44 protein-coding genes and 3 tRNA genes (2 of these 47 cut by a window edge) are annotated in these 57,671 nt (G+C 48.6%); 18 read left to right on the top strand and 29 right to left on the bottom strand.

Annotation, left to right across the window (positions count from 1 at the left end):
• The 3 genes in view from MJO57_RS24260 to MJO57_RS24250 are tightly spaced (at most 5 nt apart) and all read right to left on the bottom strand, a layout consistent with a single transcriptional unit that may run on beyond the window.
• Nucleotides 1-1,118: the 5' portion of a lipopolysaccharide biosynthesis protein gene (locus MJO57_RS24260; protein WP_252019381.1), read on the bottom strand. The gene continues 313 nt to the left of window position 1, outside the view; 1,118 of the gene's 1,431 nt are visible here — the first part of the coding sequence; the start codon lies at nt 1,116-1,118; its stop codon lies beyond the left edge, outside the window.
• A gap of 5 nt (nt 1,119-1,123) precedes the next feature.
• Nucleotides 1,124-2,224, bottom strand: a complete 1,101-nt coding sequence (locus MJO57_RS24255) for a glycosyltransferase family 4 protein (protein ID WP_252019378.1) — start codon at nt 2,222-2,224, stop codon at nt 1,124-1,126.
• Nucleotides 2,217-4,322 (bottom strand): bifunctional diguanylate cyclase/phosphodiesterase, encoded by a 2,106-nt coding sequence (locus tag MJO57_RS24250; RefSeq protein ID WP_252019375.1) that lies wholly within the window; start codon nt 4,320-4,322, stop codon nt 2,217-2,219. Before MJO57_RS24250 ends, MJO57_RS24255 begins: the two co-directional genes overlap by 8 nt.
• A 328-nt stretch (nt 4,323-4,650) precedes the next feature.
• Between MJO57_RS24250 and MJO57_RS24245 the strand changes: the two genes are divergently transcribed.
• The 5 genes from MJO57_RS24245 (at nt 4,651) to MJO57_RS24225 (ending at nt 9,056) form a co-directional block, all read left to right on the top strand.
• Nucleotides 4,651-4,983 (top strand): STAS domain-containing protein, encoded by a 333-nt coding sequence (locus MJO57_RS24245; RefSeq protein WP_252019373.1) that lies wholly within the window; start codon nt 4,651-4,653, stop codon nt 4,981-4,983.
• On the top strand, nt 4,949-5,518 hold the full coding sequence (locus MJO57_RS24240) for a hypothetical protein (RefSeq protein ID WP_252019371.1): 570 nt from the start codon (nt 4,949-4,951) through the stop codon (nt 5,516-5,518). Before MJO57_RS24245 ends, MJO57_RS24240 begins: the two co-directional genes overlap by 35 nt.
• A complete protein-coding gene (locus MJO57_RS24235) occupies nt 5,518-6,507 on the top strand; it encodes a polysaccharide biosynthesis/export family protein (protein ID WP_252019368.1) in 990 nt (329 codons plus the stop codon). Before MJO57_RS24240 ends, MJO57_RS24235 begins: the two co-directional genes overlap by 1 nt.
• Nucleotides 6,508-6,849: 342 nt before the next feature.
• Nucleotides 6,850-8,352: an SLBB domain-containing protein gene (locus tag MJO57_RS24230; protein ID WP_252019365.1), complete on the top strand. Its 1,503-nt coding sequence runs from the start codon at nt 6,850-6,852 to the stop codon at nt 8,350-8,352.
• The gene (locus tag MJO57_RS24225) at nt 8,349-9,056 is read left to right on the top strand and encodes a CpsD/CapB family tyrosine-protein kinase (RefSeq protein WP_252019363.1); all 708 of its coding nucleotides are present in this window, start codon (nt 8,349-8,351) and stop codon (nt 9,054-9,056) included. Before MJO57_RS24230 ends, MJO57_RS24225 begins: the two co-directional genes overlap by 4 nt.
• Before the next feature lie 174 nt (nt 9,057-9,230).
• Here MJO57_RS24225 and MJO57_RS24220 read toward each other — a convergent pair whose 3' ends face one another.
• The 6 genes from MJO57_RS24220 to MJO57_RS24195 all read right to left on the bottom strand — a co-directional run bounded on the left by MJO57_RS24220 (nt 9,231) and on the right by MJO57_RS24195 (nt 14,450).
• Nucleotides 9,231-9,836: a vancomycin high temperature exclusion protein gene (locus tag MJO57_RS24220; RefSeq protein WP_252019360.1), complete on the bottom strand. Its 606-nt coding sequence runs from the start codon at nt 9,834-9,836 to the stop codon at nt 9,231-9,233.
• 144 nt (nt 9,837-9,980) lie between these two features.
• Nucleotides 9,981-11,168, bottom strand: coding sequence for a CDP-glycerol glycerophosphotransferase family protein (locus MJO57_RS24215; protein WP_252019358.1), 1,188 nt, complete (start codon nt 11,166-11,168; stop codon nt 9,981-9,983).
• Nucleotides 11,169-11,249: 81 nt separating this feature from the next.
• Nucleotides 11,250-12,347: a tRNA (uridine(54)-C5)-methyltransferase TrmA gene (trmA, locus tag MJO57_RS24210; protein ID WP_252027104.1), complete on the bottom strand. Its 1,098-nt coding sequence runs from the start codon at nt 12,345-12,347 to the stop codon at nt 11,250-11,252.
• A gap of 93 nt (nt 12,348-12,440) precedes the next feature.
• Complete coding sequence (locus MJO57_RS24205; protein ID WP_252019356.1) at nt 12,441-13,748, bottom strand: NCS2 family permease; 1,308 nt, start codon at nt 13,746-13,748, stop codon at nt 12,441-12,443.
• 237 nt (nt 13,749-13,985) lie between these two features.
• A complete protein-coding gene (locus MJO57_RS24200) occupies nt 13,986-14,159 on the bottom strand; it encodes a hypothetical protein (protein WP_252019354.1) in 174 nt (57 codons plus the stop codon).
• Between the two features lie 69 nt (nt 14,160-14,228).
• Complete coding sequence (locus MJO57_RS24195) at nt 14,229-14,450, bottom strand: hypothetical protein (RefSeq protein WP_252019352.1); 222 nt, start codon at nt 14,448-14,450, stop codon at nt 14,229-14,231.
• A 25-nt stretch (nt 14,451-14,475) separates the two neighbouring features.
• On the opposite strand from MJO57_RS24195, the gene MJO57_RS24190 reads away from it, so the two are divergent.
• A complete protein-coding gene (locus MJO57_RS24190; protein WP_252017304.1) occupies nt 14,476-15,813 on the top strand; it encodes a transposase in 1,338 nt (445 codons plus the stop codon).
• A gap of 112 nt (nt 15,814-15,925) precedes the next feature.
• Here the strand turns inward: MJO57_RS24190 and MJO57_RS24185 are convergent, their stop codons facing one another.
• From MJO57_RS24185 to hemA, 9 genes are all read right to left on the bottom strand, one after another.
• Entirely contained in the window at nt 15,926-16,726 is an 801-nt protein-coding gene (locus MJO57_RS24185) for a GIY-YIG nuclease family protein (RefSeq protein WP_252019351.1), read from the bottom strand.
• Between the two features lie 257 nt (nt 16,727-16,983).
• Entirely contained in the window at nt 16,984-17,451 is a 468-nt protein-coding gene (gene rimI / locus MJO57_RS24180) for a ribosomal protein S18-alanine N-acetyltransferase (protein ID WP_252019349.1), read from the bottom strand.
• A gap of 47 nt (nt 17,452-17,498) precedes the next feature.
• Nucleotides 17,499-18,431, bottom strand: a complete 933-nt coding sequence (locus tag MJO57_RS24175; RefSeq protein WP_252019347.1) for a hypothetical protein — start codon at nt 18,429-18,431, stop codon at nt 17,499-17,501.
• Between the two features lie 142 nt (nt 18,432-18,573).
• Complete coding sequence (locus tag MJO57_RS24170; RefSeq protein WP_252019346.1) at nt 18,574-20,139, bottom strand: 2-isopropylmalate synthase; 1,566 nt, start codon at nt 20,137-20,139, stop codon at nt 18,574-18,576.
• A 439-nt stretch (nt 20,140-20,578) separates the two neighbouring features.
• Complete coding sequence (gene hemH, locus MJO57_RS24165) at nt 20,579-21,601, bottom strand: ferrochelatase (RefSeq protein WP_252019345.1); 1,023 nt, start codon at nt 21,599-21,601, stop codon at nt 20,579-20,581.
• Nucleotides 21,602-21,800: 199 nt separating this feature from the next.
• Entirely contained in the window at nt 21,801-22,976 is a 1,176-nt protein-coding gene (nhaA, locus tag MJO57_RS24160) for a Na+/H+ antiporter NhaA (protein WP_252019343.1), read from the bottom strand.
• A 212-nt stretch (nt 22,977-23,188) separates the two neighbouring features.
• Complete coding sequence (gene prmC / locus MJO57_RS24155; RefSeq protein WP_252019341.1) at nt 23,189-24,064, bottom strand: peptide chain release factor N(5)-glutamine methyltransferase; 876 nt, start codon at nt 24,062-24,064, stop codon at nt 23,189-23,191.
• Between the two features lie 3 nt (nt 24,065-24,067).
• The gene (gene prfA, locus MJO57_RS24150; RefSeq protein ID WP_252019339.1) at nt 24,068-25,153 is read right to left on the bottom strand and encodes a peptide chain release factor 1; all 1,086 of its coding nucleotides are present in this window, start codon (nt 25,151-25,153) and stop codon (nt 24,068-24,070) included.
• A gap of 44 nt (nt 25,154-25,197) precedes the next feature.
• Nucleotides 25,198-26,529 carry a glutamyl-tRNA reductase gene (hemA, locus tag MJO57_RS24145; protein WP_371924679.1) on the bottom strand — a complete coding sequence of 444 codons (1,332 nt, stop codon included), beginning with the start codon at nt 26,527-26,529 and terminating at the stop codon, nt 25,198-25,200.
• Nucleotides 26,530-26,965: 436 nt separating this feature from the next.
• On the opposite strand from hemA, the gene MJO57_RS24140 reads away from it, so the two are divergent.
• Nucleotides 26,966-28,795 carry a tetratricopeptide repeat protein gene (locus MJO57_RS24140; protein ID WP_252019338.1) on the top strand — a complete coding sequence of 610 codons (1,830 nt, stop codon included), beginning with the start codon at nt 26,966-26,968 and terminating at the stop codon, nt 28,793-28,795.
• 95 nt (nt 28,796-28,890) lie between these two features.
• Nucleotides 28,891-29,514, top strand: coding sequence for a lipoprotein insertase outer membrane protein LolB (lolB, locus tag MJO57_RS24135; protein WP_252019336.1), 624 nt, complete (start codon nt 28,891-28,893; stop codon nt 29,512-29,514).
• 28 nt (nt 29,515-29,542) lie between these two features.
• Here lolB and MJO57_RS24130 read toward each other — a convergent pair whose 3' ends face one another.
• Nucleotides 29,543-29,872: a hypothetical protein gene (locus MJO57_RS24130; RefSeq protein WP_252019334.1), complete on the bottom strand. Its 330-nt coding sequence runs from the start codon at nt 29,870-29,872 to the stop codon at nt 29,543-29,545.
• A gap of 183 nt (nt 29,873-30,055) precedes the next feature.
• Here MJO57_RS24130 and ispE point away from each other — a divergent pair, with 183 nt between their 5' ends.
• From ispE to pth, 5 genes are all read left to right on the top strand, one after another.
• Nucleotides 30,056-31,024 carry a 4-(cytidine 5'-diphospho)-2-C-methyl-D-erythritol kinase gene (gene ispE / locus MJO57_RS24125; protein ID WP_252019332.1) on the top strand — a complete coding sequence of 323 codons (969 nt, stop codon included), beginning with the start codon at nt 30,056-30,058 and terminating at the stop codon, nt 31,022-31,024.
• A gap of 95 nt (nt 31,025-31,119) precedes the next feature.
• A tRNA-Gln gene (locus tag MJO57_RS24120) sits at nt 31,120-31,194 on the top strand.
• A gap of 145 nt (nt 31,195-31,339) precedes the next feature.
• Nucleotides 31,340-32,281, top strand: coding sequence for a ribose-phosphate pyrophosphokinase (locus tag MJO57_RS24115; RefSeq protein ID WP_252019330.1), 942 nt, complete (start codon nt 31,340-31,342; stop codon nt 32,279-32,281).
• A gap of 147 nt (nt 32,282-32,428) precedes the next feature.
• Nucleotides 32,429-33,040: a 50S ribosomal protein L25/general stress protein Ctc gene (locus MJO57_RS24110; RefSeq protein ID WP_252019328.1), complete on the top strand. Its 612-nt coding sequence runs from the start codon at nt 32,429-32,431 to the stop codon at nt 33,038-33,040.
• A 21-nt stretch (nt 33,041-33,061) separates the two neighbouring features.
• Complete coding sequence (gene pth / locus MJO57_RS24105) at nt 33,062-33,676, top strand: aminoacyl-tRNA hydrolase (protein ID WP_252019327.1); 615 nt, start codon at nt 33,062-33,064, stop codon at nt 33,674-33,676.
• Between the two features lie 20 nt (nt 33,677-33,696).
• On the opposite strand, the gene MJO57_RS24100 is transcribed toward pth, so the two are convergent.
• A complete protein-coding gene (locus MJO57_RS24100) occupies nt 33,697-34,698 on the bottom strand; it encodes a D-alanine--D-alanine ligase (RefSeq protein ID WP_252019325.1) in 1,002 nt (333 codons plus the stop codon).
• Nucleotides 34,699-35,042: 344 nt separating this feature from the next.
• Between MJO57_RS24100 and trpR the strand changes: the two genes are divergently transcribed.
• The 5 genes from trpR to MJO57_RS24075 all read left to right on the top strand — a co-directional run bounded on the left by trpR (nt 35,043) and on the right by MJO57_RS24075 (nt 38,340).
• Nucleotides 35,043-35,315 carry a trp operon repressor gene (trpR, locus tag MJO57_RS24095; RefSeq protein WP_252019323.1) on the top strand — a complete coding sequence of 91 codons (273 nt, stop codon included), beginning with the start codon at nt 35,043-35,045 and terminating at the stop codon, nt 35,313-35,315.
• Between the two features lie 103 nt (nt 35,316-35,418).
• Complete coding sequence (locus MJO57_RS24090) at nt 35,419-36,681, top strand: amino acid permease (RefSeq protein ID WP_252019321.1); 1,263 nt, start codon at nt 35,419-35,421, stop codon at nt 36,679-36,681.
• A gap of 146 nt (nt 36,682-36,827) precedes the next feature.
• The gene (ychF, locus tag MJO57_RS24085; RefSeq protein WP_252019319.1) at nt 36,828-37,919 is read left to right on the top strand and encodes a redox-regulated ATPase YchF; all 1,092 of its coding nucleotides are present in this window, start codon (nt 36,828-36,830) and stop codon (nt 37,917-37,919) included.
• A gap of 168 nt (nt 37,920-38,087) precedes the next feature.
• Nucleotides 38,088-38,164: transfer RNA gene (locus tag MJO57_RS24080), tRNA-Met, on the top strand.
• A gap of 101 nt (nt 38,165-38,265) precedes the next feature.
• Nucleotides 38,266-38,340 (top strand) — tRNA-Gln (locus tag MJO57_RS24075).
• A gap of 121 nt (nt 38,341-38,461) precedes the next feature.
• On the opposite strand, the gene MJO57_RS24070 is transcribed toward MJO57_RS24075, so the two are convergent.
• The 9 genes from MJO57_RS24070 to MJO57_RS24030 form a co-directional block, all read right to left on the bottom strand.
• Entirely contained in the window at nt 38,462-45,331 is a 6,870-nt protein-coding gene (locus MJO57_RS24070) for an AAA family ATPase (RefSeq protein WP_252019317.1), read from the bottom strand.
• Nucleotides 45,332-45,505: 174 nt separating this feature from the next.
• Entirely contained in the window at nt 45,506-50,983 is a 5,478-nt protein-coding gene (locus MJO57_RS24065; RefSeq protein WP_252019315.1) for an AAA family ATPase, read from the bottom strand.
• Nucleotides 50,980-51,807, bottom strand: coding sequence for a hypothetical protein (locus MJO57_RS24060; protein WP_252019314.1), 828 nt, complete (start codon nt 51,805-51,807; stop codon nt 50,980-50,982). The genes MJO57_RS24065 and MJO57_RS24060 overlap by 4 nt, the downstream gene beginning before the upstream one ends.
• Entirely contained in the window at nt 51,801-52,412 is a 612-nt protein-coding gene (locus MJO57_RS24055; RefSeq protein ID WP_252019312.1) for a hypothetical protein, read from the bottom strand. The genes MJO57_RS24060 and MJO57_RS24055 overlap by 7 nt, the downstream gene beginning before the upstream one ends.
• A gap of 174 nt (nt 52,413-52,586) precedes the next feature.
• On the bottom strand, nt 52,587-54,260 hold the full coding sequence (locus tag MJO57_RS24050; protein WP_252019310.1) for a transglutaminase-like domain-containing protein: 1,674 nt from the start codon (nt 54,258-54,260) through the stop codon (nt 52,587-52,589).
• A gap of 167 nt (nt 54,261-54,427) precedes the next feature.
• Nucleotides 54,428-54,745, bottom strand: a complete 318-nt coding sequence (locus tag MJO57_RS24045; RefSeq protein WP_252019308.1) for a hypothetical protein — start codon at nt 54,743-54,745, stop codon at nt 54,428-54,430.
• Between the two features lie 113 nt (nt 54,746-54,858).
• Nucleotides 54,859-55,539: a hypothetical protein gene (locus MJO57_RS24040; RefSeq protein WP_252019306.1), complete on the bottom strand. Its 681-nt coding sequence runs from the start codon at nt 55,537-55,539 to the stop codon at nt 54,859-54,861.
• On the bottom strand, nt 55,536-55,856 hold the full coding sequence (locus MJO57_RS24035) for a hypothetical protein (protein ID WP_252019304.1): 321 nt from the start codon (nt 55,854-55,856) through the stop codon (nt 55,536-55,538). The genes MJO57_RS24040 and MJO57_RS24035 overlap by 4 nt, the downstream gene beginning before the upstream one ends.
• A gap of 118 nt (nt 55,857-55,974) precedes the next feature.
• A protein-coding gene (locus tag MJO57_RS24030; protein WP_252019302.1) for an AAA family ATPase crosses the window boundary here: on the bottom strand, nt 55,975-57,671 show its final stretch. The gene runs 1,783 nt beyond the window's last position; the window shows 1,697 of its 3,480 coding nt (coding positions 1,784-3,480); the start codon falls outside the window, past its right edge — the gene reads right to left on this strand; the stop codon is at nt 55,975-55,977.

Raw genomic sequence — 57,671 nt, 5'->3', positions numbered from 1 at the left:
TGAATGCCAAAGAAAAAAATCGGCAGTGTCAGGATAGTTAACAGCAGGGTACGACAGTTTTTTCCGGGTTCACCAATAGCGGTTATACCGGTAGCCATCATTTCCGACAACATACGGAATGGACTGGTCAGGCAGAGAATTTGAAACGGAACAATAGCGGCAGCCCATTTGTCAGAGAGTATCAGGGTGATCAGTTCAGGTGAAATAGCACACATACCCAGATACATGGGGAATAGCACCAGACTGGCAAGTTGAACTGATTTATACAGATATTGTCCGGCAACAGAGCGTTCATTCTGAAGCTTGGCAAATGATGAAAGCCCCAGATGGTTTAGAAGTTCTCCAATCTTGTCACTGGGAAGGTTGGCCAGATTTCGGGCAACAGAGAACACCCCCAGGTCTGTTTTGGTGAGCAGGCGGCCAATGCTTATATTGCCAGAGACATTGACGAAATAACGCAACACATCGTTAACAGTGGCTATGCCACTGAAACCTGCCATTTTAGAGAAACCCCTGAAACTCAATGCTGGCCAGACCCAGCAGGGGGTAATGCAGTTATAACCAATGGTCAGCCCCAGGCGCATGAATAAATGCCCCAGAATCAGGGACCATACACCGAGACCGGAAGCAGCCATGGCAATGGTAACAACACTGGTTATCAGGGTTGTATAAAACTGAACCTTTTCCCGGGCTTTGAACAGCATCTTGCGGCTGGCCATGGCATAAGGCAGCGTATGGAACACCATAATGAGATGCTGGCAGGCTACAGCCTGGACAAGAATGGTAAGCCGTGGTTCATCAAAGAAACCGGCGATATACGGAGCAATTGAAAAGAAAAAACTGAAAAAGACCAGGCAGGAAACAATGTTAATGGTGAATGCCTGTCTCAGTTGGGTTGTGTTGAGTTCTTCGACCTGAATGATCGCTTTGCCAATACCAAAGTCTCCCATCAGCGCAAATATACCGATAAAAGCCATGGTCATGGCCATAAGACCATAATCATCGGGGGTCAGGAGGCGGATAAGAATCAGTGTGTTGAGCCAGGTGAAGATCTGTGCCGCAAGGCGCAGCGTCGCTCCAACTTTCAATCCTTTGATAACGTTCTGGCCGAGTTCCATTGAGTTTATCCAACCGTTTGAGAGCGATCCTGTTTCTTATTAGTCAGACTATGAGCGGATGCTGTTTTGAGTGTTTTGGGCCAATCGTGCCCTTTTGCCTGTACCGCTTGCTGGTATACATCAAGAATCTTTGGCAGGATCGCCTGACTTGAGTATCTATTGATGATCGTGGCAACACAGGCTTCCCTGATTTGCCACTTCACTGCCTCTGGCAGGGAAAACCAGAATTGCAGCAAATTACTCATTTCATTGAGGTCTCCAACCGGAGAGGTCCAGCCGTTGAAGCCCTGCAAAATGAGGTCGGGAAGTCCTCCCAATGGAAAACTGAGGACAGGTACGCCATGAGCCATGGCTTCCAGTGCGACCATGGGTAAGCCTTCAAAACGGGATGTTATACACAACAGGCCGATTTCACGCCAATGGGCTTCCATGGACTTAACCTGGCCCATGAACATGACATTATGGACTTGCTGCTTTTGGAGTATTTCTTCCATTGGGCCACTACCATAGAGCCTGAAGGGGAGTAGTGGTTGGTGCTTGGCCAGCTGCAGAAACAGGTCAGGACCTTTCTCGTGACTCAACCGACCAACAAACGAGATGGCTTTTCCCGAAGATGGGTAATGTTCTGGAACATCTACAAAATTATCAATCCGACGAGGGGCTCTGATCCATCTTCTGGCAATCTCATCACTGACTGCGATATTTTCAGAAATCGGGCTGCTTAACTGATCCAGCAGTGAATATAGTCGGACCATACCTTCACCCGGATCCCCATTATGAAAGGTGGAGGCCACAGGTGTTCTTGTGATGACTGCTGCCAGGCGGCCAAAAATACCGGCTTTGTACCCATGGGTATGTAGTATCAGCGGCTGTGTGGATTTGAGTTCTGAAATCAGCTGAACCAACCTGCCATTGAGATAACGGAAACGGATTGCAGAGTCTTTTAACGTCTGTTCTAAAGGATGCTCAGCCTGGTATTTTTGGTAGAACCAGATTTCTGCAAGCCAGCCACTGCTTTGAAGCGCTTTGGCAAGTTGGTAAACATGAGTCTCGATACCACCTGCCTGGCGGGAGTCCAAGAGTATGATAATGGGATGATCAGCCATTATTGTCTCCCTCACTACCATTATCTCTAGCCTTTACCTGCGTATTACTTGACGAAACACTCTGGCTTGATACAAGACTGATAAAGTCATGGGCCGACAGAGGCTTTCCGTAGTAATAGCCTTGCCCTTCCTGACAGCCTCTTTGCGCCAGATAGGCGTCTTGCTCAACAGTCTCTACACCCTCTGCAAGAACTTTCAGGCCGAAGCTCTTGCCAATCTGAACAATGGCCTCAACGATGCCACAGTTTTCCCTGTTCTCAGGAAGATCTTCAATAAAGGACTTATCAATTTTGATTTTATCGAATGGAAACTGTTTAAGGTAACCCAGGGAGGAATACCCCGTTCCAAAGTCATCAAGAGCAAGGGTTACGCCTATGCTTTTAATGGTCTGGAGCTGGGCTTTCGATGCTTCCAGATCATCAATAATGGAGGTTTCTGTCACCTCAAGCTCCAGAGCCTCAGGGGGAACCTGATATTTATTCAGTAAAAACGCGATACGATCCGCAATATTCTGATCCTGCAGCTGAATAGCAGAGAGGTTGACTGCCATACGCAGGTTGTGAAAACCAGCAATATGCCACTTATTTAACTGTTGGCATGCATTTTCCAGAACCCAGTCACCAATAGGAATAATATCAAGGCTGTGTTCTGCCATGGGAATGAACATATCCGGCGAGATTAATCCTTTCTCCGGGTGATTCCAGCGCAGCAATGCCTCTGCTCCCGACAGCTTGCGTTGTTGATAGTTAAACTGTGGCTGAAAGGCCAAACTGAGTTCGCATTTTTCAAGGGCTTGATGGAGGTCCATCTCCAGCCGTTTGCGCTGGCGGACTTCGGTATCAAGAGTGGCAACATAAAATTGGTAGCGGTTGTGGCTTCTGGACTTTGCCATAATCATGGCAAACTCAGCCTGTTGCAGTAACGTGTCGACATCCTCACCATCACCAGGAAAGAGCGTTATTCCTACGGTAGCACTGATTGTCAGCTGTTCACTGTTAATCTCGAAAGGTCTGTCAAGCTGCCTGATCAGAGACTGAGCCATTTCTGCAGCCTCGTAGGGCTGCTCGATCTTTGATTGAATAATCGCAAACTGATCTTCACCTAACCGGCCAATATAGGCGTTATTGCCGATACAGTTTCTAAGGCGGTCCGCGACTTTTACCAGAATATGTTCGGCAGCATTGAAATTTACCTGGGCATTTAATGATTTAAAATCATCCAACCCGAGGCAGAGAATGGCGATGTTCTCATGCTTTTTTGTGGCCTTTTGGATAAATGTATTGATCTGGTTCTGGATGGTACGCCGGTTTGGTAGTCTGGTCAGGTAGTCATATTGCGAGAGCCTCATAATACGTGCTTCTGCTTTCTGACGAAGACTTTGATGGTAGTTAATAGACGTTAACAGTTTATTGGCAGTTCTGACCCAGAGACCTAATTCATTCTTTTCATTACCTTCAGGTACTGGCAGTTGCTGTTGTCCGGGTTCTTCAGGGTTAATGCTTGATAAATGGTGTATTAAACGATTCATGGGGCGAGTCAGCAATGTTGAGTAGATCAGGTACAGCAGCAGGGCCATTGCTATGGCACGTATTATCCCGGCAAACAGGACAACGATAGATCTTTGAATAAATGCCTTGCCTTCATAGGCCGTGTCAATTGAAAGAATCAGCTCCCCAAAGTGCTCTTTTTCAGGTTCATGACTATACAGTTGCTGTCGGTGTATGCGGATAGGGTCAAAAATATAATCTGAGAGGAGTCGGTACCGGGAAGCAAAAATGGGTCTCTCCACCATTGCCAGCTTTGAATTATCGTCAAGACGTATTGCAGCCACTTGAACAGATTTTATTTCCAGTAGTCCATTCAGTACTTCCTGTGCCATGTCAGTATCAAGACGATAGGCCGACCTGCTGGCGGGCTCATGAATCATTGCCAGCATTTCCCTGGCTTTCCGATCAATGTCAGCGTTGGACTGGTGAGCGTCCAGGAACACCTGCACAAGGCTCAACAAAACACCTAATATGCAGGCACAGAGAAGAACCACCTTTAGCAATTTGATGGACAGATGTTCTGCAGGATGCATGTCCTTGTGTGTATCCATAAAGAGAAATTTTATGTTAGCCATTGATACAGAGTTATTTGGATACAGCTTTAGACTGAAAGTGCTTAGGCATACTGTCTGATTGGTACTTTTTACAGTCTTTAAATAACTATAGGGTTTGCTCAGACTTGTGTTTTATAAAAAAAGGAAATTTAATTTATTTTTTAATGCCGAAATTTTTACGATCTTTTGAGTTGTCTTAAAATATTATTTTTATCAAATAAAAATCAGTTATTTTGTCTAATCTAATTAAATGGATGCTGTTCAAATCCCTGATTTATCTTGTTGGACAGAATTAAAGAAGCGTTGAAGTTGGGAGTAACAGGTAATGGATTACGCGACTTACCAGGCCAGTAGCTGTGATGTCATTGAATTGCACAATAAATTCAATGCGGATACAGTAAATGAGGTTAGAGGTCATTTTGATCACTTGATTAAAGATTGTGCAGGAGATGTGCTTGTTGATATGAGTTCTGTTAATGAGCTTGATTCTTCAGGTATAGGAGCCTTGGTTTTTCTTTATAAGCGACTTAAGACAGAGAGTAGAAATCTTGGATTGCTTGGTGTTAGTGGAAAGCCTGACGAGTTATTGACAATGCTCAGGATTAACCAGACGATCAAGCAATATGAGAGTATTGAAGAGTATCTGTCGAAAAAATAAATTATTTTTATTTTTTTCTTTTTTGATATTGGGTGGAAGATCTGCCAGATATCTGCTTGTTTATCTTTTTTTCCCTTTACTCTCCTCATGTATGTTCCTGTGGCCACTTCAGACTGATCGCGATTATAGCCTGGCAATAAATGAAAAACGCTTTTTCAGGGATGTTGGCCGATCTTATGTGATTAACTTATTTAATTTAAGCCAATCCAGATACCTTGAGCTCAAAGAAGCAGGTGGTGAATATTGTCTTCCCGGGAGTATGAGTTTAATCAATGAACAATTTCAGGTTATTAGGCATGAGATTAGCGGTAGACTTCTAGGTGACGCCAGTATTCGATTACATGAATCATTTTCTGCCCTGGAAAAGGTTCGTTCGATGATGGAAGCGATGGCTGAGGATGGAGGATGTACTTTACAGTATGTTGAAGAGCTGATTCAAAAGGGCCAAAAACCATTACGATCTGACGATTCTGTGCTGGGGCTCTCAGACTGGCCAAGACCTGTAAATTTAAAGCTGTTTAAGCGGTGGCCTTAATGACGACGCTCTATGACACCGGTATAGTCCGCAGTGTGTGGCAAACTCTGGTAATCCTCTTGTTACTTTCAGTGTCTTCTGTGGAAGTATCTGCAAATGCCCCTATAGAAAAAGGTGGGGTGTTTTTCATTAAGCTGAGTGATGATGGCAGGACTCTTCCGCTTCTGCAGGTTGATGAGGTGATGGCAATCACTTTTCCTGATGGAATGGTTCTCAATGTTATGGGAATGAATGAAGAGGCTGCTGCTGGTGAAATACTCAGGGAAATTGGTGAATCTTATAATATTGAGAGCGTAAATTATATTGCTCCGGAACGTTTGATCAACATTGCCATCCTTGGTGATATCCAAAATCCCGGGAAGTACCCGTTTCCCATTGATTCATTGTTAACCAGTCTTAATTCATACTACGCTTTTTTTGACGATACCGACGTTGAAGCAGATTTTACCCTGATCAGGAACAGTCAGCATATTAAAGTGCCAGCCGCACAATCAGCGGGATGGCAGCTGGAAGCCGATGATGCTCTGCTGATTTCTTTACGGGAGAAAGCGCCTGAAAAAACAGTTGATTCGCAGAATCAGCCGGACAGTGAAAAAGAAATTTCACCTCAACCTGGTTTGAAAAGCAATCAAAGCGCTGGCATAGAAGCCCACACGGTGGTTGCACAGGTAAACGAAGAAGAGACTGTGCCAAAGGTGACCGATCCAGCATCAGCTACTTCCGCAGTAGCCGATGCATCAGGCGTTGAGGTTGAAATGTCATCAGTCCGGATGAGAGATCCGGAAAAGTATGAGCTGCAGTCTGGTGATATTCTGGTTATCGGATTGCCGGGAGAAGAAGGATTTAATACTAACTTTCTTATTGGTAGAGATGGGACTATTCACCTTCCTGAAGTTGGACAGATCGAAGTTGCAGGCCTCACATTAAGAACAGCTGATAAAGCAATTTATACGGCACTATCCGATGTTTCCTTGGGCTTGATAAACTGACCATTCATTTGAAGGAAAAACGATTACTGATCACAGTACTGGGTTTTGTCAACAACCCGGGTGAAGTAGAACTGCCCAGTACCGGTAATATCCAGATGGCAATTAACGAGGCAGGGGGGGTTTGTTGATGGGGCCCAGCTGGATAAGCTTCAGCTGAGACGGGATGGTAAGAAAAACGTCTTCAATTTTAAACGTTACCTGGATACGGGGGATCCCTCTGTTCTTCCCGAGATTAAGTCCCTGGATGAAATTTTTGTGCCCACATCTCCTGGTCTAAGCAGTGTACATGGAGAGCCAAGAGCCGTAGATGATAAGGCAGTTGATTCTGTTTCTGACAGAACGGTGATCAAGGTGTTTGGTGAGGTGCTTAAGCCCGTAAGTTTTCCTTACCTGGAAGGCATTAATGTAGTGGATGCCATTTTGAAAGGTGGGGGGGTTACACGTTATGCCAATGTTGAACAGATTCGGGTGCTGTCCGGTACAGAGCCGCTGCTGTTTAACCTGAAGCAGTTTCTCGATAGTGGTAAAGATGAAGATTTGCCAGTTTTAGAGCCCGGCTCGACCATTTATGTTGCTCAGCAGGTTGATTCTGTTTCAGGCGGCTCGCGTAAAGTATATGTGATGGGACAAGTCCAGAAACCGGGGGCATTTGAAACCTCTGAAGGCGTTGGCTTTCTCGATGTTATTGCAAATTCAGGGGGGCCTACCCAATATGCGGATATTCGTTCGGTAAGGATTCTTAAAAGAAACGGGACAGTTATGCCATTTAACTTTCAGGATTTTACCGAGGGACGTACAACCGATTTACCAGTAATTGATTCAGGGGATGCGGTTTTTTTTCCTGAGAAAGGCCCTGAAGACGATAAATCGTGGCTAAAACTGGGAACAGATGATTCGCTTAAAATTATTGGAGCTGTGAAAAAACCCGGACGTTATGAGTGGGCACCTGGTGTGGATTTTATGGATTACCTCAGTAATGCCGGTGGACCTACTGAAAAGGCTGACCTGGCACATGTTAGAATTATTAAGCCGGGTCCCGAGGGGCAGAGAATTTCTTCTGAGTTTAATCTCCAGGAATTTATTGATATAGGTGGGCAATGGGCTGATATGCCGGAACTCTCTGGCGGTTCAACTATTGTTCTCCCGGAACTGCCTGTTAATCCAACCTCTCAAACGTCAAGTTGGGTAAAATTACCCAAGGAAAATGCCATCTATATAATGGGTGCGGTTATTGAACCCGGACGTTATGCGTTCAATGAAGAAATGGGGATTCTGGATATTATCGCCGCTAGTGAAGGCCCCTCTGCAGAAGCGGATCTTAGCCGGGTTCGAGTGGTTCACCGTAATGAAGGCGTCGCCAGAGTCAGTAAGCTGAATCTACTCAGATATTTTGAAACAGGGGATGAAACGCTTCTTCCAAAAGTAAAGACCGGCGACACTATCTTTTTCCCATCGAGAGAACGTAAATGGGTTGAGCAAAAACCTGAAGATACGGTCAGGATTATGGGAGCCGTTTTTGTTTCAGGCCGTTATGAATTTACCAATAACATGACCATTCTGGATCTACTGGCAGAGGCAAAGGGGCCAAAGGAGAGTGCTTATGTCGAGAAAATACTCATCTTCAACAGTTCCTGTTGTAAAAACCGATCTGCGACATTTGATCTTGTGGATTTTATGAAAGATCCGGATGCTTCACGGTTGCCGGTGCTAAGGGCGGGTGATACGGTTTTTGTGCCAGAGCTATCACAATCGAACTGGAATGTGATCATGGGGCTGGTGGCTGACGCGGCCAGTGTTCTGACGGTAATTCAATTCCTCACCAATTTAGGATGGTTTACGCCATGATCAAGCTGCCGGTTAACTATCTGGAGATTGAAGAGATATATGGCAACAGTATTGGCAAAGGTTTGCGTTCTGTCGCTATTACTTCTGCCAACCCGGAAGAGGGCTGTAGTACCCTGGCTTATGCCTTAAGTCAGCGTAGCGAAGTTGATGGTAAGCGAACGCTGCTGGTGGAAGTGAACATGCTGCACCCTGAACTGGGTGATATTTCCGGGCATCTTCATACAGACTGGTTGCCAGAGCCCAAGTCTGCGGATGGATGTATTATGCGTTCGGATGATAAGAACCTGGATATACTACCGGCTCCTTGTGATACGGATGTACTTGGATTTCGCAGTCTTACCAATATGAGCAAGCTTATGGAACATTGGCTGGAAAATTATGATGCTGTGATTTTTGATACCTCCCCGGTAAATGCCAGGAATCGCAATAATATTCCCGCTGAGTCCATTTGTGCCATCGTTGACGGAACAATAATGATCGTTATGGCTGGAGTGACTCGACAAACACAATTCAAAACTGCATTGGATAGACTGACCCAACATGATGCGTCATTGATTGGTGTTGTTTTTAATGATTATCGAAATCCTCGCCTGGCCGATGAAATTTGTCGGGAAACCCGTCGGCTGGACAACTGGTTTCCTAATAGCATGCAAAAAATCAGAAATTATATAAAAAAATCTTCTTTCTTTAATATTGATCTATAGAGCTTGGAAAGGTGTTGTTCTGAACAACACCCAGACGTTTTCCAATAAGTGAATCAGGAGATTGGGTATTGAATGATTCATCTTTGCGAAAAATGGTTATTTCACTATGCCCTTGTTTTCATTGACCCAAAAAAGATGAGTATTGCTCTGTGAATATGAAAACAGTCTGTTTGCTCAGGTAGGAGGCGTAACACCAATCTCAATGGTTGGACCCAGGAATTTTGGACCTGTCTTGAGAAAATGTACTTCCAATACAGCCAACACCCTGGCAAGCACCTCCCTGGCTTTATTACTTAGATCGGTGTTGTGGCCTTCTCCCGCATTGTAGGCAATGGCATCTATCTCATGAGTCATGGCGATGTATAGGGCTCGCTTATTGTGTGGAGCCTGGGAAATAATGGTAAAGCTGTGCAAATCAAATACATGATGTGCCCTCAGGACGGAATCGAGCGTTCTGAAACCTGCATAATCCCGATATATTCGTTCTGCAGGAATTCCTTTTTTTAGCAGGTCTCGCCTGATGGTGCTTGGTTCATCGTAAAAACGGGTGCTGTTATCGCCGCTAATGAGAATGTAATCAATTTTACCCGCTTTGTAGAGTTGGAAGGCTGCCTCAAGCCGTAGCCGGTAGTGGTCGTTAAATCCACCCAGACGCGAGTATTTACTGGTGCCTAGCAAAACACCCACCTGATTATAGGGAAGTTTGCTCAGGTTAGAGTACAAGGCTTCATTGGTGGCTCTTGCCACTATGAAATTGCATAGCACAGTAATTGCCAGCAAGACGAGGGTAAAGAGAACGGCCAGTCTGACAACAACCAGTGAATGGGGTATTCGGACACCCATCATAAACCTTCAACATAAGTCACATCATTCCCTGAGTAGATCATATTGAGTAATTTCTATAAAGCCTATAAAGAAAAAAACTCACGATTTGGTATCAGATTTTCGTCTTAGCTCATCAATGATCAGCTTGGATATGGTTCTGCTCGGAACATCAGGTATGCCCAGGTTTTCGGCAACCGCTGGCGGTCTATAGCCCATGATGTGAGCGTTAATCATGATGGCCAGGGGTTCTGGTTGTGATGCGCGAATGGCAAGCTGTTCGGTCAGCATCAGGTTCTGATAATTCTCATCAGCAACATAGATGACCGGCTTGCCTCTGTAGATGGCCTGTTGCGCTACTGATGATTTATGCACAATAACAGCAGAGGCAATGGTACTAATTGTTGCGGTGGAATAAGTGCCGTGGTGTAGCAGATGGACATTTCCGTCTGATTGAGCCGCAATGATCCTGCGCTCAAGGTCACCATCAAGCTTGGGGTGGTATGAAACCAGAAAAAGAATATTCGGAAGCAATCTTGTTGCTGCAATAAACGTTTGAAAAGCTTGGAGATAGCTGCTGCTGTAATCACCGGCAAACAACACTACAGGTTGTTCTGGATGGATATTAAGGGTTTCGCGCAATAAGAAAATATCGGTCTCTTCATGGATTCTGTCCCAGTCCTCCAGAGCAGGTTGTCCTGTAACGGTTACTTCTGCCCCGAGGGATGATGCGATGCTCTGAAAGCTGAGGGCCGTTGTTTTACTGGGGACATGGAACTCGTCAATGTATCTCAGCTCTTCTAAAAAAGGCTGTACATAATTAATGGAATCAACCGGATCAAAATTATCGTAAAACGCAATGACCTTGGCGCCCCTTGTATCCCAAGTGTTGGCAATCTGTGCCTGTGCCCGGCTTGCCATACCGGTATAGACAATTTTTGCCGAGATTCTCTCAGCGAGGTTGTAAACCAGCTTCTGATTTAACGGCTGGTCGCGGTTTTCATAAAGTGCCTCGTTGTGGGTCAATTGACCGACTGGAATCAGTGCGGGGTCATCTTTGAATATTTCTGCAGCATGACCCATCGCCAATATCCGATAAGGGATATTTGAGTTTTTAAGCCTTTCCTGAATACGCAGGAAAGCGTTGCTTTCACCCTGGTCATAGGCTACGAACAGGACCGCAGTTTTTATATAGTCTGCATCGCTGCTGTAAGAAGTCGGTGCAAAGATGAGCCAGAAAACAGACAAAATGATCGATGCTGGCAGATATTTCAGCTTGTAGTTTTTCACGTGAGGTTACCCCGGAGAACTTCCCTAAAACTTTTTTCCTAAGAATCAAGGTAGGAGTCCCGCCGGGGAGTGTAAATCTGACTATTTCCGAATCAGATGAACGCCCATTTCAGCGTGATGAGTGTATGGAAACTGGTCAAACAGGGCGATTTTTTCAATTCTATGGGTCTGGCAAATGGTTGACAGATTTTTTTTGAGTGTTTCGGGGTTGCAGGAAATATACATAATATTGTCGAAATTCTGCACCAGCTTTTCGGTTCCTTCATCAAGACCTGCCCGTGGTGGATCAACCAGAATGGTAGAGAAATGATAACTATCCAGATCGATTGTGCTCAGGCGGCGAAATGCACGTTCCTTATTCATGGCTTGAGTAAACTCTTCGCTGGATAGACGGGCGATTTCAACATTCTCCACACCGTTCAGTTTAAAGTTTTCCCGAGCCGAATGTACCGAGGTTTTTGCCATCTCGGTAGCCAGCACCCTGGTAAAATATCCGGCAAGTACACAGGTGAAATTTCCGTTCCCACAGTAAAGTTCCAGTAGATCGCTGCTATTGTCTGATGTGATCTCTTTTGAGGTTCGACCAGCCCAGGCTAGCATATGCTCATTAACTCCGGCATTGGGTTGGGTAAAGCTGTTTTCTACCTGGGTGTATTGGAATGTTTTGCCATCCACAGTCAGTGTTTCGGTGACATAGTCTTTGTCCAGTACCAGTTTCTGTTTACGGGCACGTCCAATAACACGAATACCAAACTGCTCCTGGAGTGCAGTTGCTTCTTCTCTCCATAGCTCATCCAGTTGCCGATGGTAAATTAGTGAAACCAGGGCTTCGTTGGTCTGTGTAGTTAGAAACTCAACCTGAAAAAGCCGTTTTTTTAGATGGCTACTGGCAATGATGGTTTCTATCAAGGGCATCATTAGCCGGTTAATGGTTTCGGAGCCACTGGGAAAAGAGGTGACTTCAAAGGGTTGTCTGGTTTGTGGGTCGAACATCCGGTAGTAGCAGTGGACTCCCTCATGCCAGACATGAAACTCTGCTCTCATCCGATAATGGTCTGGTCTGGAGCGGAAAAGTTCCAGTTCAGGAATATCAAACTCGGCAAACTCACTGCAAATGCTGCTGGCTTTTTCTGCCAGTTGCTCTTGATACCTTTCGGGTTGGACTGTTGGTAGGGACATAGCGCTAGTGATCAAATAAAAACGGCCCATATTATGGGCCGTAATAACGTGCGCGTGAAGCGTGGTTTGTGACTGGATGTCTCATCGTTATGTTTACATAATGATCTTGGCCAGACACAGCGAGCCAACAATATAGGAAGCAACAGGTACCTGGCGATAGTTGCCACTTAACAGCTTCAGTATGATGTAAGAGAGCATACCGATAATGATGCCTTCAGCAATGCTGTAGGTCATTGGCATAAACAGCAGGGTCAGGAATGCCGGTATGGATTCACTGAAGTCATCGAGATCGATATCCTTGATGGGGGACATCATAAACAGGCCAACCAGCACCAGGGCGGGAGTAGTTGCCGCACCGGGTACCATCAGGAACAGGGGCGACAGGAACAGGGCAACCAGGAACAGGCCAGCCACGACCAGGGCTGTCAGCCCGGAGCGACCGCCAGCGGTCACACCGGTAGCACTTTCCACGAATGTGGTTACGGTGCTGGTACCCAGGCAAGCACCGGCAGTGGTCGCTACGGCATCAGCGAACAGAGCCTGCTTGCAGTTCGGCACTTCACCTTTTTCATTCAACATATTGGCCTTGGTCGATACGCCGACCAGGGTGCCTACTGTGTCGAACATATCCACAAACAGAAAGGTGAACAGAATAATAGCCATATCTGTGGTGAACAGCTGATCCCACTGGAACTGGAATAAGATCGGAGAAATATCTGGAGGTGTCAGGCCGTTGCTGAAGTCAGGCATAGACGTGACGCCAAGAGGGAAGCCGATCAGGGTGGTAGCGATGATACCAATCAGCAGCGCGCCGCGGACATTTTTAACCAGCAGGATACCGGTAACCAGAATACCAATCAGAGCCAGCAGTGGCTTTGGATCAGTCAATGAACCCACTGCAACCAGCGTCGCCGGGTTTGCTTCGACAATACCGGCATTTTGCAGGCCAATAAAGGCGATAAACAAGCCAATACCGCAGGAAACAGCTTTTTTCAGGCTGAGTGGAACACTGTTAACAATGGCCTCACGGATATTGAAAGCGGTCAGAATCAGGAAGATGATACCTTCAAGAAACACTGCAGTCAGCGCCATTTGCCAGGAGTAACCCATGCCAAGGACGACACCGTAAGCAAAAAAGGCATTCAACCCCATTCCCGGAGCCAGAGCAAAAGGCAGCTTTGCCCATACTGCCATCACCAGAGTACCGATGATTGCGGAGAGGGTGGTGGCGGTAAATACAGCGCCAAAATCCATGCCGGCATCTTTAAGAATCAGAGGGTTGACCACCAGAATATAGGCCATGGTCATGAATGTGGTGAAGCCAGCAATCACCTCGGTTTTGACATTCGTGCCATGAGCTTTCAGGTCAAAATAATTCTCTAGAAAATCCCTGCCAGACATAAGTTACCTTTAGTGTTTATATCAGCATTGCGTTCTTTCGATCAGAAGAGGCATTCTAAATATTTGCCTGTTCGGACGGCCGTTAAAGTGATCTATTTTATGCTGTCTATGATTGATTATTAATACGTATTTATTCTTTTTGCGGGGGGGTGATTTGAATGAGTTGGTCGGTTAATAAATGGTCAGTTTGCGTAGTGGGCATACTTTAAAGCCTTTGAGGTGTTTTCCTGCAGGCTTTTAATTCTTGATGTTTTCCCGGATTTTCTGCATTTTCAGGGCAATTTGATCACTGCGATAGCCGATCAGGATCATTTTCTGCTCAAATCTCTGCAGGATATGGCAGGCTTTTTGGAGCCTGAGTGGAGTTGTTTGTTGGCGGTGTTCAGCGGAGAGATCTTTGGATTTATCCATAATCCCAAGTATAGATGGTTGTGAAATAGGGTGGCCGGCACTTTCCGGGGAAGATGCCGGTGTGAGAGGTCAAGCGACTGCAACCATGCTCTGGCTATTTATGCCCATGGCTCTGGTGTTGAGCTCTGCAAGCAATTGTTCAATTTGCTGGCGATCAGATGTCTGGCTATTCGAGGTCTTCTGAGCCCTGGCTTTTCTTTGTCGTTCAATGGCTTCGCGGATACGTTTTTCTCTTGGATCAAGCTCAATGCTCGACTTTAGAGTTTTAAGAGCACAATAGTTCCGGCGCATAATCTGCTAAAAGCAACCATCCCCAATGACGAAATTCGAGATGGTTGCCATGCTCACTTCAGATCATCAAGTAATCCTCAGGGAGCTCGCTTCATATACAACCTTTCTTGCTGGAGCGCTATCATCAACTGCAGTACCAACGTTCTGCGAACTGCTGTTCGGTTGCATGCTTTCAGCCGACGGCTTTGTTACACAGGCGTTGTTAACAATTGATTTTCATTGTGTGTGGAGCAGCTACCACCACTGGCTATCTCAGGGCAAGTGGCAATGGAAGAACTTGGCACGCCACTTGATCCGTCTGGTCTGCTCCAAAGCTCCTGAGAATCAACCTGTGGTCCTGGGGCTTGATGACTGGGTAATCGAACGGTTTTCCGACAAAGCCCCTGCTTGTCGTACACATCATCAACACAGCAAGAAACGCAATCGGCCGACGTACATCTGGGGGCAGTGTTGGGTTTCCCTGGCCATCATATTTGAGCGGGCTGCAGATGAAGTATTTACCGCCATACCGGTGATCTCATTTCCGACACCAGCTTCAGGTAACACCAGCAAACTGAAAATTGCCGTGGCCATGCTCAGGGTGGTACGCAATGAAGTGAAGGATCGAGTGCTACGCCTGCTAACCGATTGCTGGTATATGAACTGGACACTGATAAAGCCAGCTCTGGAAATGAACATAGAAGTTGTTGGTCAGATACCTTCAAATCGGGCCCTCTATGCTTTGCCGCCAGCACCCACCGTAAAGAAGCGAGGGCGCCCAAAAAAGTACGGCATCAAGATGACGACAGAACAGGTTAAGAAACTGCCGGAAGAAAAAGCAACAGTATGGATGTACGGCAAATTTCGCAAAATACGTTATCGTACCCTGATCTGTCGCGCCAGATTCCTTAAAGGTCGTGAAGTACGCGTCGTCTGGAGTCGCTTTGAAAATGACAAAGGTCTGACCGAAAGCAGAATATTCATCTCGACCAATCCGGAACTTGAGGGACTGGAGGTGCTTCGTGCCTATTCCCGGAGATGGCCGGTAGAGCCAATGTTTCACCAACTCAAACATGCTTTTGGCTGTTGCCATTTATGGCAGCAGAAATTGCGAACACTGCTTCGATGGATGCATTTGAAAATGGCAGGCTATGCATTATTGCAGTTATTAACCGTTTGTAAAAATCAGGCATGTCTGAATATTTCTCGGATACCCTGGAGAAGCCCGGATACAACCACTGCAGGCATGATGAAAATTGCTCTTTCAGGAATTATTCCGAGGTTCTCTATTCGCAAGGGCTGGAACAGATATAAGCAAAAATATGAGTTCAATTTTCGCGATCTGATCGACCAGTTAATACCGGATAATTCAGAAGCAGCATAACTAAAGGCTTTTAGGCAAAAAACGGAAGTAATAACGAACTTGGAAAAACAGTTCACTGATTTCGGCTTGCTTCACTATAAAAAGCTGACCGAATTATCGTTTTATACAGACTCTAAAGTCGAGGCTCAATGATGATCTCTGGCTTAGCGGCTTTTACTGGCTCAGGCTGCTCAACGGCCTCGACAGCTGCAGGAGCGGCTGGTTTGCTGTTGAGGAGTTCAACCGCATTGTTGTCTCCTGAAAGGACGGCGTTGGCTGCAGCTTGAATGGCTTCAAGCTGGACCGAAATATCGTCGCTGAGACAGATGTGGTTCATTTGAACAACGGCATTAACCTGAGATCCGTTTTCTGGTTTTGCTGCCCGCTTCTCTTTCTGGGGTTCTGCTGTATTTTCCTGCGTAGCAGAGATATCCCGGTTGGTTTCCGATGGTCTGGTGCGATCAGTAGTCGCCTCAGTCAGCAGCTTCGCAGGGATGGGCTGTTGTGGCGCAGCAGTTTTCTCTTCAGTCTGCTTTTTGGGCTCTGGAGAGATTTCATCAAAGTCATCCATGTCGCCATCGAAATCGGTAAAGATGCTGGCAAGTTCTTTTTCAAAATTGGACTTGCGGGCCCGTGTTTTCTTTTTGGGCTGAATCTTTACGGTACTGGTTTTGTAGCCCCGGAGGCTGCGAGCGTCCAGCGTTTCAATGGCTTCCTGTTCAAGTGTGTTAAGCTCATTGCGGTCATCTACAAAATCCCACTCTTCAACAACAAAACCGTCCCTGCCGTGTACACGAATCTCCTGGTACAGCGGGTAGTCAAGATTCTGCTCGGCTGCAGCCACCATTTTTTCCCATTGGTCAACCAGGTCATTGCGGGTTGACCCAACATAGACTTGAGAGGTTGTTTTGTTGGTGACGGTGAAGATAATCAACGCTAAAGACCTTGCTATGAGTGAGACAAGGGCGCGATTATACCTGTCAATTTCTCACTGTGCAGGGGTGGAAAGCTCGTATTTTGTAGTTTTTTTTAACGACGCCGGGCTTGATTATGAAACCTCGAAGATAGCATCATCGTTCATGCGAAGTCTTATTGCGTGAATACGATTTAATGGTCGTTTAATGGGTTGGCTTGATGATTGTCATTAGACGTCGCTTGCAGAGTGGCTGTTGTATTCAGTTTGTGCCGGGGTTAATCGAGAAATGTTTCAAGCTCCATTGCCATGACGATGGCATCTTCCCAGCCCTTGCTTGTGGGGTAGTAGTTTTTTCTGATCCCGATCTCGCTAAAGCCTTCATCAAGGTAAAGGTTGAAGGCTTTGATGTTGGAGCGACGCACTTCAAGCAATATCGTTTTGCAGTCAGACTGTGCTGCTTTCTTGACCATATGTTGCAGCAGTTGTCGACCTATACCTCGCCTTTGAAAAGGTTTGTCCACTGTCAGGATAAGAATGCTGGCTTCTCCGGCGGCCATCATCATAACGCAGTGTCCTACCACCTGGTTACCAAGCACAGCCAGCTCACAGGTATAGCCTGATGTCAGGCTGTCGGAAAAATGCGCTGTTCGCCAGGGGTGTTCTGCTGACAGCTGCTCCACAGCATTGATCTGTTCCAGGTCAGTCTCCTGCATGGGGCGAAAAGTGGGTGATGGTTTTGTCATGTTTGATGATTTGTCGGAATCGCTTGATCTGTGGGACTGGCTAATTCTCAGATGCGTTCGGGTTCCTTGGGCGTTTTAGCGAGTAAGGGAGCAAGATCCTGCCATGCTTCTCTTTTGAGTATGGACTGCTTCATAAGTTCATTCAGTCCATGAGTGACAGCAAACCACTGGTCTGTATGAGTACCCTGGTGGATACCGCGCAGTTGCTCAAAATTTTTCTCTGGATCCATGACAAATCTGGCGGCTGACTGACCAAATAAAAGAATAAACCGTCTGCGTGATAACCCGTACTGGTTGCTCAGATAAGCACAGACCGCATCGGCAGCCGCGTAGTCATCCTGATTTAGTTGGCTTAACAGCCCCCGGCTTTCGGTCATTGGCCAGACAAACTCACGAAAAGTCTGTGGGTCTTCAGGGTCAAGTTTGAGTGCTCTGAGGATGTCATCTAATAAGCGTTGATGGTAGCGGCTGAATTGGTTGAGCCCGGAGTGCGGCATTTCAGCAACGACCAGGCAGTCATCGCTGATGGGTTTTATCACCAGTCGGAATTTACTGGCAGAACCTGTCAGCTGTTTTACAGGTTCTGGAGAAGGTTGAGCTTCCTGTTTGATGTTCTTGGCTGGTTTTGAAGGCGTAATAAACTGACCAAGGATGTCTGCAGGCTTTGTCGGTGAGTATCCTGCCCGGGGCTGATCCCTTTCTTTTTGATGGTAGAACGTTGAGCTGCTTTCAGTGCCGAAAGCAGCGTTTGTGGACTCTGCTTCAGCAAGTGCCCGGGCATCCTCTTCAATCCAGTCAAAGGGTCTGGCAGGCTGGGCATTGGTTAGCTGATATCTGGGAAACCAGGTCTGTATACCCATGGCTCCCAAATAGCTTTGCCTGAGTTGTTCTCGCCGGGCAATCTGAGCTTTTGCTGCGGAAGTGTCGACAGCCTGATCACTGTTGGATGGTGAAGCTGGGTCAACGGTTTCGCCTTGCATGTTTGCTCTCAATGGTTGCCGTTATTTGCGGTTGTTCTTCCCAGGGATGCTTTTCTCAAGGGCAGGATCGGGAAGGAAGAAGATTAAAACACCAATGGTATCACTGAAAGATTCGATTGGCATTTTAATCAAATCAAAATGATTAAACGGTTCCTCCTGTTTGTGGGTTGGCTTTGGTTACATTGGCTTCCAGCAGGTTAAGAGCGTGGATATAAGCCTTGGCGGAAGCAATGACGATATCCGTGTCAGCCCCCGAACCATTCACTATTTGCCCGTTCTTCTCAAGCCGGACAGAGGCTTTGCCCTGGGAGTCAGTGCCTGTTGTGATGGCGCTGACGTTATACAGTACCAGCATGGCCCGGGAGTTTACTGATTTTTCGATGGCTTTGAATATGGCGTCAACAGGACCATCACCGCAGCTGGAAACCATCTGTTGTTCACCGTTGATTTCCAGAGTGAGTGTTGCTTCCGGTGTTTCGCCAATTTTTGAACCGGCATTCAGGTCGATCAATTTATATTTCTCCACCAGATCGTTGCTGCTTCGGGCATCACTCACCAGTGCCTGCAGGTCATCGTCGTAGATTTCCGGTTTTTTGTCTGCCAGAACTTTAAAGCGCAGAAAAGCATCGTTCAGTTCGTCCTGGCTGCTGAATGATATGCCCAGTTCTTCCATTCGGGTTTTGAAGGCATTGCGGCCTGACAGTTTGCCAAGCACCAGTCGGTTGGTATTCCAGCCGACTTCTTCGGCACTCATGATTTCATAGGTTTCACGGTGCTTCAGCACACCGTCCTGATGTATTCCGGACTCGTGGGCAAAGGCGTTAGCACCCACAATGGCTTTGTTGGGTTGAACCGGGAAGCCAGTGATGGATGAAACCAGTCGTGAGGCCGGCACAATCTGAGTGGTGTTGATGCCGGTGGTGACCCCCAGACAGTCCGAGCGGGTTTTCATGGCCATGACGATCTCTTCGAGAGAAGCATTGCCCGCTCTTTCCCCTAACCCATTGATGGTGCATTCAACCTGACGTGCTCCGTTCACAACGGCAGACAGGGAGTTCGCTACTGCCAGACCAAGGTCGTTGTGGCAGTGCACGGAGAAAATGGCTTTATCAGCGTTTGGGATGCGTTCGATCAGGGTTTTGATGGTTTCTCCAAACTGATGTGGCAGGGCATAGCCAACGGTATCCGGAATGTTGATCGTTCTGGCACCTGCATCAATGGCAGCTTCAATAATACGGCACAAAAAGTCTATGTCTGAGCGGCCGGCGTCCTCACAGGAAAACTCAACATCATCAATCAGGCCTCTGGCCCGTTTTACGGCAAACACGGCCTGTTTGACTACATCGTCAGGGTTCATGCGCAGTTTATGTTGCATGTGGATGGGGGAGGTTGCAATAAACGTATGAATCCTGCCCCGTCTGGCGGGCTTCAAGGCTTCGGCGGCCCGGTCAATGTCTTTTTCCAGCGCCCTCGAGAGACTGCATACAGTGCTTTCGGTGATGTTGGCGGCGATGGCTTTGACCGCCTCAAAGTCCCCCGGGCTGGCCATGGCAAAACCGGCTTCAATAACATCTACCTGCAGCTTTTCCAGGGTTCTGGCTATGCGTAGCTTTTCATCACGGGTCATTGCTGCGCCGGGGCTTTGCTCTCCATCACGCAGGGTGGTATCAAAAATGATGACCTGATTCCCGACTTGGGTGCTGTTCATGATATATCCCTTGCCTTTGCTGCCCGAAAGGCAGATCAATTTTTATTGGTTATGCTGCTGTGATCGGTTCTGCGCGCACAGCATTCTGGTTCAGCAAAGCCGCAAACTGAGCATGCTGACTTACTGCCTGGCCATCAGGGCCGTGAATCGGGGAAGATAGTAATTAATATGCCCTAAGGCAGTAGTAGGAGTAGCAGGCGAGCGGGCGCAAAAAAAGTTTTGGGCAGGTGAATAAAACCTGCATCGTAAGCAGCTTTTATATCGTTATTTGTATCAAAGTAGGTACTTTGCCAGTTTATCACCCTGTTCATTGCGCCCTTCTCTTGGGGTGGTTGTGGTTACGTAAATCGGTCCGTAGTTGTACTATAAGGGCAGACTTTGCCGGGTACAAGACGGATTTGGAGAGATGGGCATGTTTAATGCCCATCCTTGCTGGTAATCAATAAGTCAGAGGGTGCTTCGTCCATTGCTGCACCAGATCTATCCAGGCGGGATGATCATTCAGGCAGGGGATCAGCTCCAGTGATTCGCCGCCGGCTTTAATAAATTCTTCTTTGGCATCCAGACCGATTTCTTCCAGTGTCTCCAGGCAGTCCGAAACAAAAGAGGGGCAAATGACCAGCACCTTTCGGATTCCCTGGTCAGCCAGTTGCTTTAAGACATCCAGCGTGTTGGGCTCCAGCCACTTGGCCTTTCCCAGTCGGGACTGGAAGCCAACACTGTATTTATCAATCGGAATACCGGCTTTTTCAATAAAGGCTTCCGTCGTCTGATATACCTGATGGCGATAGCAGGTTTTGTGGGCAATCGAGGTTTTCTGGCAACAGCTTTTGTCTTTCAGACAGTGATTGCCGGTAGGATCATCTTTCATAATGTGGCGCTCAGGCACGCCGTGGTAGCTGAACACCAGGTGATCAAAATCTTTTTCCAGCCAGGGTTTTGCACTTTCGACCAGTGCTTCAATGTAGCCATCGTGATCATAGAAAACCGGGTGGACGCGGAGCGGAATGGTGATGTCCATCTCTTGCATCAGGCTTTTGGTGCGTTCAACCACTGTTTTTACCGATGACATGGCGTAGTGCGGGTAGAGAGGAAACAGCAGGATCTCCTGAATGCCCGGTTGCTTTGCCAGGTTATCTAAAGCTTCTGCTATTTCGGGTTTCCCGTAACGCATAGCCAGCTCAATGGGTATGGCGGTTCGTTCTCTGAGCTTTTTCGTAAACGTTTCACTGTTGACAATCAGCGGAGAGCCCTGTTCAGTCCAGATTGAGCGATAGGCTTCAGCCGATCTTGCCGGACGGGAAGGTAAGATAAAAAGGCTGAGGATAAGCCTGCGAATGACCCATGGCAGGTCAATCACGTACTTGTCCATTAAAAACTCATTGAGATAGTTTCGAACATCTTCAACGGATGTGCTGTCCGGTGACCCCAGATTAACCAGCAAAACGCCTCTGTTTTCCATAGGCTATTGAGCTCTCTGTATAATTTGTCAGAAGTACCGCCAATTCCTTTGCATTGTTCGGTTTGGTTTGTATGGATGGAGTACTTCAGGATTGATAGGATGAAAGCGAGTTTAACAGCTTTGGGGAAACTTTGGAGAGAATGGTTTCATTTCTTGTTTGCTGAAGTTCTGGCCTCTCTCTGGAGGCCAGAAAAAATGATCAGGATGGTTTGCGTCCGGCCCAGTAAAGAACAGCAAAACCGAAGGAGGCAGAAAGTATCGAGCCAGTCAGTACACCGATACGATCTGAGATCAGGTAACTGGTGTTCACGTCTTCAAAGGCCAGTGAGCTGATAAACAGGCTCATGGTGAAACCAATGCCACAAAGTACAGAGAGACCATACATCTGGATCCAGTTGGCTCCTGTGGGCAGTTTGGCCAGCCCGGATTTAACAGCCAGCCAGCAGAAGCTGAATACGCCAATCTGTTTACCGAGGAAGAGGCCGGTCACAATCCCCAAGGGGATTGGGGTGAACAGGCTTCTGACCTGTTCGGCATTCAGTTCAAGTCCGGCGTTGGCAAAGGCAAAAATAGGCAAAATGACATAATGAACACTGCGGTGCAGGCTGTGTTGCAGGGCTTTCAGTGGTGAACGACCTCTTCGGTCAACAGCTTTCAACGGTATGGTAAACGCCAGAAGTACTCCAGCCAGCGTAGCATGAACGCCTGACTTTAATACGCAGATCCAGAGCAGTGTGCCCACAACCATATAAGGTCCGATCCGGGTAACTCCCCGGTAGTTGAAGAAAGCCAGGATTGCGAGTAAGACAGCGACAATGCCCATTGACACCAAGGATAGGTCTTCAGTGTAGAAAATGGCAATGATAATAATGGCGCCAAGATCATCAATGATGGCCAGTGCCAGGAGGAAGGTCATTAGTGATGCGGGTGCACGTTTGCCAAGTAAGGCAAGAATGCCTACGGCAAAGGCAATATCCGTTGCAGCGGGTATGGCCCAACCTTTTATGGCAATCGGGTCTGAGTAGTTAAAGGCTACATAGAAAAGTGCTGGTGCCAGCATTCCACCGATGGCTCCAATGCCCGGCAACATAACCTGGGCCGGGGTACTGAGATCTCCTGCAAGTACTTCCTGTTTGACTTCAAGGCCAATCAAAAGGAAGAAAACAGCCATCAGACCATCATTGATCCATAATAACAGTGGTTTATGGATATCCAGGGGGCCTACGGTAAAACGGATGGGGGTTGATAGCAGTAAGTCATAATACGCGGCAAAAAAAGTGTTGGCAGCAAGCATCGCCAGTGCCGCAGCGATAAAAAGCAGTACACCAATGGCGTAATCCTGCTGTAAAAAAGTATGAAATCGTCTGGCAAACATGTTTTCTCCAAGTGCCTTTAGCTAACCGCCAATAGCTCATCAATTACACCTATGCGCCCGTAAGAAAGTTATGCCTGTTACCGGTCGATAATTATACGTTGGCATGGCGGGCAAACAATGACATTCAGTTTATATCTACTGAATGTCGCTTGGTATTAGGGGCTATTACTTATGACGGCATTATGGAGTAAGCCTGTAATGGTGTTAGTATTTCAGGCATCAGGTTTGCGGGCAAGGGTCACGCGGTCATGACCGGCCAGATCGGTTTCTGTGCGAATTTGCGTGAAGCCTGCCCGGGAAAGGATGGTCCGGACGGGATGGCTTTGGTCATAACCGTGTTCTAACAGAATCCATCCCCCGGGTTTCAGACATTGAATTGATTGCCCGGCAATGTCACGGATATCGTCCAGTCCATCGATGCCAGAGGCCAGCGCTGAAAGGGGTTCGTAACGGAGGTCTCCTTCTTTCAGGTGCGGGTCATTGCTGCGAATGTAGGGAGGGTTGCTGACGATCATGTCCATTAAGCATTTCGTCAGTGGTGAACACCATGATCCCTCGATGAATACTGTGTTCCGGATACCATTGATAACGGCATTCTGTGCAGCAACAACAAGGGCGTCCGGGCTTTTATCGATGGCAGTGACTTGCCAGACGGGCCGTTCCTTTGCCAGGGCCAGGGCTATTGCGCCGGTGCCGGTTCCCAGGTCAGCCACTTTGGTTTTTGGCCCGGTGTTTTGATTATTGGTACTCCCCAGGTTGAGCGGCAGAGCAAGTGCCAGTTCAACCAGAAGCTCGGTGTCTGGCCTGGGGATCAGGGTAGCTTCGGTCACTTTCAGCTGAAGGTTCCAGAACTCGCGCTGTCCGGTCAGATAGGCTATGGGGTGTCCTGCTTTTCGTTGAGCAATGAGCTTCACAAACTGATCCATCTGCTCACTGGTCAGAAGGGCTTCAGGCCAGGTAAAAAAATAACTTCGTGGCTTGTCAAGCACATGTGCCAACAGTAGCTCTGCATCAAGCCGTGGGGTAGGGCTGACAGAAAGCATGCGGGATGCTTCTGCCAGAGCGGTGTCTAATCGGGCGCTGCTCATGACTTATTCGCCCGCCAGACTGGCCAAGAGCTCAGCCTGATGTTCCTGAAGTAAAGGATCAATCACTGGATCCAGTTCGCCTTCAACAATTTCTGGCAATTTATAGAGTGTAAGGTTTATGCGATGGTCAGTAACCCGCCCCTGTGGGTAGTTATAGGTGCGAATGCGCTCAGAGCGGTCACCACTGCCTACCAGGCTTTTCCGGGTGTCGCTGATCTCTTTTGCAGCAGCCGTATCCTGGGCATCCTGAAGTTTGGCGGCAAGCCAGGTCATGGCTTTGGCCTTATTTTTGTGCTGTGAGCGTTCATCCTGGCATTCAACCACAATGCCGGTTGGCAGGTGGGTGATTCGGATGGCTGAGTCGGTCGTGTTGACGTGCTGACCACCAGCGCCAGATGAGCGGTAGGTATCGATTCGCAGGTCTTCCTTACGGATCTCAATAGCCTGTTGTTCATCAGGCTCTGGCATCACAGCAACGGTACAGGCAGAGGTATGGATTCTTCCCTGGGATTCAGTCTCAGGAACCCGTTGTACGCGGTGAGCGCCCGACTCAAACTTCATTCGACCGTAGACGTCGCTGCCAATAACGCGAGTGATTATCTCTTTATACCCGCCATGCTCACCATCGCTTGCACTGATAACCTCAATGCGCCAGCCACGTTTTTCAGCGTACCTGGAGTACATTCTGAAAAGGTCGCCAGCAAAAATGGCGGCTTCATCACCGCCCGTTCCTGCACGAATTTCCAGGAAGGTGTTCAGGCCGTCCCGTGGGTCTTTGGGTAGCAGCAGAACTTCGAGGTTCTTTTCCATCTCTGGCAGCTGCTCTTCGCAACTGGCCAGTTCCTCACGGGCCAGATCCGCCATGTCCGGGTCACCTTCTGTCATCATGGCTTCGGCTTCGGCTTTGTCACTGAGTAACTGGTCATACACTTTGTAGGCTTTCACTACCGGTTCCAGCTCAGCATACTCCTGGGAGAGCTTGCGGAACTGATCCTGGTTGCCAATAACCCCCGGATCACTCAACAGTGCGGAAAGCTCTTCGAAGCGCTCACCAAGGTTTTCCAGCTTAACGAGAATGGACTCTTTCATGATGTCTGCAAAAGGTGTCTATATAGGATGGGTTCAGAATACCATCAGGCATCCTGAGTTGAATCGTTTTTACGGCTGGCGTTCAGGCCCAGAAGTTTCTCTGCCCACTCCAGCTTTTCCTGTTGCCCCTTTGCGGCAGCACTTTTCAGCTCTACGCTGGGGTGGTGCATCAATTTGTTGGTCAGGGAGCGGGCAAATTGCTGCAGTACTTCTTCCGGTCTGGCTCCTCTGGCCAGCCATTGCATCGCTTTTTCCAGTTCCAGATCTCTTATCGTCTCAGTGCTCTGGCGATAATTGCGTAACAGATTGACGGCATCGAGCGCACGCAGGCGTGTCATGAACTCAAAGGTATCGGCCTCAATCATGCGCTCTGCCTGTTGGGCAGCATCTCTTCGCTGTTGCAGATTGTCTTCAATAACACCCTGCAAGTCATCAACTGTGTAGAGAAAAACATCAGCCAGCTCACTTACTTCGGGTTCGATGTCTCGGGGAACCGCAATATCCACCATAAACATAGGTTTGTGTTTTCTCTGTTTCAACGCCTTTTCAACTGCTCCTTTTCCGAGAACCGGTACCGGGCTGGCAGTGGAACTGATAATAATATCGCTTTCATGCAGTATTTGGGGTAAGTCCGAGAGCAAGACGGGTTTTCCTCCAAACATATCCGTGAGGCACCGGGCTCGCTCCAGGGTGCGGTTGGCCACAATAATATTGGCAACGCCCTGCTGGCAAAGGTGTCTTGCTGTCAGTTCGATGGTTTCGCCGGCCCCGATCAGTAATGCCGTATTTTCGCTGAGATCGGAAAAAATCTGCTTTGCCAGTCGGGTGGCGGCATAAGCTACCGAAACTGGCTGCTGGTTAATGGCGGTTTCGGTTCTGATCTGCTTGGCAGTAGTAAAACTGTGCTGAAACAGGCGATTAAGCTTCGGGCCCGTGGTGTCGGCTTCCTGGGCACTGGCGTAGGCAGATTTTAGCTGCCCCAGAATCTGCGGTTCGCCAAGAATCATGGAATCAAGCCCGCAGGCAACCCGCATCAGGTGACGCACCGCCTGCTCATCATGAAAAAGGTAGCTGTGTTCTGTCAGCAGTTTGCAGTTGGTCTGATGGTAACGGGTTATCCAGTCAATCAGTTTGTTGTAGCAAAGTCTGGCTGCCTCAGCGCCGGAGTTGTGGATAGCACAGTAGATTTCAGTACGATTACAGGTAGACAGAATGGCAATTTCTTCAAGGCCGGTGTGGACCCTGGCATTTTGCAGTGCATCGGACAGCTGGTCAGCAGAAAAGGCAACCTGTTCCCTTAATGTAATTGGTGCTGTCCTGTGATTGATACCAGCGGTAATATACCCCATCAGACCTCTGTTGCTGTCATGGTTCACTGCTACTATAGATTGGCTGACATGTCACACCCGTATTATGAAGCATTCAATGCTCTATGGACGGGCGGTTATGTAGGCCAATGGTTAATTTGAACATGCTTCCAGAGGAGTATCCCTATTCAAGGTGGGTACGGCCTGATTTTTCCGTCCAAGTCTTCCTTCAAGAAAAACTCTTGATAGCTGGAGCGTTCTGCAAATTCTGCTTATGTATTTTTGGCTTATGACCATGCCCGATGCCTCAATCGCAGTGACCAGATTCATACTCAGGCCGCAATAGGGAGAGAGAATCTTGATGGGACTGCTGGATTGATGGGTGTTCCGGCCGATCAATTCTGCAATGGAAAGCGTGTAACTGTAAACTCTCTTCACGTGTTTTAACGGATATTTTGCACATCATCCAGAATTAACCAGAATCAGGGGAAAGGGCATACCATCCATGATTAGAATGATTGCCAGGGCTGAATATTTCATCACCGAAGCTGAGGTTTTCCGAAGGTGCAGTAAAGCGTTGGTTCTTTTTTTTGTTGTTTTTCTGGTGGGGTGTTCCAGTCAGACGGTTCGGCAGGTTGGCAGTGTTGCTACAACCCTATCGGATAGTCAGTCACAGCTCCAGGCTGACGATCCCGTTACGCCGTTTGAAGCGGAGACGCTTTATGACTTGCTGGTGGCAGAGGTTAGTGGTCAGCGTCAGCGTTATGACCTGGCGCTGGGTAATTATCTGAAGCAGGCTCATAAAACACGAGATATCGGTGTGGCTCAGAGGGCCTACCAGGTTGCTGTTTATGTAGGAGCAAGGCAGGCCGCACTGGATGCTTCATTATTATGGGTTGAGCTCCAGCCTGACAACCCGGATGCGCTGAATGGGGCTGCTCTTGAACTGGTGTATGCAGGCCAGTATGAGAGGGCCTTTGCTCAAATGAGCCAACAGCTTTCTCTGGGTGGCAGTCCAGCCTTTGACATACTCGCCAGTGCTGTTGGTAACGATCAGGGGAAGCATTCTGAAGGTGGTCGGCTTGATCTTGTTCGTCAGTTTGAAGCGTTGTCTCAGGCTTACCCGAATGAACGGGTGTTGAAGCTGGGGCAGGCCATTCTGCTGCAGCAGGTCGGTGAATTTGAATCAGCTCTTGCGCTTGCCAATGAGCTTCTGAAACAGGATCGCGGGTTTGTGTCTGCCATTATGGTAAAGGGTCGGGCTTTACATAAATTAAAGCGGGATGCTGAAGCCGAAGTTATGCTTTTTGAAGCCGTTCAGCGATACCCTGATAAAAACCGGCTTCGATTGTTGTATGGTAGGGTTCTGGTTCATGCCGGTAAACTTGATCAGGCAAGGAAGCAGTTTGAAGTTCTGCTTGAGAGGGCACCCGGTGAGAGTGATGTCGTACTGTCTCTGGGGCTGATTACCTTGGAAAATGGTCTGGAGCAGGAAGCCGGGCAGTACTTTGAACAGCTACTGACGCTTGGTGAACGGGACAATACAGCTCATTATTATCTTGGACGATTGAGTGAGAAACAGCAGAAATACGCTTCTGCCAAAGAGCACTATCTTTCTGTAGGGCCCGGAAAGGAGTTTATGGCTGCTCAGGTTGCTCTGACCGGGATGTTGGTTGAACAAGATAAACTAAAAGAGGCATTGACCTATCTGGGTGAGGCAAGAAACCGTCACCCTGCACGGATGGAATCGCTTTTCCTTCTGGAGGGTGAGCTTCTGGTTAACGATGGACAACTGGATAAAGCGCTGACATTGTTTGAGCGGGCGCTGAAAACAAACCCTGAATCAGTAAACCTTCTCTATTCAAGGGCAATGGTTTATGAAAAACTGAATAATCTGGAGGGCATGGAGCAGGACCTGCGTTCAATCCTGGAGTTTGAGCCTGACAATGCTGCTGCATTGAATGCCCTGGGGTACACCCTGGCGGATCGAACCGATCGCTTTAAGGAGGCTGAAGCGCTTATTTTACAGGCCTATGAGTTGGACAGCGAAGACCCGGCCATTCTGGACAGTATGGGGTGGGTGCAGTTTCGCCTCGGGAACTTTGATCAGGCAGAGAAATATTTGAGAATGGCTTACCGTCAGTTTCCTGATGCTGAGATTGCTGCCCATCTGGGCGAGGTGCTATGGGCAAGAGGTGAGCAAGATGCTGCCAGGTTGTTGTGGGCGGAAGCGTTGCAGAAAAGCCCTGATAGTCAGATCCTGAAAGATACCATGGATCGGCTTACCGGTGCTGAGCCTGAGAGTCAGGCAGAAACTGTCAGTTCAGCTCCGTGATTTTTTTCAAAAAGTAAATGTTGCGTCTTCAGTGGTTATGTTCATGACCACGGTGACGAGATGTCTACGCATAAAACGGCTTGGTGTGTACGGGAATGGGTGTTGATAAATACTTTTCTGGTTTAAGAATTTTACTGGTTCTCTCTTTTTTAATCCTTTCCGGCTGTGCATCCCGAACGGTTGACTCTGGGAGTCAAGTCAGTGATGAAGAGAAAGAACAGCGCTGGCAGCGACATCAGGAGCGTCTGGGGCAGATTAAGTCCTGGGAGATGACAGGACGCCTTAATATGAGGGTTCCCGGGCAATCAGGCACTATGTCGCTTGATTGGCGACAGCGTGGGGATGAATACATGCTGTTCCTGGATGGTCCCTTGGGTGTGTCGGTTGCCAGTGTTTCAGGAAATCGTCAGGGTGTGTCAGTAACTGCATCCGATGAAACCCGTTATGGACCGTCCCCTGAAATGCTGCTTTATTCCCTGACCGGGTGGCAGTTCCCAGTCAGTAATCTAAGGTACTGGATCAGGGGGCTTCCGGCTCCGGGCAGCAATGCTCTGATTCAACTGAATAATCTGGGTTACCCTGAAAAAATTGAACAACAGGGTTGGATGGTTGTTTATCAGAAGTATGGGCTGGGCAGCAGTCAGCGTTTACCTGCTCAACTTATTGTTAGTCGTGGTAACGTTCAATTAAGTCTGGTAATTAATAACTGGCAGCTTTAACGGTCTGCCAGTCAAACGTGATTTTCGGTCAGCTTATTTCCCATATACCCTCCGGGTAGTCTTGAGAAATGGTTATAAGTCTGTCTAATACTCTATTAACGGTATCATGGTAACTTCCCCATCCATTTTCTGGATTCAGAGCCTCCATTGCACTTTTGTTTTCAACCATGTAGTTACGGATCTCCAATAGCACCTTTACTGCGCGCTCTCCTGCCATGCCTTCGATAACGTGTATTCCTTGACCAGGTTTTGCAGCATAAAACATGGGTGCTACGTTATAGGTACAATTTACCCACGTTTGTTCGCCGTATCCTTTCATTTGAAAGTCATAAGACATAGTTTCAATTCTCTTTTGCATGATTTGTGGGTTTGGATGATTCAGTGGTAGCGACCAGACTTTTTGATCAGATTCCCGGTGTTAAGTTCAAAGTCTGAAGTTTTTTTATCAGGGATTTCCGTTATGATGCTGTATTGCGCTTTTTGAACCATTATGATGAATGATGACGGTTTTTTTTAATAAAGTGTTCTGGGAGTCTTCTGGATGCTGACAGAACTGGTGTTGCCAGCCCCGGCCAAGTTGAACCTGTTTCTGCATATCACAGGTCGTCGGCCTGATGGCTATCATAACCTGCAAACGCTTTTTCAGTTTCTGGATTTTGGTGATCAGCTGACTATGGCCAACAGCGATGCGGGTATTGAGCTGGTTACCAATCTTGAAGGGGTGGAGCCAGAAGAAAATCTGATTGTTAAGGCTGCGCGTCTTCTTCAGCAGGAGACTGGTTGTCAGCAGGGTGCAAAGATTTTTCTCGATAAACAGCTTCCCATAGGGGGAGGGCTTGGTGGTGGTAGTTCCAATGCGGCGACCACGTTGTTGGGGCTCAATGCCTTATGGGGATTGAATCTTACTATTGATCATCTGGCGGCACTCGGTTTAAGGCTGGGTGCTGATGTTCCGGTTTTTGTCCGTGGACACAGCGCTTTTGCCGAAGGAGTTGGTGAAATTCTCACTCCTGTCGAGCTTCGGGAATCGTGGTTCCTTGTCGTGGTTCCGAATGCACAGGTTAATACCGCCACGATGTACGGACACAGCGATTTGACAAGAGATTCATTGCCGATTAGAGTGCGCGACGTTCTTGATCGAGAGGGTGTTGCTCTTGATCAGGCTCCCGATAACAATCAGGAGCATCTACGAAAGCAACAGTGGCGAAATGATTTCGAACCTCTGGTCCGTTCACTGTACCCCGAGGTTGATAAAACGCTCTCTCTGTTGGATAATCTCGCAGATTCGAGCATCGGGCGAGCCATGATGAGTGGTTCCGGGGCATCAATATTTGCCCGGTTTGCCAGTCGTGAACAGGCGTTAACGGCACAGGCTGAACTGACTCTGGGTGTCACACGTACCAAGAGTACAGATGATACATCAAGGCTACGCAGTTTCGTGGCACGTGGCGTTAATCGTTCGCCTTTGCATACAGACTTGCAGCTGGCAGATGTTATGTATGGCGCTTGATTCAGCTGTTGATTGCTCGTTATTGCTTAAGATTGCTTTGATGTTAACTACGATAAATCGGCCTGGATTGTGCACGGATTGATAAAGAGATTTACTGGGGTGTCGCCAAGCGGTAAGGCATCAGGTTTTGATCCTGACATGCGGGGGTTCGAATCCCTCCACCCCAGCCAGAATGCTGTCCGTGTGCCCCGTTGTACCGAAAATCGTTTCCTATCGTCTATTGATGTTGATTATTTAGACGATGTTCTGTCTGAACCCTCTCTTGTTACTCGATTTTTTCCACCTACGCCCAGTATCCAAGCAAGGTAGTTTCCCGTGTCGAAAATGATGGTGTTTGCCGGCAGCTCAAATCCGGATTTGGTTCACAAAGTTGTCAATCACCTGCATATCCCACTTGGCAAGGCTTACGTTGGCCGTTTCAGTGATGGCGAGTGCGCTGTAGAAATTCAGGAAAATGTCCGTGGCCGGGATGTGTTCATTATTCAGTCAACCTGTGCGCCAACCAATGATAACCTGATGGAACTGCTGGTGATGGCAGATGCCATGCGCCGCTCTTCTGCGGTTCGAGTAACGGCCGTGCTGCCTTATTTTGGTTATGCCCGCCAGGATCGTCGGCCTCGTTCCAGCCGTGTACCGATCAGTGCCAAAGTGGTTGCGGATATGATTGCTGGTGTGGGCGTGGACCGGGTCTTGACGGTTGATCTGCATGCAGACCAGATTCAGGGCTTCTTCGATATTCCTGTGGATAACGTCTACGGCTCGCCCATTCTTCTGGACGATATTGAGCGTCGCGATTACAGCGATGTGATGGTGGTGTCACCAGACCATGGTGGTGTGGTTCGTGCCCGTGCAGTGGCCAAGCGTCTGAACTCTGATCTGGCTATTATTGACAAGCGTCGTCCAGAGGCCAACAAGAGTGAAGTGATGAATATCATAGGTGACGTTTCCGGACGCACCTGTATCCTTGTTGATGATATGGTGGATACTGCCGGTACCCTGTGTCAGGCGGCTGCGGCCCTGAAAGAGAAAGGTGCACAAGCTGTTTATGCATATTGTACTCATCCAATTCTCTCTGGCCGGGCCCTGGAAAATGTAGCTAACTCTCAGCTGGATGAGCTGGTGGTAACTAATACCATCCCGCTTAGCCCTGCAGCTCAGGCTCTGGATAAAATTCGTCAGTTGGATATGTCCCCTCTACTGGCAGAATCTGTGCGCAGAATCAGTAACGCTGAGTCCATCAGTGCGATGTTTCAGTAAATACCCGGTCTGGTGCGGGAAACATATTTTGCTTTTTTATGCTATGCCGGTATGATATCGCACCTTTGAATCCCCCCTTGTGGGGTTTTGTTAGAAAACCTGTTTCTGCCTGGTCGCAAGGTGGTGGCAGGTATATTGGAGATAATCATGTCTGAAGCAATCGTTTTAAACGCAACAGCACGTAAGGATATCGGGAAAGGTGCGAGCCGCCGCCTCCGTCGTGCTGATCTGGTTCCTGGTATCATCTACGGTGGTGAGGCTGAGCCTGTACAGATCACTCTGGAAGGTAAGGTTATTCGTAAGGCTCTGGAAGTTGAAGCTTTTTACTCTCAGGTTCTGACGCTGGTTGTTGATGGTGCCAGGCAGCAGGCTATCCTGAAGGATCTTCAGCGTCATCCTGCTAAAGAGTTCGCCATGCATCTGGACTTCCTGCGTGTTGATGCAGACCATGAGATTACCACGAATGCGCCTCTGCACTTCATTAATGAAGACGAGTGTGTCGGCGTGAAAGCTGGTGGTGCGATCGTACACAACCGTGTAGATCTTGAAATCAAGTGTCTGCCGGGCGACCTGCCAGAGTTCATCGAAGTTGACATGGCCAAGGTTGAAGTGGGTGGCCACGTTCACCTGAGCGATCTGACCATTCCGGCAGGCGTTGAAGTTATCGCTCACGGTCAGGATCTCGATATTGCCAGTGTGCAGGCTACTCGTGGTGGTTCTGAAGAATCCGAAGCGGCTGAAGAAGCTGGCGAAGCATAACCATCGGGAGGCTGAGGCATTATGGTAAAAACTTCGGAACTCTTATCCTCAACAGAGTCAATTCGACTGGTCGTGGGGCTGGGAAATCCCGGAGCACAGTATGAAGATACCCGTCATAATGCCGGCTTCTGGTACGTTGAGCAGTTAGCAAGAAGTCACGGTGTGGTCTTGCAGCCAGAAACGAAGTTTTCTGGCATGACTGCCCGTGTACAAATAGGCGGACAGGACGTTCGCCTGCTTAATCCTACCACTTTTATGAATCGAAGTGGTCAGGCCGTTGGTGCCATGGCAACTTTCTTCAAAATCCCCCCGGAATCTATCCTTGTTGTTCACGACGAACTTGATTTGCCTGCCGGCGTTGGTCGTTTGAAGCAGGGTGGTGGTCATGGTGGCCATAATGGTCTCCGGGATATTATTTCTTCCCTTGGAAACAATCGTGAGTTTTTGCGGCTTCGTCTTGGCATCGGCCATCCCGGAAACAGCAAGGATGTGGTGAACTATGTGTTGACTAAACCATCGGTTGCAGAGCGGCAAAAGATTGATGCTGTCATTGATGAATCCATCCGGGTAACACCTGAAGCTCTGCATGGCAAACGATCCAAAGCAGTTCAGGAATTGCATACTTTCTCTGCCTGAGGTTTGTCTCTGGTGTCTGCCTACTGAAGGGGAACATTCAACTCAGGGGTTGGCCAGTAATCATTTTTATTTAACGTTTTCTCCTTTCTAAGCATGGCGTTGTCGATTAATCGGCATATCAGTTCTTCAAATTCTATTCCGGCATGTCTTGCTCCATCGGGAAACAAACTGGTCGGTGTCATTCCGGGAAGGTTGTTGATTTCGGAAAAGATCGGCTCTCCACTCGCCGGGACGATGAAATCCGACCGGCTGATATCCCTGCAGCGAACGAGTTGATGCGCCTGCAGAGCGATCTCCTGAACTCTTCTTCTCTGATAATCCGTAATGCGGGCGGGAATAATGTGTTCACTCAAGCCCGGTGTGTAGCGGTGGGTATAGTCGTACCAGGCATTGTCAGGCGTAATAATTTCTGTGGTAGAAAGAACTTGTGTGGTATCCAGCTCAAGTACGCCGGCAGTGACTTCTTTGCCATGAATAAATGTCTCCACCAGTAGTCGCTCATCTTTCTCAAAGCCGCTTCTGAGGCACTCTGTCAGCTCTTCCTCACCCTGGGCAAATTGAATGCCGATCCCGGACCCTTGAGCAACAGGCTTGATAATGACCTTTTCCCCGAGAGTATCAATACATTGACTGACAGACCGGTTTAATGGGTCTCTATGGGACATGACACAATCTTTTGCCATGGGGATACCCGCAGCCTGCAATATACGCTTGGTGGTGACTTTGTCCAGAGCACAGGCACTTCCCAAGACTGTTGACCCAACATAAGGGATGCCCATTATCTCAAGTAGCCCCTGCAGGCAACCATCCTCTCCCATTGGGCCGTGGGCAACGGGAAAAACAACATCGACCTGATGGAAGGTCAGGTTGGCGGGCAGCATTTCATCCAGTTCAAGGGTTACTACTTTCTTATAGTTTTTCGCCAGGGGTGAGCTGATGCGACCCGCTGAAAGTCGTGAGACACTGGCTTCCGGGGAGGGGCCTCCGCAAATTATTCCCACAGTTATGCTTCTGTCTGGCATCTGGTGACCCCTGAGCTTAAGAATACAGTTCATCAAATGTAGTTGTTTTTGTTGCACTTCATATTGTTAATTAATATTCGGAGGTTGCCCAACGATAAAATCCATTGACCAGAATGATACCCAGTCCAGCTTTTACTTAAAAAAACGGCAACCGCTGGTGTCGTGTTGATAACTCCATTTTCGACCCTGTGGCATTTTTGCGGGTGTCCGTCCGTTTGGTTCAGCCAGAATCAGAATTTATGATTATTTCAGTTGTTGTTTTTAGTATTTTCCGTAATATCTGTGGCTTCTGTACTTTTGTACTGTTGAATCAGTACAGATGGCTGAGATAAGTTGAACAAGGTATGAAGACTGAGTCCTGGTTTCAGGTAATCAAACTGCTGAAGGGACAGCAGGATTTGGAAGCGCTCTATGAGGTTATGAGGGTGTTACTGACTCAAGAAGAGCGGGATGCCATTGGCTCAAGATTGGCCATTATGCGGGCCCTGCTTTCGGGAGAAGAGTCTCAACGGGAGATAGCTGCGCGGATCGGGGTGAGTATCGCTAAAGTAACCCGAGGTTCAAATTATCTGAAAAGGCTGTCTGCTACTGAAATAGCCATGATTGAACAGATTTAAATAATTAGTGTCTAAACAGATAAAACTGAGCTGAATAAGGCCCTGATTTCATAAAGGTCCTGAGTTCAATAAGTATATAGTTCCAATAGCAGTAGGATTATGAATGTCTGAAGCAGTTATAACGGAAAGTTCTGCGGGCTCTACCGGGAAGCAGGGTTCGGTTCTTGGAGGAACGGTGATCGTAGCCGGTACTGCGATTGGTGCCGGAATGTTTTCACTGCCGGTGGCCACCAGCGGTCTCTGGTTTGGTTACTCAATGCTGCTGATGGTCTTTACCTGGTATTGCATGTACAGTGCATCACTCTATCTACTGGAAGCCAATCTGCGCTTTCCTCTGGGGGCGAGTTTTGATTCCATTGCCGAGGGCACCATTGGTTCTTTTGGTCGTGTTGTCAACGGTGCTTCGGTTGCCTTTCTCTGTTACATCCTGACTTATGCCTACATCTCGGGAGGCAGTTCCATCATTACGTACTCTCTGGAGGCCGTAGATGGTGTCTCTCTCTCCCCGCCGATGGCCAGCTTTGTTTTTGCCCTGGTGCTTGCGGCTATCGTAATAAGCGGAACCCGTGCCGTTGACCGGGTCAGTACGGTGCTGGTTGGCGGAATGGTGATTGCTTTTCTGTGGAGTATCAGTGGCTTGCTGGGTAATGCGTCATCTGACTATCTGATGCCGGGCCTCTCGTTTGCCGAAGTGTTTCCTTTCTCTTTTGGATCATTGGGCTTTCTGACGGTCAGTTTTGGTATGCAGACCGCTGTGCCCAGTATCACCCGCTATCTCAATAAAGATGGAAGGCAGGTAAGGTTTGCTCTTTTGGCGGGCTCGTTGCTGGCCCTGGCGTTTTATGCCATGTGGCAGCTCAGTTTCTTTGGCAACCTGCCTCGTGAAACGTTTCCGACCATTATTGCTGCCGGAGGCAATATTGGCGATATGCTGGGCGCACTTTCCGAGTCTGGCCTTAATGTGAATATTTCGAATGTATTGCAGTGGTTTGCCAATATGGCGGTGGCTAGCTCATTCCTTGGCGTTGCCCTGTGTCTGTTTGATTACATCGCGGACCTGTTTGGTTTCGATAACAGCTTTTTGGGCCGCATAAAAACAGGTGCGATCACGTTTATTCCTCCAACCCTGTTGGGTGTGTTCCTGCCCAATGGTTTTATTACTGCCATTGGCTTTGCCGGGCTGGTGCTGGTTATTTTCTGCATTCTCTCTCCGGTGGCGATGGCCTGGGTTGGTCGTCAGCGAGGTGAGGGTGGCTACCAGGTGCCGGGCGGGATCCTGAGAATGATACTGATCTTCCTTTTTGGTATTGCGGCCATGGTGCTGGCGGGTCTTGATTTGATGGGGGCTCTGCCAAAGTTTGGCTGATTCTTCTTTTATTTAATTCGATCGAATGCCCGGGAAGTATTTTTCCGGGCGTTTTTTTATCAGTCGACATAAAATTTCTGAAATTTTTTCCCTCAGTCTTTATAATTCTGCCCCATTAACTATCTTCAGGAGCGAGCAGAAGCGCTATGGGTTTCAAATGTGGCATCGTTGGATTGCCAAACGTTGGTAAATCAACGCTATTTAATGCCTTAACCAAGGCGGGTATTGATGCAGAGAACTTCCCGTTCTGTACCATTGAGCCCAATGCCGGTGTTGTTGCCATGCCAGATCCCCGTCTGGATAAGCTGGCGGCAATCGTTAAACCTCAGCGAGTGTTGCCGACCACCATGGAGTTTGTGGATATCGCTGGTCTTGTGGAGGGGGCATCCAAAGGAGAAGGTCTGGGTAACAAGTTTCTGGCAAATATCCGCGAAACCGATGCGATTGCTCATGTGGTTCGCTGCTTTGCCAATGACAATGTCATTCATGTGGCTAACAAGATTGATCCCCGTGCTGATATTGAAATCATCAATATGGAGCTGGTGCTGGCGGATCTTGAAAGCTGTGAAAAGCAGCTTCAGCGCGTTGCCCGTTCTGCCAAGGGTGGCGATAAGGATTCATTCGCCCAGAAGGGATTGCTGGAAAAAATCATCCCGCACCTGGAGGCTGGTAATCCGGTTCGCTCTCTGGATATGAGTGATGATGAACGCAAGCTTGTTCGTTTGTTCCACCTGCTGACCATCAAACCCACCATGTACATTGCCAATGTTGATGAAGATGGTTTTGAGGATAACGAATACCTGAATACCGTTCGGGGAATTGCTGCTCAGGAAGGCGCTGTGGTGGTTCCGATCTGTAATAAACTGGAATCTGAAATTGCCGAACTGGATGATGACGAGCGCGCAGAGTTTCTGGCCGACCTGGGAATGGATGAGCCGGGTCTGGATCGCGTTATCCGTGCTGGTTATGACCTGCTTGGTCTGCAAACCTACTTTACCGCAGGGATGAAAGAGGTCAGGGCCTGGACGGTGAAAGTAGGTGCAACTGCACCGCAGGCTGCCGGTGTTATTCATACTGACTTCGAACGTGGTTTTATTCGTGCGGAAGTCACTGGCTATGATGATTTCATCAAATACCATGGTGAGCAGGGCGCTAAAGAAGCGGGCCGTCTGCGTGTAGAAGGCAAGGCATATATTGTCAAGGATGGTGACGTTATGCACTTCCTGTTTAATGTTTGAACCCGGCTGAAAAAAACGTCAGAGTAAGGCATGCTGAAGCGTGCCTCATTTTTATTGCGCTCCTGATTCGAGTATTTTCCTGTCGTCGTATTAAGAAACTGCTTTGCTTATAGGATATTTGCTTGACAGGTTCGGGTGAAATCACTAAAGTGCGCAACATCTTTCGGCGGCTAGGTAGCTCAGTTGGTTAGAGCACAGCACTCATAATGCTGGGGTCGGCAGTTCGAATCTGCCCCTAGCTACCATGTAATCTTTTCTGCAAGATACAGGTGGTTGCTAAAACGAGTTGTCGTATAGTAGCATCGGAAGGGTTTTACGGCGCAGCGTTAATCGTTCGTCTCTCTGCTGGGGTGTCGCCAAGCGGTAAGGCATCAGGTTTTGATCCTGACATGCGGGGGTTCGAATCCCTCCACCCCAGCCATTTATCATTATCCTTTTTTTAAGTGGAAATGGTAAAAGTCCCCTCAATATATTTGCTTGTTCAAATAACGTTCATGTTATTTTCGTGATTTTTTTTCATCTCATTGGTCGCAAGTTAACATTCAATTGACAATGAGTGCAAGAAACTCATCCAGAAGTAAGAGTATGTCTTTGCTTTGAAGAACAACCGCTGATGGCTGATTGAAATAATCTAATATTCTTGTGGGTGGAAGTTCTAAATAATAATGGGTTATAGGCGTATTTCTTTCTGTTCTTTTGCTCAAATGAAAATGATTTGTTGGTTTTTTTGTCTCTGAACAGTGGCTATATTGATAAGTAAGCCAAATTGGTTCTCTCAGATCGCTCATCTGATGAGCTGCCAACCAGTGAAAAAATAGTGATGCGATTTTGTTATCCAGTTCAAAAAAGGAAGGGGATGCATTAAGAATCTTGTTGATTTCATGTTTGATGTCAGATTTTTTTATTTGGTTTATTTTATTAAAAACATCTTCTTTTAATAAAGAACTGCAGTCAAATATAATAGGCTTGTTGTATACTGATTTTGATATATTTAAAAAAGCCGGTTCTCCAATTGCCAGCTTTTCGGGTAAAAGTTTGCTGTTTTCTGCAGGCTGATAATGCAGTTTTTGATGGATGCCTGTTTCTGCTAGTTGTAACATTGGAGAACTGCTTTTCGGGATCGTTTGCATACTTTCGGTGAATAAGGTAGACATTGTTAAGAAATATCTTCTTCTATTATCTGATATTAAATCAAGATTTTTCATTTTTAGGGGGAAAGAATTATACATCAATTCCAATCTGTTCTTTAGTTGACAAGAGTTCATTCTTTTTGAATAAAATTGCAGTATTGATAATAGATAATACTTCAAATACGTAGGAGATAGATCGTAAATGTCACATAACCATAATAGATAGGGCGTATCGACTTCTTTTTTCAATAATAACTCAAGGAGTTCGCCTTCATTTCTTATCTCAAAGTCGCGCTTTGGATCAGTATTACTAGCAATCATTTTCGCGCTTTTTCCTATAATCTCTTTCCATTTATCTTTTTCTTCTCCGTACAGGAGAAATAATTGTGGCGATATAAGCAGTGCCCAGTATATTGGCAAGTAATCAAATCTGGACCGATCACTCTCTGGCATATTGAGAAAAGCTGAATAATCATTTTTAAGTTCCTGCAAGTCGTCTTCTGAAACCTCAACCTTTTTCCTCAATTTTTCGTTCAGTATTTCCAGCTTTTCGCTAATCCCCCGGTATTGTTGATCTAATGAGTCAAAGCCAGACTCACTATGAAGGAGTGCCAGTCTTTCAATGGGTGATCTAAGCGCAGAATTGCCTGTTTGACGATAATCGCCCCAATCCGGCTCTGTGATGTCTGCGCTAGATTGCCCACCACCGCCGAGCTGGTATTGTCGCCAGGTATGGCCACCGTCAGGACTGATCTCAACAAAACTGTGGGAGACATTCGATACCTGCCGGGCAGGAATCCCCCAATAGTGGCAGAGCATCTGGAAGATTACTGCTTTTTCCATGCATGCGCCTTGTTTCTCAATGAGCATGGTCAGCAACAGTTCTTCACCTTTTTCAGTGATAAATGTATCGTCAGAAAAGCTATCCAGCCAGTCCATCAGGTTACTTAGCCGTGCCGGGATATCGTCGATCGCATTGATGTCTTGTAGCTCCTGATAAGCTTCACAATTATCGGTTTCGGGATAAAAAATACGATCTCCGAGCAGTTTGCCGATCTGCTGACTGCACAGGTGTTCCTGTAACAGCATCGGCTCTCCCGGTTCAAGTTGGGCAAAATAGCCTTGGTCCGGGGCAATAATAAAATCAATCGTTACCGGCAATCCCGGGGTTCCATGGCTTTTAACTAACAGTTGCCCCGTATTTTCACTTCGGGCCAGTTGGAAATTGGCAACTGGCTCCCCTGTTGGCAGTGATATCCGGATAGCCCGCAGCTGGTCCGAAGGGGTCAGGGCGGGTAACGGTTGCCACTGATCATTCAGGGTCAGCTCAATTTTGCCGGGCAGTTCGTCTTCCCTAAGGTCGGCCCGCCAGGGGATACCATCCTTAACGATTGTTATGAGCGGGTTATTGTGCCAGTCAATGGGATAGTTGCGTAACTGTCCGTCGTCGTCGAGACGAGTCTCTAAAAACGCTAACCGGTATTGTCGAGCGTCATACGGGTGTTTTGGGAAATGGCGGGTAATCTGAAAATATTGTGGAGCGATATTTCCAAAACTAAACAGCGATGTTTCACCTTTATGCTGCACATCATTAACGGACCTTCCCGCTGGGTTGTTATGACCTTTTTTGCTGCTGTGTATCTTACTCTTGAGCACTGTTTTAACTGTGGCAATCACCTCCTGATCAGTGACATTCGGTGTGACCGTGATTTCTCGTTCATCAGAGTGGGCTGTATTACCGAATTTCACCGTAATAGGGGCTGGCAGTCCGGGCACACTATTGGCTATGCGCTCAACATGCAGTCGGTGTTGCTCCTCATTGTCCCTTTGTTCAAGGGCAGTTGTCGTATCCTGTAGCTCCGGCAGTGGAGTCGCCAGTGCACGAAATGACAGTGAGAGGTATTGTTGAAAGGCCCTTTGCCATTGCTCCGGGCACTGCTCCGGAGATTGCCTGGCCAGATAATTCGCGGTGCCGAACAGGTCATCCAGTGCCAGCTGAACGGGACTGTTCTGCTCATCCAGTGCGTTGGCCAGTTGGTGGAAGTGGCCCGATAGCCATTGCGGCAACCCTTCCGGCATTCCTGACATGCGCTGAATCAGCCCTTCCAGCGCCTGCTGCGATAAGGCCCCCAGTCTGACCTGGGTGCAGCGGCTCTTGAGCGCCGGGCTCAGGGCTTCCCGCCCCTCAAAAGAGCCCGGATTGACGGTGGCAAAGAGCCGGAATCCAGGGGCCGCATGGCCGGTTAATACATCGTTGAATAGCCCTTCCAGATAGCTGCTGGGGATCAGGTTCAGCTCGCTGATGGCGATCAGCTGGCCTTTGCTCATGGCCTGGTTGACGCTGTCCACCAGGGCAGACCACTGGTTCGGGTTGGCATTGATGTGGATGAACGGTGTGACGGACTGATGTTGCCGGAATTGCTGCTTTTGCCACCGCCGGATGGTCCTGTCCAGAATAAAGTCTTTACCCCAGCCTGCAGGCCCTTCCACCAACGTGGCGGTGCGTCCTTTGTCATCCTTGTCGAGACTTTGCCAGTAGCGGTAGACCAGCTGCCGGACAGGCTCCGGAGAAAAGTCAGCATCAGGGTTCTCTGCCTGCAACTGTTGCAGGAATTGGGCAAAGGTCTGGTCGGCTCCGGCCACCACCGATAAATCTTCCGGGTACTGTCCCTGATACCAGAGATTAAGGGATGTCAGGCGCTGTTGGTAAGCACCGGTAACGGCACCGGCCAGGCTGTCCATAAACGCACGCCGGATCAGGGCATTCACCTGTGCTTCCGGTATATCGGTTGACGCAGCCGGATAATATTTAACAATCTGGCGAACCGTCGCCAGCACATCCCTGATATCCCTCGGGGTGACCAGATCCCCCGGCACCAGCACCTTAAAGTGGTTGAACAGGGTTAACAGGCGGTGACAGGCCTGTTGCTTGCTGGCATCTGACCACTGGCCAGGCAGACCGGGTAAGATAATGGCCCTTGCCAGCACGGATTCGGGCAGGGGATGGTAGAAAAAGGTGGGCATCCGGGATCTGAGGGTGGTATCCAGCCGTCGCCCCTGGTAATGGTCGGGATTGCCGGTGAGAATAATCCGGTGTTTCTCTGTTAACCGATATTCCCGGCCCTGATAGTGGATGACCGGCGGTGTCCTGGTCAAACCGGCGAGGGGAGCCAGCAAGCCGTCAGGTGCCAGGTTAGCCTCATCCAGCACCAGCAGGGGCGGATTCCTGGACAATGCCCACTGCAGGAGCGGCCCTTCGCAAAACGCCGTGTGATGATCGGTCTGGTTGTCCGTTTGTTGACTGACCAGCTGCGTTCCGCCAAACAGTTCCTCTGAGGTCCGGTTGGGGCCCAGCTGGATGACCTGGCAACCGGGATAACCGCCCTTGACTGCAATGGCCTCGGCCATATGGGACTTTCCTGCCCCGGCTTCCCCTTGCAGAAAGACCATAGGGTGCTCCTGTACCCGGTTGGCCAGATACTCCAGGCGACGCTCCTGCCTGGACTGGGTATGACGTTGGTTCAAGAGCAAGGCGTTGGGCAGGTCCTCGCAGTGGGGCGGCAATTCATTATTCTCAAATAGTGAAATCAGCAGGTTGTTGACTTGCTGCCATTTCTGCTGATCGGTCTGATCCGTCACCAGCACAGCGTTTATTGCGGTCTCCACTGACGCCAGGGTGGCACTGACAACGGTTCCGCACGTGAGTAATTTTTTATTGGCGATCAGGGCATCCCTCAGGGTTGAGCGTACCACGCCATCAAAAAACGATCGTGTTCTGACGGTATTCAGATTGACGGTTAATTGCCGTGCCAGTGAGAACCAGTGTGACCAGTCCGCCGAGCCAACGATATAAGTTGCCAACGCCTTAACCGAGTCGTTATTAATCTCGTCAAATTGTTTAATGGCTCGGTGTACCCCGGGCGGGCAGTGTCGTGCCAGCGTCCAGAAATCCGCTTTGATCTGCTCAAGTTTGGGTTCAGGATGCCTGGCCAACCACTGTTGCAAGGCCGACCGGTTTGCCCGGTCGTCGGCGGGTTGATCCGGATAATACCGGGCGATTTTTGCCTTGATAAAACTGTAAACCGCCGGATCGCCCCGGTACGCTTTGGCCAGCAGAACGTGCAACGCTTTGCGCTGGTGGCAGGGCATTAGCCGGATACTGCCGTCCAGCCGGCGTTCTGCCTCGGCCTGTTGCTCAAACTGCTGGCAAAAAGCCGCCGAACTCCAGGGTGGCACTGCCGGATAGGTTCTTTGATAAGATCGTGGCAGTGATTTCAGCAGCGAATAGACCGGGTTTTCCGGCGGTTGTTCTGGATGTGGTCCTGGATGTTGTTCTGGATGTTGTTTTGGATGATGTTGTGGATTGCAAATCTGATCGATCAGCGCCGAGCCTGTGCTTTGCCCCTGTGGGGGTCTGATGAACGTTACGCTGGCCTTTGGCAGTTCCACTTTGAGCCCGTGAATAAACAGGTAGGGGTTGGGCAATAACAGGGTTTCCAGGTTTGCCGACAACCTTGGGTTGTGTTCCAGGCCACTGAGAATAAGCGGTGTGCCATTCACCAGCGCTTGCATCAGCGGCGCGTCGGTTAATGAAAACGTCATGTTGTTCTGACTGGTCAGATTGACCTGTTGCAAAAGCTCTATGGTATCTGTCGGGCTGATTTCATAGCACAAAACAGTGCCTGGAATGGCATTTACACATTGCTGATAACCATCATCTGCGAATTGCCAACGCCTACCTTCTGACGGCAGTAAGACATCGGTTGTCAGTACTCGGTTTTTACGATTAGCGGTTGGCTCTAATTTTGCCCGTTTCTGTGGTGTCGGATCAGTATCTGAGCTATCAATCAATGGCCTTTTTTGAGGTTGAACTGTTTTTCCACTGTTAGCGGAAAGAGAGCCATTAGCGGAAAGAGAGCCGTTAGCGGAAAGAGAGCCGTTAGCGGAAAGAGAGCCGTTAGCCACGCTGGTAAACAGTAACGGGCGTTGCCCATCCGGCAACTGCTGCAGTTCAGTCAGTAGCCATAACCACTGTTTTTCATCCAGCTCTGAGGTAATCACCAGTTGATTACTGCCTTTGAGCAGATTGGCCAGCATATTTGCAGGGACCACCGAAGTGCCTTCAACCCTGATACGATGCTTGAGACTGTCGATGGAGTGTGCATTAATGCAAGCAAATGGCCTTTCAGGACGGAAGGCTTCACATTCCCTGATGGTCTGCTTTTTCCAGGCATTGAGTTCCGTTTCAGTAATTTCCTCTCTGGAGAAACTTATCTGGGTTGGCAAACTGACCCATTGCCGGTTGGCTTCAAACCCGCCCTTTCGCAGAGCCGTAGCCAGCGCTTCTTGAAAACCCGGATTTTTCCACGGCGCATTTTTAAAGACCAGATGGGTGTCATCCTCCAGCCGGGCCAATGCACCTTCAGAAAAAAACAGCTGACCCTGTTCATCCAGGCCGATACTGCCAAACAGGCATGGATACCAGTCGCCGGTCGTGGCGAAATCAATGGTAACCACGGTTTTATTCTCCACAACGGACGCTGTGGTATGTTGAGCCAGCAACGTCTCATCCATGACGGAGTCAGCGACATGATCGGTTTTTGCAACCCGCTTCTCGGGCATTTGCCCTAATCGGCGCCACAGATCGGGGTTGGCGGCCTGGCTACCCTTCAGCATCCCGTCATTAACCAGAAATACCCGCCTGACCTGATCCCCCAGCGGTTTATCATTGCATTGTGGATGGACCTGGAGAATATCGTTAAAGCTGGCGATGTCACCGGGGGACATGGTGGTCAAATCAAAGACCAGGGTAATCGGCTGGTCAGCAAAAAGGCGTCCTTTTGCTTGATGCAACTGGCCGTTTTCTAACCAGAATTGCCTGATAAGGCCATGTTTTTCAAGATCGTCCAGTGAACGGATACAATATATTGAGGGCTGTTCAAGGGCTAATTGATCAATAATCTGCTGTTTGGCTAGAGGGTCATTGGCAAAATAGAACTCTCCGGAGCTTTTGCTTTGATGATCTGAGGTTTTGCTTGTTGAGTCGACTGGAGAGCGTTCGAAATCAGTAGAGAAGGTGGCTTTTGAAGCAATTGGTGATCTTTCGATCAAGGCAACATCTGGAGTCTGTTTTGATTCAGGCAGCTGTTTGTCGAGGGCGGCTTGTGTTGCCGTCCGGCTCAGGTAATTCCGTTTTCCCCCATCAGTAGCAGTGGTGAATTCAGGTTGCTGGGAGTCAGTTGTTTGCTGATTATTGTTATCAATCCTTGTCATTTTACTCATTCCTTAGAGACTGTATGAAAATTACTGAACATTCACTCAGTACTTATTTAGTTCATCCAGTGAAGGAAAAGTTCCCGTTTTATATTTTTTGCAAGAAGCTACCAATATCGCAACCATATTGCATTAATCGCTACTAGCGAAACTTTTACTACATCCAGCAGCTGCGCTCCACAATCAATTGACAATGAGAGCAAGAAACTCATCCAGAAGGAAGAATATGTCTTTGCTTTGAAGAACAAGTGCTGATGGCTGATTGAAATAATCTGATATTCTTGAAGGTGGAAGCTCAAGTGGATAATCAGTATTAAGTCGAAGGTGTTCTGCCTTTAGTGCCAGCTGATAAGTATCTGTTATTTTTTTTGTCTCTGACCAGTGTTCATATTGATAAGTCAGCCAAATTGGTTCCCTCAGGTCACTCATGTGGTGAATGGTTAACCACTGAAAAAATAGTGATAAAATATTTACATTCATATCAGTGTTAAAACCATAAAAGGGTTCTTCAACTAGTAGAAGCTCTTTAATTTCAGGTTTAATATCAAATTTGTTTATTTTATCTATTTTGTTGAATGCATCTTCCTCTATTAAAATAGAGCAGTCAAAAATAATAGGTCTATAGCTAATTGATTTTGATTTGCTTAAAAAAGCCGGTTCTCCTGTTACCAGATTTTCAGGTAAAATTTTGCTGTTTTCTACAGGCTGGTGATTCAGTTTTTGATGGATGATAGTCTCCGTTATTCGTAACATTAATGATTTACTTTTGGGGATTATTTGTGCGTTCTCTGTGAATACGGTAGACATTTTCTTGTAACATTTTAATGGAGTGTTGTTCAAATTAAGATTTGTCATTGATAGGGGGATGGAATTGAACATTAATTCCATTCTGTTTTTTAGTTGATAAGAGTTCCTTCTTTTTGAATAAAATTTCAGTATTGCTAATAGAGAATGCTTAATGTACCAAGGAGAAAGATCATAAATGTCACACAGCCAAATAAGATAGGGTGTGTCAATATCTTTTTCAGAGAGTATCGTAAGAAGTTCATCCACGTGGGAATGTACAAAAATGCTCCTTTGACTCCTTTGATTAGTTGAGTTTTCTGACAATCTCGCACTTTTTTCTATGATTTTTTTCCATCTGTTGATGTCTTCTCCGTACAGGGAAAATAATTGTGGCGATATAAGCAATGCCCAGTTTATTGGCAATCTATAAAATCTGGATAGGTCTTTTTCTGGCATATTGAGAAAAGAAAAATAATCATTTTTAAGTTCCTGCAAGTCGTCTTTTGAAACCTCAACTTTTTTCTTCAATTTTTCGTTCAGTATTGCCAGCTTTTCTTTAATCCCTTGGTATTGTTGATCTAATGAGTCAAAGCCAGGCTCACTATGAACGCGTGCCGATCTTTCAATGGGCGACCTAAGCACAGAATTGCCCAATTGACGATAATCGCCCCAATCAGGCTCTGTGGTGTCTGAGCTGGCCTGTCCACCACCGCCGAGCTGATATTGCCGCCAGGTATGCCCACCGTCGGGACTGATCTCAACAAAGCTGTGGGAGGTATTCCATACCTGCCGGGCCGGAATCCCCCAATAGTGGCAGAACATCTGGAAGATCATCGATTTATGCCGACAGACCCCTTGCTTCTCCCTGAGCATTGCCAGCAACAGTTCTTCTCCTTCTCCAGTGACATTGGTATCGTCGGAAAAGGTGTCCAGCCAGTCCATCAGGGATCTCAGTCGTGTGGGGATATCGTTGATTCCGTTGATGGTGCTTAGCTCCTGATAAGCTTCACAGCTATTGGTTTCGGGAGAAAAAATACGTTCCTTGAGCAGTTCGCCAAGCCGCTGACTGCAAAGGTGTTCCTGTAAGAGTATCGGTTCTCCCGGTTCAAGTTGGGTAAAATAGCCTTGATTCGGGGCAATAATAAAATCAATCGCTACCGGCAATGTCAGGCCTACCGGGCTTTTAACCAATAGTTGCCCCGTCTTTTTACTTCGGGCCAGTTGGAAATTGGTGACTGCCTCACCTGTTGGCAGTGATAACCGGATAGCCCGCAGCTGGTCAGAAGGGGTCAGGACGGGTAACGGTTGCCACTGATCATTCAGGATCAGCTCAATTTTGCCGGGCAGTTCGTCTTTCCAGAGGTCGGTTCGCCAGGGGGTGCCATCCTTAACGACGGTGGTCGCTGGTTTATTGTGCCAGTCAATGGGGTTAATGGGGTCAATGGAATAGTCGCGTAACTGCCCATCGTCATCGAGACGAGTCTCAAGAAACCTTAATCGGTATTGTCGCGCGTCATAAGGGTGTTTCGGGAAGTAGCGGGTCACCTCGTAGTACACCGGTTCCTCTATATTTCCAAATGAATAAGGGGTGCCCTGACCCAGCTTTTCTACTTTTCCGCGAGGCGCTCCTGCTGTCGTGTCATGAGCTTTGTTACTGTCGTTTATCTTGCTTATGAACGTGCTTTGAACCTCGGTAAACACCTCCTGATCAGTGACATTCGGTGTGACCGTGATTTCTCGTTCATCAGAGTGGGCTGTATTACCGAATTTCACCGTAATAGGGGCTGGCAGTCCGGGCACACTATTGGCTATGCGCTCAACATGCAGTCGGTGTTGCTCCTCATTGTCCCTTTGTTCAAGGGCAGTTGTCGTATCCTGTAGCTCCGGCAGTGGAGTCGCCAGTGCACGAAATGACAGTGAGAGGTATTGTTGAAAGGCCCTTTGCCATTGCTCCGGGCACTGCTCCGGAGATTGCCTGGCCAGATAATTCGCGGTGCCGAACAGGTCATCCAGTGCCAGCTGAACGGGACTGTTCTGCTCATCCAGTGCGTTGGCCAGTTGGTGGAAGTGGCCCGATAGCCATTGCGGCAACCCTTCCGGCATTCCTGACATGCGCTGAATCAGCCCTTCCAGCGCCTGCTGCGATAAGGCCCCCAGTCTGACCTGGGTGCAGCGGCTCTTGAGCGCCGGGCTCAGGGCTTCCCGCCCCTCAAAAGAGCCCGGATTGACGGTGGCAAAGAGCCGGAATCCAGGGGCCGCATGGCCGGTTAATACATCGTTGAATAGCCCTTCCAGATAGCTGCTGGGGATCAGGTTCAGCTCGCTGATGGCGATCAGCTGGCCTTTGCTCATGGCCTGGTTGACGCTGTCCACCAGGGCAGACCACTGGTTCGGGTTGGCATTGATGTGGATGAACGGTGTGACGGACTGATGTTGCCGGAATTGCTGCTTTTGGCCACCGCCGGATGGTCCTGTCCAGAATAAAGTCTTTACCCCAGCCTGCAGGCCCTTCCACCAACGTGGCGGTGCGTCCTTTGTCATCCTTGTCGAGACTTTGCCAGTAGCGGTAGACCAGCTGCCGGACAGGCTCCGGAGAAAAGTCAGCATCAGGGTTCTCTGCCTGCAACTGTTGCAGGAATTGGGCAAAGGTCTGGTCGGCTCCGGCACCACCGATAAATCTTCCGGGTACTGTCCCTGATACCAGAGATTAAGGGATGTCAGGCGCTGTTGGTAAGCACCGGTAACGGCACCGGCCAGGCTGTCCATAAACGCACGCCGGATCAGGGCATTCACCTGTGCTTCCGGTATATCGGTTGACGCAGCCGGATAATATTTAACAATCTGGCGAACCGTCGCCAGCACATCCCTGATATCCCTCGGGGTGACCAGATCCCCCGGCACCAGCACCTTAAAGTGGTTGAACAGGGTTAACAGGCGGTGACAGGCCTGTTGCTTGCTGGCATCTGACCACTGGCCAGGCAGACCGGGTAAGATAATGGCCCTTGCCAGCACGGATTCGGGCAGGGGATGGTAGAAAAAGGTGGGCATCCGGGATCTGAGGGTGGTATCCAGCCGTCGCCCCTGGTAATGGTCGGGATTGCCGGTGAGAATAATCCGGTGTTTCTCTGTTAACCGATATTCCCGGCCCTGATAGTGGATGACCGGCGGTGTCCTGGTCAAACCGGCGAGGGGAGCCAGCAAGCCGTCAGGTGCCAGGTTAGCCTCATCCAGCACCAGCAGGGGCGGATTCCTGGACAATGCCCACTGCAGGAGCGGCCCTTCGCAAAACGCCGTGTGATGATCGGTCTGGTTGTCCGTTTGTTGACTGACCAGCTGCGTTCCGCCAAACAGTTCCTCTGAGGTCCGGTTGGGGCCCAGCTGGATGACCTGGCAACCGGGATAACCGCCCTTGACTGCAATGGCCTCGGCCATATGGGACTTTCCTGCCCCGGCTTCCCCTTGCAGAAAGACCATAGGGTGCTCCTGTACCCGGTTGGCCAGATACTCCAGGCGACGCTCCTGCCTGGACTGGGTATGACGTTGGTTCAAGAGCAAGGCGTTGGGCAGGTCCTCGCAGTGGGGCGGCAATTCATTATTCTCAAATAGTGAAATCAGCAGGTTGTTGACTTGCTGCCATTTCTGCTGATCGGTCTGATCCGTCACCAGCACAGCGTTTATTGCGGTCTCCACTGACGCCAGGGTGGCACTGACAACGGTTCCGCACGTGAGTAATTTTTTATTGGCGATCAGGGCATCCCTCAGGGTTGAGCGTACCACGCCATCAAAAAACGATCGTGTTCTGACGGTATTCAGATTGACGGTTAATTGCCGTGCCAGTGAGAACCAGTGTGACCAGTCCGCCGAGCCAACGATATAAGTTGCCAACGCCTTAACCGAGTCGTTATTAATCTCGTCAAATTGTTTAATGGCTCGGTGTACCCCGGGCGGGCAGTGTCGTGCCAGCGTCCAGAAATCCGCTTTGATCTGCTCAAGTTTGGGTTCAGGATGCCTGGCCAACCACTGTTGCAAGGCCGACCGGTTTGCCCGGTCGTCGGCGGGTTGATCCGGATAATACCGGGCGATTTTTGCCTTGATAAAACTGTAAACCGCCGGATCGCCCCGGTACGCTTTGGCCAGCAGAACGTGCAACGCTTTGCGCTGGTGGCAGGGCATTAGCCGGATACTGCCGTCCAGCCGGCGTTCTGCCTCGGCCTGTTGCTCAAACTGCTGGCAAAAAGCCGCCGAACTCCAGGGTGGCACTGCCGGATAGGTTCTTTGATAAGATCGTGGCAGTGATTTCAGCAGCGAATAGACCGGGTTTTCCGGCGGTTGTTCTGGATGTGGTCCTGGATGTTGTTCTGGATGTTGTTTTGGATGATGTTGTGGATTGCAAATCTGATCGATCAGCGCCGAGCCTGTGCTTTGCCCCTGTGGGGGTCTGATGAACGTTACGCTGGCCTTTGGCAGTTCCACTTTGAGCCCGTGAATAAACAGGTAGGGGTTGGGCAATAACAGGGTTTCCAGGTTTGCCGACAACCTTGGGTTGTGTTCCAGGCCACTGAGAATAAGCGGTGTGCCATTCACCAGCGCTTGCATCAGCGGCGCGTCGGTTAATGAAAACGTCATGTTGTTCTGACTGGTCAGATTGACCTGTTGCAAAAGCTCTATGGTATCTGTCGGGCTGATTTCATAGCACAAAACAGTGCCTGGAATGGCATTTACACATTGCTGATAACCATCATCTGCGAATTGCCAACGCCTACCTTCTGACGGCAGTAAGACATCGGTTGTCAGTACTCGGTTTTTACGATTAGCGGTTGGCTCTAATTTTGCCCGTTTCTGTGGTGTCGGATCAGTATCTGAGCTATCAATCAATGGCCTTTTTTGAGGTTGAACTGTTTTTCCACTGTTAGCGGAAAGAGAGCCATTAGCGGAAAGAGAGCCGTTAGCGGAAAGAGAGCCGTTAGCGGAAGAGAGCCGTTAGCCACGCTGGTAAACAGTAACGGGCGTTGCCCATCCGGCAACTGCTGCAGTTCAGTCAGTAGCCATAACCACTGTTTTTCATCCAGCTCTGAGGTAATCACCAGTTGATTACTGCCTTTGAGCAGATTGGCCAGCATATTTGCAGGGACCACCGAAGTGCCTTCAACCCTGATACGATGCTTGAGACTGTCGATGGAGTGTGCATTAATGCAAGCAAATGGCCTTTCAGGACGGAAGGCTTCACATTCCCTGATGGTCTGCTTTTTCCAGGCATTGAGTTCCGTTTCAGTAATTTCCTCTCTGGAGAAACTTATCTGGGTTGGCAAACTGACCCATTGCCGGTTGGCTTCAAACCCGCCCTTTCGCAGAGCCGTAGCCAGCGCTTCTTGAAAACCCGGATTTTTCCACGGCGCATTTTTAAAGACCAGATGGGTGTCATCCTCCAGCCGGGCCAATGCACCTTCAGAAAAAAACAGCTGACCCTGTTCATCCAGGCCGATACTGCCAAACAGGCATGGATACCAGTCGCCGGTCGTGGCGAAATCAATGGTAACCACGGTTTTATTCTCCACAACGGACGCTGTGGTATGTTGAGCCAGCAACGTCTCATCCATGACGGAGTCAGCGACATGATCGGTTTTTGCAACCCGCTTCTCGGGCATTTGCCCTAATCGGCGCCACAGATCGGGGTTGGCGGCCTGGCTACCCTTCAGCATCCCGTCATTAACCAGAAATACCCGCCTGACCTGATCCCCCAGCGGTTTATCATTGCATTGTGGATGGACCTGGAGAATATCGTTAAGCTGGCGATGTCACCGGGGGACATGGTGGTCAAATCAAAGACCAGGGTAATCGGCTGGTCAGCAAAAAGGCGTCCTTTTGCTTGATGCAACTGGCCGTTTTCTAACCAGAATTGCCTGATAAGGCCATGTTTTTCAAGATCGTCCAGTGAACGGATACAATATATTGAGGGCTGTTCAAGGGCTAATTGATCAATAATCTGCTGTTTGGCTAGAGGGTCATTGGCAAAATAGAACTCTCCGGAGCTTTTGCTTTGATGATCTGAGGTTTTGCTTGTTGAGTCGACTGGAGAGCGTTCGAAATCAGTAGAGAAGGTGGCTTTTGAAGCAATTGGTGATCTTTCGATCAAGGCAACATCTGGAGTCTGTTTTGATTCAGGCAGCTGTTTGTCGAGGGCGGCTTGTGTTGCCGTCCGGCTCAGGTAATTCCGTTTTCCCCCATCAGTAGCAGTGGTGAATTCAGGTTGCTGGGAGTCAGTTGTTTGCTGATTATTGTTATCAATCCTTGTCATTTTACTCATTCCTTAGAGACTGTATGAAAATTACTGAACATTCACTCAGTACTTATTTAGTTCATCCAGTGAAGGAAAAGTTCCCGTTTTATATTTTTTGCAAGAAGCTACCAATATCGCAACCATATTGCATTAATCGCTACTAGCGAAACTTTTACTACATCCAGCAGCTGCGCTCCACAATCAATTGACAATGAGAGCAAGAAACTCATCCAGAAGGAAGAATATGTCTTTGCTTTGAAGAACAAGTGCTGATGGCTGATTGAAATAATCTGATATTCTTGAAGGTGGAAGCTCAAGTGGATAATCAGTATTAAGTCGAAGGTGTTCTGCCTTTAGTGCCAGCTGATAAGTATCTGTTATTTTTTTTGTCTCTGACCAGTGTTCATATTGATAAGTCAGCCAAATTGGTTCCCTCAGGTCACTCATGTGGTGAATGGTTAACCACTGAAAAAATAGTGATAAAATATTTACATTCATATCAGTGTTAAAACCATAAAAGGGTTCTTCAACTAGTAGAAGCTCTTTAATTTCAGGTTTAATATCAAATTTGTTTATTTTATCTATTTTGTTGAATGCATCTTCCTCTATTAAAATAGAGCAGTCAAAAATAATAGGTCTATAGCTAATTGATTTTGATTTGCTTAAAAAAGCCGGTTCTCCTGTTACCAGATTTTCAGGTAAAATTTTGCTGTTTTCTACAGGCTGGTGATTCAGTTTTTGATGGATGATAGTCTCCGTTATTCGTAACATTAATGATTTACTTTTGGGGATTATTTGTGCGTTCTCTGTGAATACGGTAGACATTTTCTTGTAACATTTTAATGGAGTGTTGTTCAAATTAAGATTTGTCATTGATAGGGGGATGGAATTGAACATTAATTCCATTCTGTTTTTTAGTTGATAAGAGTTCCTTCTTTTTGAATAAAATTTCAGTATTGCTAATAGAGAATGCTTAATGTACCAAGGAGAAAGATCATAAATGTCACACAGCCAAATAAGATAGGGTGTGTCAATATCTTTTTCAGAGAGTATCGTAAGAAGTTCATCCACGTGGGAATGTACAAAAATGCTCCTTTGACTCCTTTGATTAGTTGAGTTTTCTGACAATCTCGCACTTTTTTCTATGATTTTTTTCCATCTGTTGATGTCTTCTCCGTACAGGGAAAATAATTGTGGCGATATAAGCAATGCCCAGTTTATTGGCAATCTATAAAATCTGGATAGGTCTTTTTCTGGCATATTGAGAAAAGAAAAATAATCATTTTTAAGTTCCTGCAAGTCGTCTTTTGAAACCTCAACTTTTTTCTTCAATTTTTCGTTCAGTATTGCCAGCTTTTCTTTAATCCCTTGGTATTGTTGATCTAATGAGTCAAAGCCAGGCTCACTATGAACGCGTGCCGATCTTTCAATGGGCGACCTAAGCACAGAATTGCCCAATTGACGATAATCGCCCCAATCAGGCTCTGTGGTGTCTGAGCTGGCCTGTCCACCACCGCCGAGCTGATATTGCCGCCAGGTATGCCCACCGTCGGGACTGATCTCAACAAAGCTGTGGGAGGTATTCCATACCTGCCGGGCCGGAATCCCCCAATAGTGGCAGAACATCTGGAAGATCATCGATTTATGCCGACAGACCCCTTGCTTCTCCCTGAGCATTGCCAGCAACAGTTCTTCTCCTTCTCCAGTGACATTGGTATCGTCGGAAAAGGTGTCCAGCCAGTCCATCAGGGATCTCAGTCGTGTGGGGATATCGTTGATTCCGTTGATGGTGCTTAGCTCCTGATAAGCTTCACAGCTATTGGTTTCGGGAGAAAAATACGTTCCTTGAGCAGTTCGCCAAGCCGCTGACTGCAAAGGTGTTCCTGTAAGAGTATCGGTTCTCCCGGTTCAAGTTGGGTAAAATAGCCTTGATTCGGGGCAATAATAAATCAATCGCTACCGGCAATGTCAGGCCTACCGGGCTTTTAACCAATAGTTGCCCCGTCTTTTTACTTCGGGCCAGTTGGAAATTGGTGACTGCCTCACCTGTTTGGCAGTGATAACCGGATAGCCCGCAGCTGGTCAGAAGGGGTCAGGACGGGTAACGGTTGCCACTGATCATTCAGGATCAGCTCAATTTTGCCGGGCAGTTTCGTCTTTCCAGAGGTCGGTTCGCCAGGGGTGCCATCCTTAACGACGGTGGTCGCTGGTTTATTGTGCCAGTCAATGGGGTTAATGGGGTCAATGGAATAGTCGCGTAACTGCCCATCGTCATCGAGACGAGTCTCAAGAAACCTTAATCGGTATTGTCGCGCGTCATAAGGGTGTTTCGGGAAGTAGCGGGTCACCTCGTAGTACACCGGTTCCTCTATATTTCCAAATGAATAAGGGGTGCCCTGACCCAGCTTTTCTACTTTTCCGCGAGGCGCTCCTGCTGTCGTGTCATGAGCTTTGTTACTGTCGTTTATCTTGCTTATGAACGTGCTTTGAACCTCGGTAAACACCTCCTGATCAGTGACATTGGTGTGACCGTGATTTCTCGTTCATCAGAGTGGGCTGTATTACCGAATTTCACCGTAATAGGGGCTGGCAGTCCGGGCACACTATTGGCCATGCTCTCAACATGCAGTCGGTGTTGCTCCTCATTGTGCCTTTGTTCAAGGGCAGTTGTCGTATCCTGTAGCTTCGGCAGTGGAGTCGCCAGTGCACGAAATGACAGTGAGAGGTATTGTTGAAAGGCCCTTTGCCATTGCTCCGGGCACTGCTCCGGAGATTGCCTGGCCAGATAATTCGCGGTGCCGAACAGGTCATCCAGTGCCAGCTGAACGGGACTGTTCTGCTCATCCAGTGCGTTGGCCAGTTGGTGGAAGTGGCCCGATAGCCATTGCGGCAACCCTTCCGGCATTCCTGACATGCGCTGAATCAGCCCTTCCAGCGCCTGCTGCGATAAGGCCCCCAGTCTGACCTGGGTGCAGCGGCTCTTGAGCGCCGGGCTCAGGGCTTCCCGCCCCTCAAAAGAGCCCGGATTGACGGTGGCAAAGAGCCGGAATCCAGGGGCCGCATGGCCGGTTAATACATCGTTGAATAGCCCTTCCAGATAGCTGCTGGGGATCAGGTTCAGCTCGCTGATGGCGATCAGCTGGCCTTTGCTCATGGCCTGGTTGACGCTGTCCACCAGGGCAGACCACTGGTTCGGGTTGGCATTGATGTGGATGAACGGTGTGACGGACTGATGTTGCCGGAATTGCTGCTTTGCCACCGCCGGATGGTCCTGTCCAGAATAAAGTCTTTACCCCAGCCTGCAGGCCCTTCCACCAACGTGGCGGTGCGTCCTTTGTCATCCTTGTCGAGACTTTGCCAGTAGCGGTAGACCAGCTGCCGGACAGGCTCCGGAGAAAAGTCAGCATCAGGGTTCTCTGCCTGCAACTGTTGCAGGAATTGGGCAAAGGTCTGGTCGGCTCCGGCCACCACCGATAAATCTTCCGGGTACTGTCCCTGATACCAGAGATTAAGGGATGTCAGGCGCTGTGGTAAGCACCGGTAACGGCACCGGCCAGGCTGTCCATAAACGCACGCCGGATCAGGGCATTCACCTGTGCTTCCGGTATATCGGTTGACGCAGCCGGATAATATTTAACAATCTGGCGAACCGTCGCCAGCACATCCTGATATCCCTCGGGGTGACCAGATCCCCCGGCACCAGCACCTTAAAGTGGTTGAACAGGGTTAACAGGCGGTGACAGGCCTGTTGCTTGCTGGCATCTGACCACTGGCCAGGCAGACCGGGTAAGATAATGGCCCTTGCCAGCACGGATTCGGGCAGGGGATGGTAGAAAAAGGTGGGCATCCGGGATCTGAGGGTGGTATCCAGCCGTCGCCCCTGGTAATGGTCGGGATTGCCGGTGAGAATAATCCGGTGTTTCTCTGTTAACCGATATTCCCGGCCCTGATAGTGGATGACCGGCGGTGTCCTGGTCAAACCGGCGAGGGGAGCCAGCAAGCCGTCAGGTGCCAGGTTAGCCTCATCCAGCACCAGCAGGGGCGGATTCCTGGACAATGCCCACTGCAGGAGCGGCCCTTCGCAAAACGCCGTGTGATGATCGGTCTGGTTGTCCGTTTGTTGACTGACCAGCTGCGTTCCGCCAAACAGTTCCTCTGAGGTCCGGTTGGGGCCCAGCTGGATGACCTGGCAACCGGGATAACCGCCCTTGACTGCAATGGCCTCGGCCATATGGGACTTTCCTGCCCCGGCTTCCCCTTGCAGAAAGACCATAGGGTGCTCCTGTACCCGGTTGGCCAGATACTCCAGGCGACGCTCCTGCCTGGACTGGGTATGACGTTGGTTCAAGAGCAAGGCGTTGGGCAGGTCCTCGCAGTGGGGCGGCAATTCATTATTCTCAAATAGTGAAATCAGCAGGTTGTTGACTTGCTGCCATTTCTGCTGATCGGTCTGATCCGTCACCAGCACAGCGTTTATTGCGGTCTCCACTGACGCCAGGGTGGCACTGACAACGGTTCCGCACGTGAGTAATTTTTTATTGGCGATCAGGGCATCCCTCAGGGTTGAGCGTACCACGCCATCAAAAAACGATCGTGTTCTGACGGTATTCAGATTGACGGTTAATTGCCGTGCCAGTGAGAACCAGTGTGACCAGTCCGCCGAGCCAACGATATAAGTTGCCAACGCCTTAACCGAGTCGTTATTAATCTCGTCAAATTGTTTAATGGCTTGGTGTACCCCGGGCGGGCAGTGTCGTGCCAGCGTCCAGAAATCCGCTTTGATCTGCTCAAGTTTGGGTTCAGGATGCCTGGCCAACCACTGTTGCAAGGCCGACCGGTTTGCCCGGTCGTCGGCGGGTTGATCCGGATAATACCGGGCGATTTTTGCCTTGATAAAACTGTAAACCGCCGGATCGCCCCGGTACGCTTTGGCCAGCAGAACGTGCAACGCTTTGCGCTGGTGGCAGGGCATCAGCCGGATACTGCCGTCCAGCCGGCGTTCTGCCTCGGCCTGTTGCTCAAACTGCTGGCAAAAAGCCGCCGAACTCCAGGGTGGCACTGCCGGATAGGTTCTTTGATAAGATCGTGGCAGTGATTTCAGCAGCGAATAGACCGGGTTTTCCGGCGGTTGTTCTTGATGTTGTCCTGGATGATGTTCTGGATGTTGTTCTGGATGATGTTGTGGATTGCAAATCTGATCGATCAGCGCCGAGCCTGTGCTTTGCCCCTGTGGGGGTCTGATGAACGTTACGCTGGCCTTTGGCAGTTCCACTTTGTGCCCGTGAA

The organism is Endozoicomonas sp. SCSIO W0465 (assembly GCF_023716865.1).
Taxonomy (GTDB): domain Bacteria; phylum Pseudomonadota; class Gammaproteobacteria; order Pseudomonadales; family Endozoicomonadaceae; genus Endozoicomonas.
This window is presented reverse-complemented; position numbering and strand designations above follow the sequence as displayed.

What these genes read in the sequence shown, in the direction of transcription:
- MJO57_RS24255 (WP_252019378.1), bottom strand. Translation starts at nt 2,224, where the DNA reads ATGGCTGATCATCCCATTATCATACTCTTGGACTCCCGCCAGGCAGGT.
- MJO57_RS24250 (WP_252019375.1), bottom strand. Translation starts at nt 4,322, where the DNA reads ATGGATACACACAAGGACATGCATCCTGCAGAACATCTGTCCATCAAA.
- MJO57_RS24245 (WP_252019373.1), top strand. Translation starts at nt 4,651, where the DNA reads ATGGATTACGCGACTTACCAGGCCAGTAGCTGTGATGTCATTGAATTG.
- MJO57_RS24240 (WP_252019371.1), top strand. Translation starts at nt 4,949, where the DNA reads ATGAGAGTATTGAAGAGTATCTGTCGAAAAAATAAATTATTTTTATTT.
- MJO57_RS24235 (WP_252019368.1), top strand. Translation starts at nt 5,518, where the DNA reads ATGACGACGCTCTATGACACCGGTATAGTCCGCAGTGTGTGGCAAACT.
- MJO57_RS24225 (WP_252019363.1), top strand. Translation starts at nt 8,349, where the DNA reads ATGATCAAGCTGCCGGTTAACTATCTGGAGATTGAAGAGATATATGGC.
- trmA (WP_252027104.1), bottom strand. Translation starts at nt 12,347, where the DNA reads ATGTCCCTACCAACAGTCCAACCCGAAAGGTATCAAGAGCAACTGGCA.
- MJO57_RS24205 (WP_252019356.1), bottom strand. Translation starts at nt 13,748, where the DNA reads ATGTCTGGCAGGGATTTTCTAGAGAATTATTTTGACCTGAAAGCTCAT.
- MJO57_RS24200 (WP_252019354.1), bottom strand. Translation starts at nt 14,159, where the DNA reads ATGGATAAATCCAAAGATCTCTCCGCTGAACACCGCCAACAAACAACT.
- MJO57_RS24195 (WP_252019352.1), bottom strand. Translation starts at nt 14,450, where the DNA reads ATGCGCCGGAACTATTGTGCTCTTAAAACTCTAAAGTCGAGCATTGAG.
- MJO57_RS24190 (WP_252017304.1), top strand. Translation starts at nt 14,476, where the DNA reads ATGACGAAATTCGAGATGGTTGCCATGCTCACTTCAGATCATCAAGTA.
- rimI (WP_252019349.1), bottom strand. Translation starts at nt 17,451, where the DNA reads ATGACAAAACCATCACCCACTTTTCGCCCCATGCAGGAGACTGACCTG.
- MJO57_RS24175 (WP_252019347.1), bottom strand. Translation starts at nt 18,431, where the DNA reads ATGCAAGGCGAAACCGTTGACCCAGCTTCACCATCCAACAGTGATCAG.
- MJO57_RS24170 (WP_252019346.1), bottom strand. Translation starts at nt 20,139, where the DNA reads ATGAACAGCACCCAAGTCGGGAATCAGGTCATCATTTTTGATACCACC.
- hemH (WP_252019345.1), bottom strand. Translation starts at nt 21,601, where the DNA reads ATGGAAAACAGAGGCGTTTTGCTGGTTAATCTGGGGTCACCGGACAGC.
- nhaA (WP_252019343.1), bottom strand. Translation starts at nt 22,976, where the DNA reads ATGTTTGCCAGACGATTTCATACTTTTTTACAGCAGGATTACGCCATT.
- prmC (WP_252019341.1), bottom strand. Translation starts at nt 24,064, where the DNA reads ATGAGCAGCGCCCGATTAGACACCGCTCTGGCAGAAGCATCCCGCATG.
- prfA (WP_252019339.1), bottom strand. Translation starts at nt 25,153, where the DNA reads ATGAAAGAGTCCATTCTCGTTAAGCTGGAAAACCTTGGTGAGCGCTTC.
- MJO57_RS24140 (WP_252019338.1), top strand. Translation starts at nt 26,966, where the DNA reads ATGATTAGAATGATTGCCAGGGCTGAATATTTCATCACCGAAGCTGAG.
- lolB (WP_252019336.1), top strand. Translation starts at nt 28,891, where the DNA reads ATGGGTGTTGATAAATACTTTTCTGGTTTAAGAATTTTACTGGTTCTC.
- MJO57_RS24130 (WP_252019334.1), bottom strand. Translation starts at nt 29,872, where the DNA reads ATGCAAAAGAGAATTGAAACTATGTCTTATGACTTTCAAATGAAAGGA.
- ispE (WP_252019332.1), top strand. Translation starts at nt 30,056, where the DNA reads ATGCTGACAGAACTGGTGTTGCCAGCCCCGGCCAAGTTGAACCTGTTT.
- MJO57_RS24110 (WP_252019328.1), top strand. Translation starts at nt 32,429, where the DNA reads ATGTCTGAAGCAATCGTTTTAAACGCAACAGCACGTAAGGATATCGGG.
- pth (WP_252019327.1), top strand. Translation starts at nt 33,062, where the DNA reads ATGGTAAAAACTTCGGAACTCTTATCCTCAACAGAGTCAATTCGACTG.
- MJO57_RS24100 (WP_252019325.1), bottom strand. Translation starts at nt 34,698, where the DNA reads ATGCCAGACAGAAGCATAACTGTGGGAATAATTTGCGGAGGCCCCTCC.
- trpR (WP_252019323.1), top strand. Translation starts at nt 35,043, where the DNA reads ATGAAGACTGAGTCCTGGTTTCAGGTAATCAAACTGCTGAAGGGACAG.
- MJO57_RS24090 (WP_252019321.1), top strand. Translation starts at nt 35,419, where the DNA reads ATGTCTGAAGCAGTTATAACGGAAAGTTCTGCGGGCTCTACCGGGAAG.
- ychF (WP_252019319.1), top strand. Translation starts at nt 36,828, where the DNA reads ATGGGTTTCAAATGTGGCATCGTTGGATTGCCAAACGTTGGTAAATCA.
- MJO57_RS24070 (WP_252019317.1), bottom strand. Translation starts at nt 45,331, where the DNA reads ATGAGTAAAATGACAAGGATTGATAACAATAATCAGCAAACAACTGAC.
- MJO57_RS24060 (WP_252019314.1), bottom strand. Translation starts at nt 51,807, where the DNA reads ATGCTGAAGGGTAGCCAGGCCGCCAACCCCGATCTGTGGCGCCGATTA.
- MJO57_RS24055 (WP_252019312.1), bottom strand. Translation starts at nt 52,412, where the DNA reads ATGAGTAAAATGACAAGGATTGATAACAATAATCAGCAAACAACTGAC.
- MJO57_RS24040 (WP_252019306.1), bottom strand. Translation starts at nt 55,539, where the DNA reads ATGAGCAAAGGCCAGCTGATCGCCATCAGCGAGCTGAACCTGATCCCC.